This window comes from Streptomyces sp. NPDC018833 (assembly GCF_044390825.1).
Taxonomy (GTDB): Bacteria; Actinomycetota; Actinomycetes; order Streptomycetales; family Streptomycetaceae; genus Streptomyces.
The window spans coordinates 1-56,878 of the sequence record NZ_JBIRZM010000011.1 but is presented as its reverse complement, the minus strand read 5'-3'; the positions used below and the strand labels follow the sequence as shown (position 1 = coordinate 56,878).

Annotated in this window: 53 protein-coding genes and 3 pseudogenes (1 of these 56 cut by a window edge); 23 read left to right on the top strand and 33 right to left on the bottom strand. The window is 69.8% G+C overall.

Features of this window, described 5'->3' with window-relative positions; all coding sequences use genetic code 11:
• Positions 1–321, bottom strand: partial view of a WhiB family transcriptional regulator gene (locus tag ACH5AF_RS21945; RefSeq protein WP_177150775.1) — the 5' portion only. 33 nt of this gene lie to the left of the window's left edge; 321 of the gene's 354 nt are visible here — the first part of the coding sequence; the start codon lies at positions 319–321; its stop codon lies off the left edge, out of view.
• 152 nt (positions 322–473) lie between these two features.
• Complete coding sequence (locus ACH5AF_RS21940; RefSeq protein WP_398903380.1) at positions 474–1,142, bottom strand: DUF1707 domain-containing protein; 669 nt, start codon at positions 1,140–1,142, stop codon at positions 474–476.
• Positions 1,143–1,527: 385 nt separating this feature from the next.
• On the opposite strand from ACH5AF_RS21940, the gene ACH5AF_RS21935 reads away from it, so the two are divergent.
• From ACH5AF_RS21935 to ACH5AF_RS21910, 6 genes and pseudogenes are all read left to right on the top strand, one after another.
• Positions 1,528–3,198, top strand: coding sequence for a fumarate hydratase (locus tag ACH5AF_RS21935; protein ID WP_398903378.1), 1,671 nt, complete (start codon positions 1,528–1,530; stop codon positions 3,196–3,198).
• Positions 3,199–3,368: 170 nt separating this feature from the next.
• Positions 3,369–3,566: a hypothetical protein gene (locus tag ACH5AF_RS21930; RefSeq protein WP_398903376.1), complete on the top strand. Its 198-nt coding sequence runs from the start codon at positions 3,369–3,371 to the stop codon at positions 3,564–3,566.
• A complete protein-coding gene (locus ACH5AF_RS21925) occupies positions 3,532–4,074 on the top strand; it encodes a DUF6879 family protein (RefSeq protein ID WP_398903375.1) in 543 nt (180 codons plus the stop codon). Before ACH5AF_RS21930 ends, ACH5AF_RS21925 begins: the two co-directional genes overlap by 35 nt.
• A pseudogene (locus tag ACH5AF_RS21920) lies at positions 4,071–4,900 on the top strand (helix-turn-helix domain-containing protein). Before ACH5AF_RS21925 ends, ACH5AF_RS21920 begins: the two are co-directional and overlap by 4 nt.
• A 712-nt stretch (positions 4,901–5,612) precedes the next feature.
• Positions 5,613–6,125 (top strand): hypothetical protein, encoded by a 513-nt coding sequence (locus tag ACH5AF_RS21915; RefSeq protein WP_398903373.1) that lies wholly within the window; start codon positions 5,613–5,615, stop codon positions 6,123–6,125.
• A 75-nt stretch (positions 6,126–6,200) separates the two neighbouring features.
• Entirely contained in the window at positions 6,201–6,863 is a 663-nt protein-coding gene (locus tag ACH5AF_RS21910; protein WP_398903371.1) for a class I SAM-dependent methyltransferase, read from the top strand.
• 273 nt (positions 6,864–7,136) lie between these two features.
• Here ACH5AF_RS21910 and ACH5AF_RS21905 read toward each other — a convergent pair whose 3' ends face one another.
• Positions 7,137–8,672, bottom strand: a complete 1,536-nt coding sequence (locus ACH5AF_RS21905; protein ID WP_398903369.1) for a ricin-type beta-trefoil lectin domain protein — start codon at positions 8,670–8,672, stop codon at positions 7,137–7,139.
• Between the two features lie 116 nt (positions 8,673–8,788).
• Between ACH5AF_RS21905 and ACH5AF_RS21900 the strand changes: the two genes are divergently transcribed.
• The 5 genes and pseudogenes from ACH5AF_RS21900 (at position 8,789) to ACH5AF_RS21880 (ending at position 13,727) form a co-directional block, all read left to right on the top strand.
• The gene (locus ACH5AF_RS21900; protein ID WP_398903368.1) at positions 8,789–10,189 is read left to right on the top strand and encodes a class II fumarate hydratase; all 1,401 of its coding nucleotides are present in this window, start codon (positions 8,789–8,791) and stop codon (positions 10,187–10,189) included.
• Positions 10,190–10,233: 44 nt separating this feature from the next.
• Positions 10,234–10,914 carry a DUF402 domain-containing protein gene (locus ACH5AF_RS21895; protein WP_398903366.1) on the top strand — a complete coding sequence of 227 codons (681 nt, stop codon included), beginning with the start codon at positions 10,234–10,236 and terminating at the stop codon, positions 10,912–10,914.
• 419 nt (positions 10,915–11,333) lie between these two features.
• Positions 11,334–13,226 (top strand): SpoIIE family protein phosphatase, encoded by a 1,893-nt coding sequence (locus tag ACH5AF_RS21890; protein ID WP_398903363.1) that lies wholly within the window; start codon positions 11,334–11,336, stop codon positions 13,224–13,226.
• A 43-nt stretch (positions 13,227–13,269) separates the two neighbouring features.
• A pseudogene (locus tag ACH5AF_RS21885) lies at positions 13,270–13,401 on the top strand (catalase); the annotation flags it as partial.
• 146 nt (positions 13,402–13,547) lie between these two features.
• Positions 13,548–13,727 carry a hypothetical protein gene (locus ACH5AF_RS21880; RefSeq protein WP_398903361.1) on the top strand — a complete coding sequence of 60 codons (180 nt, stop codon included), beginning with the start codon at positions 13,548–13,550 and terminating at the stop codon, positions 13,725–13,727.
• Positions 13,728–13,803: 76 nt separating this feature from the next.
• Here the strand turns inward: ACH5AF_RS21880 and ACH5AF_RS21875 are convergent, their stop codons facing one another.
• Complete coding sequence (locus ACH5AF_RS21875) at positions 13,804–16,026, bottom strand: transglycosylase domain-containing protein (protein ID WP_398903359.1); 2,223 nt, start codon at positions 16,024–16,026, stop codon at positions 13,804–13,806.
• 313 nt (positions 16,027–16,339) lie between these two features.
• Here ACH5AF_RS21875 and ACH5AF_RS21870 point away from each other — a divergent pair, with 313 nt between their 5' ends.
• Positions 16,340–16,864 (top strand): PadR family transcriptional regulator, encoded by a 525-nt coding sequence (locus ACH5AF_RS21870; RefSeq protein WP_398903357.1) that lies wholly within the window; start codon positions 16,340–16,342, stop codon positions 16,862–16,864.
• Between the two features lie 184 nt (positions 16,865–17,048).
• On the opposite strand, the gene ACH5AF_RS21865 is transcribed toward ACH5AF_RS21870, so the two are convergent.
• Positions 17,049–18,029, bottom strand: coding sequence for a hydrogen peroxide-inducible genes activator (locus ACH5AF_RS21865; RefSeq protein WP_398903670.1), 981 nt, complete (start codon positions 18,027–18,029; stop codon positions 17,049–17,051).
• 138 nt (positions 18,030–18,167) lie between these two features.
• Here ACH5AF_RS21865 and ACH5AF_RS21860 point away from each other — a divergent pair, with 138 nt between their 5' ends.
• Positions 18,168–18,722 carry a peroxiredoxin gene (locus tag ACH5AF_RS21860; protein ID WP_398903355.1) on the top strand — a complete coding sequence of 185 codons (555 nt, stop codon included), beginning with the start codon at positions 18,168–18,170 and terminating at the stop codon, positions 18,720–18,722.
• A gap of 6 nt (positions 18,723–18,728) precedes the next feature.
• Positions 18,729–19,262 (top strand): alkyl hydroperoxide reductase, encoded by a 534-nt coding sequence (locus ACH5AF_RS21855; protein WP_398903353.1) that lies wholly within the window; start codon positions 18,729–18,731, stop codon positions 19,260–19,262.
• Between the two features lie 87 nt (positions 19,263–19,349).
• Here ACH5AF_RS21855 and ACH5AF_RS21850 read toward each other — a convergent pair whose 3' ends face one another.
• From ACH5AF_RS21850 to ACH5AF_RS21830, 5 genes are all read right to left on the bottom strand, one after another.
• Positions 19,350–20,120 (bottom strand): hypothetical protein, encoded by a 771-nt coding sequence (locus ACH5AF_RS21850; RefSeq protein ID WP_398903352.1) that lies wholly within the window; start codon positions 20,118–20,120, stop codon positions 19,350–19,352.
• A complete protein-coding gene (locus ACH5AF_RS21845) occupies positions 20,117–21,499 on the bottom strand; it encodes an AI-2E family transporter (RefSeq protein WP_398903350.1) in 1,383 nt (460 codons plus the stop codon). The genes ACH5AF_RS21850 and ACH5AF_RS21845 overlap by 4 nt, the downstream gene beginning before the upstream one ends.
• 152 nt (positions 21,500–21,651) lie before the next feature.
• Positions 21,652–22,344 (bottom strand): transglycosylase SLT domain-containing protein, encoded by a 693-nt coding sequence (locus ACH5AF_RS21840; protein ID WP_398903348.1) that lies wholly within the window; start codon positions 22,342–22,344, stop codon positions 21,652–21,654.
• A 420-nt stretch (positions 22,345–22,764) separates the two neighbouring features.
• Positions 22,765–24,087, bottom strand: a complete 1,323-nt coding sequence (locus ACH5AF_RS21835; RefSeq protein ID WP_398903346.1) for a PhoH family protein — start codon at positions 24,085–24,087, stop codon at positions 22,765–22,767.
• A 331-nt stretch (positions 24,088–24,418) separates the two neighbouring features.
• Positions 24,419–25,180, bottom strand: coding sequence for an isoprenyl transferase (locus ACH5AF_RS21830; RefSeq protein ID WP_398903668.1), 762 nt, complete (start codon positions 25,178–25,180; stop codon positions 24,419–24,421).
• A gap of 106 nt (positions 25,181–25,286) precedes the next feature.
• On the opposite strand from ACH5AF_RS21830, the gene mgrA reads away from it, so the two are divergent.
• The gene (gene mgrA / locus ACH5AF_RS21825; RefSeq protein WP_398903344.1) at positions 25,287–26,324 is read left to right on the top strand and encodes an L-glyceraldehyde 3-phosphate reductase; all 1,038 of its coding nucleotides are present in this window, start codon (positions 25,287–25,289) and stop codon (positions 26,322–26,324) included.
• Between the two features lie 511 nt (positions 26,325–26,835).
• Here mgrA and ACH5AF_RS21820 read toward each other — a convergent pair.
• Positions 26,836–27,633 carry a prepilin peptidase gene (locus tag ACH5AF_RS21820; RefSeq protein WP_398903342.1) on the bottom strand — a complete coding sequence of 266 codons (798 nt, stop codon included), beginning with the start codon at positions 27,631–27,633 and terminating at the stop codon, positions 26,836–26,838.
• 119 nt (positions 27,634–27,752) lie between these two features.
• Here ACH5AF_RS21820 and ACH5AF_RS21815 point away from each other — a divergent pair, with 119 nt between their 5' ends.
• Positions 27,753–28,118, top strand: a complete 366-nt coding sequence (locus ACH5AF_RS21815) for a DUF192 domain-containing protein (RefSeq protein ID WP_398903340.1) — start codon at positions 27,753–27,755, stop codon at positions 28,116–28,118.
• Between the two features lie 17 nt (positions 28,119–28,135).
• Here ACH5AF_RS21815 and ACH5AF_RS21810 read toward each other — a convergent pair whose 3' ends face one another.
• The 17 genes from ACH5AF_RS21810 to ACH5AF_RS21730 form a co-directional block, all read right to left on the bottom strand.
• Positions 28,136–28,927, bottom strand: coding sequence for a hypothetical protein (locus ACH5AF_RS21810; RefSeq protein ID WP_398903337.1), 792 nt, complete (start codon positions 28,925–28,927; stop codon positions 28,136–28,138).
• A gap of 164 nt (positions 28,928–29,091) precedes the next feature.
• Positions 29,092–29,661 carry a hypothetical protein gene (locus ACH5AF_RS21805; RefSeq protein WP_398903335.1) on the bottom strand — a complete coding sequence of 190 codons (570 nt, stop codon included), beginning with the start codon at positions 29,659–29,661 and terminating at the stop codon, positions 29,092–29,094.
• Positions 29,662–29,665: 4 nt separating this feature from the next.
• Positions 29,666–31,288: a Hint domain-containing protein gene (locus ACH5AF_RS21800; RefSeq protein ID WP_398903333.1), complete on the bottom strand. Its 1,623-nt coding sequence runs from the start codon at positions 31,286–31,288 to the stop codon at positions 29,666–29,668.
• Positions 31,289–31,478: 190 nt separating this feature from the next.
• Positions 31,479–32,132, bottom strand: a complete 654-nt coding sequence (locus tag ACH5AF_RS21795) for an OmpA family protein (protein ID WP_398903331.1) — start codon at positions 32,130–32,132, stop codon at positions 31,479–31,481.
• Between the two features lie 8 nt (positions 32,133–32,140).
• The gene (locus tag ACH5AF_RS21790; protein ID WP_398903329.1) at positions 32,141–32,725 is read right to left on the bottom strand and encodes a hypothetical protein; all 585 of its coding nucleotides are present in this window, start codon (positions 32,723–32,725) and stop codon (positions 32,141–32,143) included.
• 30 nt (positions 32,726–32,755) lie between these two features.
• Complete coding sequence (locus ACH5AF_RS21785; protein ID WP_398903328.1) at positions 32,756–33,343, bottom strand: pilus assembly protein TadG-related protein; 588 nt, start codon at positions 33,341–33,343, stop codon at positions 32,756–32,758.
• Positions 33,344–33,348: 5 nt separating this feature from the next.
• The gene (locus tag ACH5AF_RS21780; RefSeq protein WP_215178435.1) at positions 33,349–33,588 is read right to left on the bottom strand and encodes a hypothetical protein; all 240 of its coding nucleotides are present in this window, start codon (positions 33,586–33,588) and stop codon (positions 33,349–33,351) included.
• A 209-nt stretch (positions 33,589–33,797) separates the two neighbouring features.
• Positions 33,798–34,841, bottom strand: coding sequence for a response regulator (locus ACH5AF_RS21775; RefSeq protein WP_398903327.1), 1,044 nt, complete (start codon positions 34,839–34,841; stop codon positions 33,798–33,800).
• 53 nt (positions 34,842–34,894) lie between these two features.
• On the bottom strand, positions 34,895–36,235 hold the full coding sequence (locus tag ACH5AF_RS21770) for a sensor histidine kinase (RefSeq protein ID WP_398903326.1): 1,341 nt from the start codon (positions 36,233–36,235) through the stop codon (positions 34,895–34,897).
• A 27-nt stretch (positions 36,236–36,262) separates the two neighbouring features.
• Complete coding sequence (locus ACH5AF_RS21765; RefSeq protein WP_398903324.1) at positions 36,263–37,150, bottom strand: DUF5936 domain-containing protein; 888 nt, start codon at positions 37,148–37,150, stop codon at positions 36,263–36,265.
• A gap of 16 nt (positions 37,151–37,166) precedes the next feature.
• Positions 37,167–38,108, bottom strand: coding sequence for a type II secretion system F family protein (locus ACH5AF_RS21760; protein ID WP_398903322.1), 942 nt, complete (start codon positions 38,106–38,108; stop codon positions 37,167–37,169).
• 9 nt (positions 38,109–38,117) lie between these two features.
• Positions 38,118–39,455, bottom strand: coding sequence for a CpaF family protein (locus tag ACH5AF_RS21755; RefSeq protein ID WP_398903320.1), 1,338 nt, complete (start codon positions 39,453–39,455; stop codon positions 38,118–38,120).
• 162 nt (positions 39,456–39,617) lie between these two features.
• A complete protein-coding gene (locus ACH5AF_RS21750) occupies positions 39,618–39,989 on the bottom strand; it encodes a TadE/TadG family type IV pilus assembly protein (protein ID WP_398903318.1) in 372 nt (123 codons plus the stop codon).
• 5 nt (positions 39,990–39,994) lie between these two features.
• Positions 39,995–40,333: a TadE family protein gene (locus ACH5AF_RS21745; protein WP_398903316.1), complete on the bottom strand. Its 339-nt coding sequence runs from the start codon at positions 40,331–40,333 to the stop codon at positions 39,995–39,997.
• Positions 40,334–40,513: 180 nt separating this feature from the next.
• Positions 40,514–41,779 carry a CpaE family protein gene (locus ACH5AF_RS21740; RefSeq protein WP_398903314.1) on the bottom strand — a complete coding sequence of 422 codons (1,266 nt, stop codon included), beginning with the start codon at positions 41,777–41,779 and terminating at the stop codon, positions 40,514–40,516.
• Positions 41,780–41,786: 7 nt separating this feature from the next.
• Positions 41,787–42,506, bottom strand: a complete 720-nt coding sequence (gene cpaB / locus ACH5AF_RS21735; RefSeq protein ID WP_398903313.1) for a Flp pilus assembly protein CpaB — start codon at positions 42,504–42,506, stop codon at positions 41,787–41,789.
• 111 nt (positions 42,507–42,617) lie between these two features.
• Positions 42,618–43,496: a hypothetical protein gene (locus ACH5AF_RS21730; RefSeq protein ID WP_398903311.1), complete on the bottom strand. Its 879-nt coding sequence runs from the start codon at positions 43,494–43,496 to the stop codon at positions 42,618–42,620.
• 787 nt (positions 43,497–44,283) lie between these two features.
• On the opposite strand from ACH5AF_RS21730, the gene ACH5AF_RS21725 reads away from it, so the two are divergent.
• Positions 44,284–44,730 (top strand): hypothetical protein, encoded by a 447-nt coding sequence (locus tag ACH5AF_RS21725; protein WP_398903309.1) that lies wholly within the window; start codon positions 44,284–44,286, stop codon positions 44,728–44,730.
• A gap of 146 nt (positions 44,731–44,876) precedes the next feature.
• Positions 44,877–46,577, top strand: coding sequence for a chitinase (locus ACH5AF_RS21720; protein WP_398903307.1), 1,701 nt, complete (start codon positions 44,877–44,879; stop codon positions 46,575–46,577).
• Between the two features lie 124 nt (positions 46,578–46,701).
• Here the strand turns inward: ACH5AF_RS21720 and ACH5AF_RS21715 are convergent, their stop codons facing one another.
• Complete coding sequence (locus ACH5AF_RS21715) at positions 46,702–47,994, bottom strand: Nramp family divalent metal transporter (protein WP_398903305.1); 1,293 nt, start codon at positions 47,992–47,994, stop codon at positions 46,702–46,704.
• Positions 47,995–48,284: 290 nt separating this feature from the next.
• Between ACH5AF_RS21715 and ACH5AF_RS21710 the strand changes: the two genes are divergently transcribed.
• From ACH5AF_RS21710 to ACH5AF_RS21700, 3 genes and pseudogenes are all read left to right on the top strand, one after another.
• Complete coding sequence (locus ACH5AF_RS21710; protein WP_398903303.1) at positions 48,285–49,625, top strand: M14 family metallopeptidase; 1,341 nt, start codon at positions 48,285–48,287, stop codon at positions 49,623–49,625.
• An 89-nt stretch (positions 49,626–49,714) separates the two neighbouring features.
• Positions 49,715–49,807, top strand: a pseudogene (locus tag ACH5AF_RS21705) (helix-turn-helix domain-containing protein); the annotation flags it as partial.
• A gap of 108 nt (positions 49,808–49,915) precedes the next feature.
• Positions 49,916–50,176 (top strand): hypothetical protein, encoded by a 261-nt coding sequence (locus ACH5AF_RS21700; RefSeq protein WP_398903696.1) that lies wholly within the window; start codon positions 49,916–49,918, stop codon positions 50,174–50,176.
• A 10-nt stretch (positions 50,177–50,186) separates the two neighbouring features.
• On the opposite strand, the gene ACH5AF_RS21695 is transcribed toward ACH5AF_RS21700, so the two are convergent.
• The 3 genes from ACH5AF_RS21695 to ACH5AF_RS21685 are packed head-to-tail and all read right to left on the bottom strand — an operon-like array spanning position 50,187 to position 52,401.
• On the bottom strand, positions 50,187–50,591 hold the full coding sequence (locus tag ACH5AF_RS21695) for a RidA family protein (protein ID WP_398903301.1): 405 nt from the start codon (positions 50,589–50,591) through the stop codon (positions 50,187–50,189).
• Positions 50,588–51,352: an IclR family transcriptional regulator gene (locus ACH5AF_RS21690; RefSeq protein ID WP_398903299.1), complete on the bottom strand. Its 765-nt coding sequence runs from the start codon at positions 51,350–51,352 to the stop codon at positions 50,588–50,590. Before ACH5AF_RS21690 ends, ACH5AF_RS21695 begins: the two co-directional genes overlap by 4 nt.
• Positions 51,349–52,401: a sugar kinase gene (locus ACH5AF_RS21685; RefSeq protein ID WP_398903298.1), complete on the bottom strand. Its 1,053-nt coding sequence runs from the start codon at positions 52,399–52,401 to the stop codon at positions 51,349–51,351. The genes ACH5AF_RS21690 and ACH5AF_RS21685 overlap by 4 nt, the downstream gene beginning before the upstream one ends.
• Before the next feature lie 129 nt (positions 52,402–52,530).
• Between ACH5AF_RS21685 and ACH5AF_RS21680 the strand changes: the two genes are divergently transcribed.
• Both ACH5AF_RS21680 and ACH5AF_RS21675 read left to right on the top strand, forming a co-directional pair.
• Positions 52,531–53,829, top strand: coding sequence for an amino acid deaminase (locus ACH5AF_RS21680; RefSeq protein ID WP_398903296.1), 1,299 nt, complete (start codon positions 52,531–52,533; stop codon positions 53,827–53,829).
• Positions 53,830–53,861: 32 nt separating this feature from the next.
• Entirely contained in the window at positions 53,862–55,469 is a 1,608-nt protein-coding gene (locus ACH5AF_RS21675) for an amidohydrolase family protein (RefSeq protein WP_398903294.1), read from the top strand.
• A gap of 114 nt (positions 55,470–55,583) precedes the next feature.
• Here ACH5AF_RS21675 and ACH5AF_RS21670 read toward each other — a convergent pair.
• Positions 55,584–56,878: transposase (locus ACH5AF_RS21670; protein WP_398903292.1), on the bottom strand; the 1,295-nt coding region annotated here is incomplete at its 5' end.

The following is a 56,878-nucleotide window of genomic DNA, read 5'->3' as shown; positions in this document are numbered from 1 at the left end:
CTCGCGCCGGCGGCGCCGGGCCAGGACCACACGGCGCTCGGCCGCCGTGAGGCCGCCCCACACGCCGTACGGCTCCGGCTGGAGCAGGGCGTGCTCCCGGCACTCGACCATCACGGGACAGCGGGCGCAGACCCGCTTGGCCGCCTCCTCGCGCGACAGACGGGCGGCCGTCGGCTCCTTGGAGGGGGCGAAGAAGAGTCCGGCCTCGTCGCGGCGGCACACCGCCTCCGCGTGCCAGGGACCGGCCTGATCCTCCCGAGCAGGGATGCGCTGAGGCGGAACGGCGGCTACCTGCAAGGACTGATGCGGCAGTTGCAGCACGGTCTACTCCTGACGACGGATTCGCGAGCGAGAGACGATGCAGCAGTCCCTACCCGCTGTGCGCACTCCTATGCACTGAGTGGCACTGAGTTCCGACGCACGGAATTGCGTATCGGCACGCGCGGCGCAAAATGCTCCGGTCCGCGCGGCCGTCAGCCGAGGTGTTTGCGCAGGCGGTCGTGGAGATCGGAGATGCGGCGGCCCCGCTTGGGCTTGGCCTCGACATTGCCGAAAACGGAGTAGCCGTTGACGACGACCACGGGCGCCTCGGGGTCGGCGGCCTCCAGGGTGAGGACCTCGAAGTTCCCGAAGAATCCCGTGCCGCTGCCGCGCAGCGTGATGTTCTCAGGGACGCGGACCTCGACGCTGCCGAAAATGGACGTCGCGTTGATCACGGTGAGGCGCTGGCCGAACAGGGCCTCGGTGAGGTCGATCTCGACGCTGCCGAAGAGGGAGAACGCGTTCGTCCTGCGGCCGACGCGCCAGCGGCCCTTGCGGGTGGAGCTGGAGAAGACGGCGACGAGGTTCTCGGCGGGGCCGGTGGGCTCGTCGGCCTCCTGGGCGTACGGGGCGCCGCCGGTGCGCCGGCCGGCCGCGGGCAAGTCCCTGACGATCGGCTCCAGTTCGCCGAGGGTCTTGGCACGGTAGACGGCGTCGATGCGCTCGGAGTGCTCCTCGGCGTCCAGCCGGCCCTCGGCGAGGGCGTCCCTGAGGATGTCCGCGATCCGGTCGCGGTCGGCGTCCGAGGCCCGGATGGCATGCTCGGCGCGGCCGGTCTCCACGGGCACGGCCGGCTTCTGGGGCTGCTTCTCGAGGTCCACGGAAGCAGCCTAGCGAAACGCGATAGATCGCGACCAGGGGCGGCGGGGGCGGAACCCGCCGCAATCGGCCGAATTCCCACGGACGGCGGCCTTTTTGCCTATTCACCCGGGCGCGCCCGCCGCCGACGCCCGACCCGGCCCGCCGCCGACGCCCGACCCGGCCCGCCGCCACGTCCTCGCCCACACCCGACACCCGCATCACGACGGCGCCCCAGGAAGCCCGCGCCCGGGAAGCCCGCCCTCAGGGCGGCCACGCCCGCCCCCACCACGACCGCACCCGGGAAGTGAGCCTTACCTCACAGGATCGGGGCCGCGGGGGCGCTCTACGCTGGAGGGCGCTGCCAATGGAGGCCAGCCGCTGTCTGCGAAGTGAGGAATGGGCGAAATGCCGGAGTTCGCGTATACGGATCTGCTCCCCCTGGGAGAGGACACCACCCCGTACCGGCTGGTGACCGCCGAAGGTGTCTCCACCTTCGAGGCCGACGGGCGCACTTTCCTCAAGGTCGAGCCCGATGCCCTGCGCACGCTCGCCGCCGAGGCCATTCACGACATCCAGCACTATCTGCGTCCGGCCCACCTGGCGCAGCTGCGGCGGATCATCGACGACCCGGAGGCGTCGTCCAACGACAAGTTCGTCGCGCTCGACCTGCTGAAGAACGCCAACATCGCCGCCGCCGGCGTGCTCCCCATGTGCCAGGACACCGGCACGGCGATCGTCATGGGCAAGCGCGGACAGAACGTGCTGACCGAGGGCGGCGACGAGGAAGCCCTCTCGCGCGGCATCTACGACGCGTACACCAAGCTCAACCTGCGCTACTCGCAGATGGCTCCGCTCAGCATGTGGGAGGAGAAGAACACCGGCTCCAACCTGCCCGCGCAGATCGAGCTGTACGCGACCGACGGCGGCGCGTACAAGTTCCTCTTCATGGCCAAGGGCGGCGGCAGCGCCAACAAGTCCTTCCTCTACCAGGAGACGAAGGCCGTGCTCAACGAGGCGAGCATGATGAAGTTCCTGGAGGAGAAGATCCGCTCGCTCGGCACGGCCGCCTGCCCGCCGTACCACCTGGCGATCGTCGTCGGCGGCACCAGCGCGGAGTTCGCGCTGAAGACCGCCAAGTACGCCTCCGCGCACTACCTGGACGAGCTGCCGTCGGAGGGTTCGGAGCTCGGGCACGGCTTCCGTGACGAGGAGCTGGAGAAGAAGGTCTTCGAGCTCACGCAGAAGATCGGCATCGGCGCGCAGTTCGGCGGCAAGTACTTCTGCCACGACGTACGCGTGGTGCGTCTGCCGCGGCACGGTGCCTCGCTGCCCGTCGCGATCGCCGTCTCCTGCTCGGCCGACCGCCAGGCCGTCGCGAAGATCACCGCCGAGGGCGTCTTCCTGGAGCAGCTGGAGACCGACCCGGCGCGCTTCCTGCCGGACACGACGGAGGAGCACCTCGCCGAAGAGGGCGACGTCGTGCGGATCGACCTCAACCGTCCGATGGACGAGATGCTGGCCGAGCTGACGAAGTACCCGGTCAAGACGCGCCTGTCGCTGACCGGTCCGCTGGTCGTCGCCCGTGACATCGCGCACGCGAAGATCAAGGAGCGGCTCGACGCGGGTGAGGAGATGCCGCAGTACCTGAAGGACCACCCGGTGTACTACGCCGGTCCGGCCAAGACTCCCGAGGGCTACGCCTCCGGCTCCTTCGGCCCGACGACGGCAGGCCGGATGGACTCCTACGTGGAGCAGTTCCAGGCGGCCGGCGGCTCCAAGATCATGCTGGCCAAGGGGAACAGGTCCCAGCAGGTCACCGACGCGTGCGGCACGCACGGCGGCTTCTACCTCGGCTCGATCGGCGGCCCGGCCGCGCGCCTCGCGCAGGACTGCATCAAGAAGGTCGAGGTCGTCGAGTACGAGGAGCTCGGCATGGAAGCGGTGTGGAAGATCGAGGTGGAGGACTTCCCGGCGTTCATCGTGGTCGACGACAAGGGCAACGACTTCTTCAGCCCGCAGGAACTCTCTCAGCCGACCTTCACCAGCATCCCGGTGCGTGGCCCCGGCCTGGCGTAGCCCGGCCCTATGCGCCCCCGCTGGCCTGTGCTGGCGGGGGCGTTGTGCTGCCGCGCCTCGGGCGCTGCCGCCCGGTTTCCTGTTCTGGAAACTCGAACCCCTTGCGTCTCTGGTCAGTTGCTCGCGAGCATCGAGCAGGACACGACGGAGCAGGCCAGGGAGGGAACCCCGTGAAGGTCACGAAGCTTGTGAGTTCCTGCGACATCAAGGATTGCCCCACGATCTATGCCACCGACAGGGGCACCCTGCTGGTGCAGGGGGAGACCCCCACGGACCATGGGCTTGAGATTCCCGCACACGAAACCGTGGTAGAGATCCCGGAACAACTGGTGCTTGACCTCATCCGGAAGGGTCTTCGTGGGGCCTAAGACTCTCGGGGAACTGTTCGACACCTTCGAGCAAGAGGCATTCCGGCTAGAGACGCTGGATGACTACAGCAAGTCGGGAAACGTGGACGTCTACCGGGCGTTCCTCGCCGGGGAGCCTCAACCGGCCGACTACAACGAAGCCTGGGTGTCGGAACTCCGTTCTCATACAAGCAAGGGCAGGCGCGTCTATCGCGTTCACACTCTCTCTCGGCCCCTCACTCCGTATCTGCGATTCGAACTCGGTTGGGGCTACCAGAGGAACGCGACGGGAGGTGAAGAGTTCTTCATCCTCGACATCACAGAGAAGGCGAACCCCCTCCAAGGGGCTCCGGATTTCTGGCTATTCGATAACATCGCACCGGCGGTCATGAACTACGCGGAAGATGGTTCTTTCCTCGGGACAGACGTGCTCCCCGATGAGCGGGCAGGCGAGTTCCGCACCTACAGGGATACGGCCTTGGCCCACGCCGTACCGTTCCCCGAATGGTGGGCGAAGTACAGGGAGTGAACAGAGCACAGCTAGGGGCCGCACTGCGGGCGCTTCGGCAGGCATCCGGGAAGGAAGCTAAAGCCGTCGCCCGCAGTGCTGTCATGTCTGCAAGCAAGCTGAGCAAGATTGAAACGGCCAAGGTCGCTCCGTCCGTCGTAGACGTTGAGCGCATTCTTACAGCCATCGGTGTTTCGGATGAGGTCAAGGCAGAATATCTAGAGGCTGTCAGAGCAGCAGCGACAGAGGCCACAGCTTGGCGTCTTGTCCGACGTATGGGGGTGCATAAGGCGCAGCAGCAGACGAGAGCTCTAGAGGCTCAAATGACGTTGCTGCGGCTCTTCCAGCCAGCTTTGGTCCCTGGCCTTCTACAGACTCCCGAATACATCCGAGCGATTCTCTCTCGGCATGACCTCGGCGAGGACGTGCTTACCCGGACGATCAGTGCCCGGATAGAACGGCAACAGGCCCTGTACGACTCGGCCAAGGAACTCCACTTCATCATTACTGAGCCCGTACTGCGGTGGCGTATCATGTCAGCCGCCAGGTGGCGGAACAGATAGACAGGCTCGTCTCTATTTCTCGGCTGCCCAACATAGACATTCGCATCGTTCCCCTGTCGGAGCGACAGCAGGACGTAGCCAATCACGCCTTCGTCATCCGGGATGACAGGACAGTCACCGTCGAGACCGTTCACGCAGAGGTCGTCGTAACCGATCCCAGAGACGTTGCGCTGTATGTGCACAAGTTCGAAGGGTTCGCCTCCACGGCGCTATCCGGAGATGCCATGCGCGCCATGCTCGAAGGCATCCGAGATGACTTCTTGCGCGAACAGGAAACCGGCTAGGCGGAGTCCGCTCGTCACGGAATGATTGCTTGCCGCGGTAGTGAATCAACCGGGAGGCAGTCAGCCATGAGCGACACAAAGACGACGAGCGCACCGCCAATTCGCATGTCGCTCCCTCCTGACGCTCCGAAACCGGCCAACGGGTGTGGTGTGTGTGCCGCATTGGCGAGACAGCGGGAAGCGGCGCGTCAGAACGGCAGCGGGATCACGGTTCAGAACTGCACGGACGAGTTGCGGAATCATCCGCACCGCAGGGCGACTGACCGGAAAAGCGTATGACCGCCACCAAGGCCCCCCGTCAGCGAGCCGACAAGCCTATTCGGCTTGGGCACCCTGCAAAGGCTGTAGACCCGCAGCAGGGAGCGCCTCGAACCTATTGCGGTCTCTGCGCAGGATGGCGTGGCATTTGGTGCCCCGTGTGCTGCGGCTTCGGGGGGTGCCGTACCTGCCGCTGCACGTACAAGGTGCCGTGCCCCGCGTGCTCCGGCGGGAGGTTGAAGCCCATCCGATGGTGAAACGGTTCCTACTTCTCTTACGGAGCTACGGCTGGATCAGCTTCGTGATCACGGTCTTCGTGCTTTGCGCGTGGATCATCACTGCCGCTTCCAGTGGAAACCTATGAGCCCCCGCCCCGACAGCCCCGTGAACCCTGGACAGGTCGAGCCTGTCGGGGCGGGTTTCACCCCCATCTCAAGAAAGGGGCACAACCAGTATGACCGTCATGCTCGAAGCCCCGAGCGGCACGACATACCGCGACCCTCGGGCGCTGCTGAACGCGGTACGTCCGTACGTCAAGGAGTGCACCTACAACGTCTTCGAGAGCCCCGGTTCCGAGGGTGATCTGTGGACCCGCGAGATCGCGCTTCTCAAGCGGGACAACTCGCTCATGCTCGACGACACGGCGGAACGCATCCTCGGCAACGCGGTGGCCTACCTGATCACGGCCATGGAGCGGCCGGAACTTCACCTCGGCGTCGGTAGGACGGTAGACATCGGGGTCCATCAGGTCATCCTCGACACTCCCGTGTACTTCGCCTTCTGCGAGTTGTACAACGGCGGCAGGTACAAGCACCACGCGCCCCTCATCGAGCGACGCCGGGACGGTCTCGTTCTCCGCACTGCGGACGTGATCCGCGAGCAGGGGTTCAACCCGGACGAAGAGCTGTGGTCCAAGGACGGGTCCGACTGCTCACCGTGCGACAACAAGGTTCCCGACAGCCACTGACCAACCCATGAGTTGCCCCGCCCTGCTCCCCCGAGGGGCGGGTCAACCGCCCGTTCAACTCCCCGAAGGAAACCATTGGCCGCTCAGCACAACTTCGCCCACGAACGCGAACTCTGGAACACATTCGCCGTGTCGACCAAGAAGGACGTCATCGAGTCTGAACCGGTGTTCAGGTGGACGCAGTACGCCGACCACGGCCCCGGCCCCGAAGTGCTGGGACAGCCTGACAGCGTGCTGGAGATCGGTTGCGGCACGGGACGCGCGCTTGCGTTCCTCGCGCAGCAGGGCATCAAGGCGCGCGGGGTCGACATGTCCCCGGTCATGGTGGCCCAGACCTCGGCACGGTGGGGGCCGCTTGGCGTCGACTTCGTGTGCGCCGAAGTGCTGGACTTTCTGCGCGAGGACACGCAGACCTATGACGCCGTCTACTCCGTGTTCGGCGCAGCCTGGTTCAGCGACCCGGCGCGGCTCTTCCCTCTGGTTCGTGCCCGGCTGAACCCTGGGGGCGTATTCGCATTCTCCCAACCGCCGGCGATCCCCGGATCGTACGGCCCTCAAGGCATGTACAAGGGCGGTTTCGCGGGTAAGGCTCTGTTCAGCTACCGATACAGCTACACGCCCCGGAAGTGGAGGAACCTTCTCCATGGGGCGAGCTTCGCGGAAGCTGAGGCACAGGTTCTCGACGCACCAATGCCCGACCACATCGGCACGCTGCTAGTGCGAGCTGTCGCCCCCTGATCCTGGCCGCTCTGCCCCGCGCCATGCCCGCGCTGCGAGTGCTGTCGGGATCACCGGGCTGACCCCTTAGGCCATATTGTCGGCCCGTCCGTCTGCCGTGGCCCCGTGGCAGATGGGCGGGCAGCGCGCTTCACAGCGGCGCACACAGACGACGGAGCCCCGGCCCCTCGAATTCGACGAGCGCGAGGGTTCGGGACGCGGCAGAGCCGGAGTCCGCTCAGCCGGACACGGCAGAGCCGGAGTCGCCCGCAGGGCGGCTCCGGCCGCCGTGATCTATGCGAAGCGCTGCTCCGCCGAGCCGTCGCACGGCGCCAGGCGCGCGCCGTCGCCGGGCCGGCCCAGCGTCACGCACAACGACTGCGCCGCCGCCGGGCGGAGCGTGGCGCCTGAGCGGACGAACTGCTGGTTCGTGCCACCGTGGCAGTCCCACACGATCAGTTCCTCACCCGCCCGGTACGTACCTTCCGGGACGTCCGTGCACCGGTCCTGGGTGAGTTCCGAGTGCAGGGAACGGCGCGCCGGGTCGTACCACCAGCCCTGGTTGCGGCCCGCGTGGCAGTCCCAGGCCACCAGGGGCGTGCCGTTGCGCGTCTCGGCGCCCTTGACGTCCAGGCACGGCCCCGACGCGGCCTTCAGCGGGCCGTAGGCGTCGTCCCACGCCAGCGGGGACAGCACCGGCCTGCCCGTCGACGCGACGTCCGCGCAGCTCGCCTCCCGCGCGGTCGATGCGTACAGCTGCGTCAGGCACGACGCGAAGGCCGCGTGGCCGCCTCGGTTCGGGTGGAAGGACTGGCGGACCGAATTGGCGTCCGGCGGGAAGGGGTTGGTGAGGTCGACGTACAGCCCGCGCGCCCAGGTCTGCTCGTAGCAGACCTCGTGGCCGTGGAAGAGGCGGGAGTTGTCGAGGTACACGGCGCCCGTGCTGCGCGCGGCCTGGCGCATGCCGCGTTCGAAGGCGGGGACGGCGGTGTTGCGGCCCCACACCGTGTCGGAGTCGTAGCCCATGCCGCCGCAGGCGAGCTTGCCGGGGAACTTCGGGTTGTCGCGGAAGTCCGGGCCGATCGGGCTCGGGTAGCCCATCACGACGAGCTTGTAGTCACCGTCGGCGTAGCCGGCGTCCCGCATGACGGTGCGCAGGTCGCGCACGGTCTGTTCGACCTTGGGGACGAGGGCGTCGACGCGGGCCCGCCAGCCGGGCGCGTACTTCGGCTCGCAGGGGCCCTGGAGGAGCAGGTAGCGCGTGACGCAGTCGGTCATCACGGGGCCGAACTGGAGGTCGTCGTTGGCGCCGGCGACCAGCAGCACCATTTTGATGCGGGTGTTGCGGGCCTTGACGGCGAGGTTGTCGCTCTGGACGAGTTCGTCGGCGTACTGCTTGTGGCCGCCGATGCGGATGTTGCCGGTGTACGCGCCGGAGCAGGAGACGTTGTACGTGACGTCCGCGGCGATGCCCGTGCGGTGGATCGCGGCGTCGGGCGAGCGGTGGCACCAGTTGTCGGGGCCGTTCGTGCCGGGCTCGTAGGTGCCGACGCCCTCGCCGGAGATCTCGCTGTCTCCCAGCGAGATCAGGCCGGTCCTGCGCTGTGCGAGCGGGCGTTCCTCCGGGCTGCCGTAGAGTGCGGTCGCCTCGGCGGCGCGGACGGCTTCGAGTTCGGGCGGCAGCGGCACCACCGCGGGCGACGAGGACACAGCCGGGGTGCCGGCCGCGGCGGGGTCGGTGAGCGTCGTCCCGCCCAGGACGGTGGCGAGTACAGCGGCGGCGGCCACGGTACGACTCAGTGTGCGAAGTCTTGGGCCTGTTCCCTTCATTGTGCCTCCCCGAGTTGTGGTTACTCCGGGTATTTACTGGCGGGTAGCGCAGTTGGGAATAGACGGAACAAGACAACTGCTCAACTTTTCCAGAGGTTTCGGGAGGAAGGACAGCGATGAGCGACGCCGACGCGGACGGGTTCCGGATCGAGCACGACTCCATGGGAGAGGTGCGGGTGCCCGCGCACGCCAAGTGGCGGGCGCAGACTCAGCGGGCCGTGGAGAACTTCCCCGTGTCCGGTCAGCGCCTGGAGCGCGCGCACATCGAGGCCCTGGCCCGTATCAAGGCGGCCGCGGCCCGGGTAAACGCCCAACTGGGCGTCCTGGACGCCGACATCGCGCAGGCGGTCGCCGACGCGGCGGCGGAGGTCGCCGACGGCCGGTGGGACGATCACTTCCCGGTCGACGTCTTCCAGACCGGCTCCGGCACGTCGTCCAACATGAACGCCAACGAGGTCATCGCGACGCTCGCCACCGAGCGGCTGGGCCGCGACGTGCACCCCAACGACCATGTGAACGCCTCGCAGTCGTCCAACGACGTCTTCCCCTCCTCCATCCACATCGCGGCGACCGCGGCCGTCACGGGTGACCTGATCCCGGCGCTGGAGTACCTGGCAGGCTCCCTGGAGCGCAAGGCGACGGAGTTCGCGGCGGTCGTGAAGTCCGGCCGTACGCATCTGATGGACGCGACGCCGGTGACACTCGGCCAGGAGTTCGGCGGCTACGCGGCCCAGGTCAGGTACGGTGTCGAGCGCCTGAAGGCGTCGTTGCCGCGGCTCGCCGAACTGCCCCTGGGCGGCACCGCCGTGGGGACCGGGATCAACACCCCGCCCGGCTTCTCGGCCGCGGTCATCGCCGAGGTCGCGCGCACGACCGGCCTGCCGCTGACGGAGGCGCGCGACCACTTCGAGGCGCAGGGTGCGCGCGACGGCCTGGTGGAGACGTCCGGCCAGCTCCGTACGATCGCCGTCGGCCTGACCAAGATCTCCAACGACCTCCGCTGGATGGCGTCCGGACCGCGTACGGGGCTCGCCGAGATCACCCTGCCCGACCTCCAGCCCGGCTCCTCGATCATGCCGGGCAAGGTCAACCCCGTGGTCCCGGAGGCCGTTTTGATGGTGGCGGCCCAGGTGACCGGCAACGACGCCACGGTCGCGGCCGCGGGCGCGGCCGGGAACTTCGAGCTCAATGTGATGCTGCCGGTGATGGCCAAGAACCTGCTGGAGTCGGTGCGGCTGCTGGCGTCCGCCTCCCGGCTGCTCGCCGACCGTACGGTCGACGGCATCACGGCGAACGTCGAGCGGGCACGCGAGTACGCCGAGTCCTCCCCCTCCGTCGTCACCCCGCTCAACAAGTACATCGGCTACGAGGAGGCCGCGAAGGTCGCCAAGAAGTCACTCGCCGAACGCAAGACGATCCGTGAGGTCGTGCTGGAGTCCGGCTATGTGGAGCGTGGGGCCCTGACCGTCGAGCAGTTGGACGAGGCGCTGGACGTGTTGCGTATGACGCACCCGTGACCCGGTTCGCAGCGAGGCGGGCGCCTTCCTCCTAAGATCTGCCCATGACAGGCACGGAACGCATCGCACGCTGGAGGCCGGGGGACCAGATCCTCTGGCGCTATCGCGGCCATGCCCCGGATCTGGACGGCTGCAGCGTGCACATCTGCCGGCCGGTGACGGTCGTCCAGGACACCGCGGACATGCTCGCGGTCTGGATGGCGCCGGGGACGGAGTGCGTGAAACCGGTCCTGGTGGACGGTACCCCCGTCCACCGGGAGCCGCTCGCCACCCGCTACACGGCCCCGCGCACGCTGACCCGGGACCGCTGGTTCGGCTCGGGTGTCCTCAAGCTCGCCCGCCCCGGGGACCCGTGGTCGGTCTGGCTGTTCTGGGAGACGGGCTGGCGGTTCAAGAGCTGGTACGTCAATCTCGAGGAGCCACGGACCCGTTGGGCGGGCGGGGTCGACTCGGAGGACCACTTTCTCGACATCTCGGTGTATCCGGACCGCAGTTGGCTGTGGCGGGACGAGGACGAGTTCGCCGAGGCGCAGCGCGTCGGCCTGATGGACGCCGAGAAGGCGGCGCGGGTACGGGCGGCGGGGCGGGCGGCCGTTGCGTCGATCCGGGCCTGGGAGACGCCGTTCTCGGCCGGCTGGGAGCACTGGCGGCCCGACCCGTCCTGGCCGGTCCCGAAGTTGCCCGCCGACTGGGCCCGCGCCCCGTCCGCCCGCCTGGCATCGTGACGGGCACAGGGGGTGGGGTGGAGAAGGGTCGATGTGGCGTGAAGCCGGCCGAAACCTTGCGCTTCACCGACCGCTCCGCCCGAACTCTGCGCCCTTGGGACACCGCGGGTTCGGTTCGGTTGTCCGATTCCGGTCAGCGATCGGGCTCCGGCGTATACGACCTCGTGAGACTCTTGATGCGCCCCCTGGGTGCAAACGTAGGATCGTCGTCCGCGAGGCTGCACCGTACGAGGGAGAGCTGAGCGCAGACCGAGGACCGCACGTCGTCAGCACGAGTCACCACGAGTCAGTACGAGTCATACAGGGGGTTGAGCTGTGCCGGATGCCCGCCACCCTGTCGACGCCGCCTCCAGAGCGGGTATACCGCCTCACAAGGCGTTCGCACCGCACAACCGGCCCGGACGGACGGAATCCCACGCGTGACGGAGCATCCCACCTCCCACGAAGGCAGGCAGCCCCTGGTTGCCCGGTCGCAGGAACGCACCCGGCCGCGGGCGGAGGCGGCCGGGCCGGCAGCCGTGCCTTCCGGACCGCCGCCGAAGCCGCAGCCCCAGACACAGACCCACTCCGTACAGGCCCAGGCGCAGGACATCGCCGGGACGGCGCGCCGGGAGGGCGACCGGCTGCGCTTCGTGGGGGCCGCGACGCGGCGGATCGCACGCGGCATCGACCTGGACGAGATCGTGCTCGGGCTGTGCCGGGCGACCGTGCCGACGTTCTCCGACGCGATCCTCGTCTATCTGCGCGACCCGCTGCCCGTGGGCGACGAGCGCCCGGTGTCCCCGTTCGTGCTCCGGCTGCGCCGCAGCGACCGGCTGCGTTTAAACACCGATGACGCCGAGCAGGGCCGGGTCGCCGCCATGCCCCTGCTGGACCCGGGGACCGACCTCGCGCCCGCCTCCGAGCTGTGCGAGGTGCGCTCCGGCGGTGCCCTGTCCGAGGTGCTGCGCGGAGTGCGGCCGGTCTTCGGCGACTCCGCGGCCGCCCGCGCCGCGCTGCCCGAGCTGCTCGGCGCCGGACGCAGTGTGCCAGGCGGCCATCGCGCGATACTCGCCCCGCTCCGCGGCAGGCGCCGCGTGATCGGTGCCGCGGTCTTCCTGCGCCGCCCGGACCGTCCGGCCTTCGAGCCCAACGATCTGCTCGTCGCGGCGCAGCTCGCCACGCACACCGCGCTCGGCATCGACAAGGCCGTGCTCTACGGCCGCGAGGCCTACATCGCCGACGAGCTCCAGCGCACGATGCTGCCCGACTCGCTGCCCCAGCCGACCGGCGTCAAGCTCGCCTCGCGCTACCTGCCGGCCGCCGAGACCGCCCGGGTCGGCGGCGACTGGTACGACGCGATCCCGCTGCCCGGCAGCCGGGTCGCGCTGGTCGTGGGCGATGTGATGGGCCACTCCATGAAGTCCGCGGCGATCATGGGCCAGCTGCGCACCACCGCGCAGACCCTCGCCGGTCTGGACCTGCCGCCGCAGGAGGTCCTGCACCATCTCGACGAGCAGGCACAGCGGCTCGGCGCCGACCGGATGGCGACGTGCCTGTACGCGGTGTACGACCCGGTCTCGCACCGCATCACCATCGCCAACGCCGGACACCCGCCGCCCATCCTGCTGCATCTGGGCGGGCGGGCCGAGGTGCTGCGCGTGCCGCCCGGCGCGCCCATCGGCGTCGGCGGTGTGGACTTCGAGGCGGTGGAGCTGGACGCCCCCGCCGGGGCGACGCTGCTGCTGTACACGGACGGTCTCGTCGAGTCGCGGCTGCGGGACGTGTGGACGGGCATCGAGCAGCTGCGGGAGCGGCTTGCCGACACCGCCCAGCTGACCGGCCCCGACCACTCGCCCCCGCTGGAGGCGCTGTGCGACGACGTGCTCGACATGCTGGGGCCCGGGGACCGCGACGACGACATCGCGCTGCTCGCCGCCCGCTTCGACGGGATCGCGCCCAGTGATGTCGCGTACTGGTTCCTGGAGCCGGAGGACGCGGCGCCGAGCCGGGCCCGCCGCCTGGCGCGGCGCGCGCTCGCCCGCTGGGATCTGGAGGAGCTGTCCGACTCGGTGGAGTTGCTGGTCAGTGAGGTCGTGACCAACGCGGTGCGGTACGCGGAGCGGCCCGTGACGCTGCGGCTGCTGCGCACGGACGTGCTGCGCTGCGAGGTCGGCGACGACTCCCCGCAGCTGCCGAGGCAGCGCCGCGCCCGGGACACCGACGAGGGCGGCCGCGGCCTGTTCCTGGTGAACCGGCTGGCCAGGCGGTGGGGGGCGACGCGGCTGTCGACGGGCAAGGTCGTCTGGTTCGAGCTGCCCACCCGGCCGTAGCGGACCGACCGTTCACGAGAGCCCCCCGGTCCGCCCCGTCACACGTGCCCGGCATCCCGGAGCGGTGGTGCACGCCAAGGGTTCGGGCGCGTACGGTTTCCTCGAAGTCACCAACGATGTCAGCCAGTTCACCAAGGCGGACCTCTTCCGGCCGGGCAAGGGGAGATCATGCCGTTCGCGGACGCGGCCGACCACCGCTTCAACCCGTTCCCTTCAGCGGCCCGGCCGGGCGGCACGCCGCGGGCGAGACGGTGCTGGAGGCGTAGCGAGCCGCACCGCTGAGGACGACGGCTTCGGGCAGCGGGCACGAGGGTCCGCCAGGTGCTGGACGACGCTGCCCGTGAGCGGCCGGCGTCCAACACGTCCAACGTCAGCGGGCATCTGCTCCGGGGCGTCACCAAGCCGGTGCCGGAACGGGCGTTGCAGGACCGGAGGTTCGTCGACGAGCCGTTCGGCGGCACGATCGCGGAGGTCAACGGCGGCCGGTACGTCCGCCGATAGGGCGGCGGCCCGTGATCCGGCCGGATCACGGGGCGCCGCCCTATGTGCACGGCCCGGTGGTAGGGGCGCGGGCCGACTAGTCGTTGGGCCTCAGCTGATCGTCGCGTTCGTCGTCCGCGCTGGGCTCGACCGGTGGGGAGATCGTCGGGGCGTCCGTCACCGTCTCGGTCTCCGTCGGCGTCGGGTCGCCCGTCGGCGTCGGGTCCTTGGTCTCGGTCTCGGTCGGCGTCGGGTCCGGGTCCTCGGTCTCGGTCCGCGTGGGTGTCGGATCCGGGTCCTCGGTCTCGGTCTCGGTCGGCGTCGGGTCCGGGTCGGGGACCGCGATCTCGGCCACGTCGAGGTCGAACCGCGCGTCCGACCCGCCGTTCAGCGCGCCCAGCGTGTAGTCGGCCCAGATCCTGGCCGGGAAGCCGCCGCCGCTGGCGCGGCCCGAGTTCGCCGTGCCGGTCAGCGACACCTGGCCGCCGCCGTCCTTCGGGGACTCGCCGAAAAGGGCCACCACGGTGACCAGTTCGGGCGTGTAGCCCGCGAACCACGCCGAGCGGTTGTTCTCCGACGTACCCGTCTTGCCGGCGGCCTCGTAGGCGCTGCCGGCGGCCGCCTGGCCGGAGCCGTTCTTCACCACACCGGTCAGGCCGGCGGTCACGGTGTCGGCCGTCTCCCGGCTGATCACCCGGTCGCCGATCGGGTCCGGCAGGTCGACCTGGCGGTCCTTGTGCTCGGCCTCGGCGACGATCGTGGGCGTGACCTTCTTGCCGTGGTTGTCGAGGGTGGCGTACACCCCGGCCATGTCCCACGTGGAGGCGCCCATGGTGCCGAGCGAGATCGCCGGCCGCAGCGGGAAGTTCTTGTCCGGCACGCCCAGGGCGAGCGCCGTCTCCTTCACCTTGTCGAGGCCGACGTCGACCGCCATCTGTGCGAAGGCGGAGTTGATCGACTTGTTCAGGGAGGTCTGGACGGTGACCTGGCCGTGGCTGCGGCCGAGGTCGTTCTGCGGGGCGAACGGGGTGTCGCTGCCGACGACCGGGCGCTTGCTGGTGCCGTCATAGACGGTGTTGAGGCCGATCGGGACGCCGTCCTGGGTCTCGGAGCCGTTCTCCAGGGCGGAGGCGAAGACGACCGGCTTGAAGGTGGAGGCGGGCTGGTAGTCGTCCCGGGTCGCGTTGTTCCAATAGTGCTGCACGTAGTCCACACCGCCGTAGAGCGCCAGGACCTTGCCCGTCTTCGGGTCGACGGAGGTCGCGCCGGCCTGCACGGTCGCGTCGACCTTGTTGCCCTTGCGGTCCAGCTCGTCCTCGAGCTGCTCCTTGACCGCCTTCTCCAGCGTCTTCTGCTTCTTGGAGTCGATGTTGAGCGTGATGGTCCAGCCGCCCGCCGTCAGGTCCTCCTCGCTGAGCCCCTGGCGGGCCAGCTCCTTCTTGGCGGCGTCGACGATGTAACCGGCCTGGCCGCTCATGCCGGGCGCGGCCTTCGGGGCCTTGGGCACGGGGAACTTCAGGCCCGCGCGCTCGCCCGCGTCCAGCCAGCCCTCCTCGACCATGTTGTCGAGGACGTAGTTCCAGCGCTCGGTCACCAGCTTCTTGCCGGTGTCGGAGGCGATCGCCCAGTCGTACTGGTTGGGCGCTTGGAGCAGCGCGGCGAGGTACGCGCCCTGGGCGACGTTCAGCTTCTCCGCGTCGACGCCGTAGTACGCCTGCGCGGCGGCCTGGATGCCGTAGGCGCCGCGGCCGTAGAAGCTGGTGTTGATGTAGCCGGCGAGGATCTCCGGCTTGCCCTTCTTCTGGTCGACCTTCAGCGAGATCACCAGCTCCTTGAGCTTGCGGGTGACCGTCTGGTCCTGGTCCAGGTAGTAGTTCTTGACGTACTGCTGGGTGATGGTCGAACCACCCTGCTTGCCCTTTCCGGTGAGGGTGTTCTTCACACCGCGCAGGGTGCCCTTGAGGTCGACGCCGGAGTCCTCGAAGAAGGTCTTGTTCTCGGCCGCGACGAAGGTGTACTGGACGTCCCGGGGTATTTCGTCCAGGGCGACGATCTCGCGGTTGATCTCGCCGGTACGGGCGAGGATCTTGCCGTCGCTGTACTTGTAGACGTTGCTCTGCATCTTGGCCTGCGCGTTGGCCTCGGGCACCGGGACCATCAGGTAGATCACGAAGAACGCGCCCATGGCGAGCAGACACAGGCCGAAGAAGGTGCCCAGCAGCTTCCGCCAGGTGAAGAAGCGGCGTATGCCCGTGGGCCGCGTTTTCCTCGCCCGGCGCGCACCGCGCTGCCGAGCCTGTCGCTCTTCCGCTCGGCCCATCGCTTCGTCGCTCCGCTCGTCGGTCGTCGGTCCCGGCCCTTGGCCCGCGGCGCGTGCCCGGCCGGAATCAGCTCAGAAAAGTAACACCGGGCGGACAGACAAAGAGGAAATGATCCGCCTTTTCCGGACGTGAGAATCAGCACCCCCGTCCGAAGGAACGACTCATCAGGGGGCCGGAAGGTTGCCTCTGTCCGTACGTGATCGCCTCGTCGAACTCCGGCACCACCCCCGGAAACCGGACCCGGCGAGACGGGGCCGCTTCCAGGGCGGCAGCTATGCACGCTATGTATACACCACATGTACAGTGACGGGCATGTCCATCGGTCACACCCTCCTCGCCCTCCTCGAATCCGGCCCCCGCCACGGCTACGACCTCAAGCGCGCCTTCGACGAGCGCTTCGGGCAGGACCGTCCTCTGCACTACGGGCAGGTGTACTCCACCATGTCCCGGCTCCTGAAGAACGGGCTCGTCGAGGTCGATGCGATCGAGGCGGGCGGCGGGCCGGAGCGCAAGCGGTACGCGATCACCGACGCGGGGGTAACGGATGTCTCCCAGTGGCTCACCCGGCCCGAGAAGCCCGAGCCCTATCTGCAGTCGGCCCTCTACACGAAGGTGGTCCTCGCGCTCCTCACCGGCCGCGACGCCGCCGACCTGCTCGTCACCCAGCGTGCCGAGCACCTGCGGCTGATGCGCACCCTCACCGAGCGCAAGCGGCACGGCGACCTCGCCGACCAACTGATCTGCGACCACGCGCTGTTCCACCTGGAGGCCGACCTGCGCTGGCTGGAACTGACCACCAAGCGCCTCGACCAGCTCGCCGCGGCGGTCACGGCATGACCGTCGTCCCCGGCCCGCCGGCTCCGTCTCCCACCGCTACCGGGCGCCGCTGACAGTCGACGCCGGACTCCCCCGACAGCTCCGGCGGCTACAGGAGTCCGTCAGCTGCCCGAGTCCCGCTGTTGTGCACGGCGGCGCTCGGGCACGTCCAGCGCATCCCCTCGGCCGCCGGCCGGACCCGGCGTCACGTCACCACCCGCACCGGCAGTCCCGCGACCGCCCCCCTCAATGCCCCGGCCAGCTCCTCGAACTCATCACTCCGCGCCGCTCCCGACCGCATCGCCAGGGCGATCCGGCGCGACGGGGCCGGGGAGGAGAACCGTCCCGTGCGGAGACGGTGACCGCGGGACGTCTCGACCTCCACCGCCGTCCGCGGGAGCAGCGTCACCCCCAGGCCGCCCGCCACGAGCTGGACCAGCGTGGACAGGCCCGCCGCCGTGGTCGTCACGGCGGCGCCCTCCGAGCGGCCCGCCTCGCGGCAGACGTCGAGCGCCTGGTCGCGCAGGCAGTGGCCCTCGTCCAGCAGCAGCAGACGCAGATCCCGCAGCGCCTCCCGGGGGATGTCCGTCCGGTCGGCCAGCTCATGGTCCTCGGGCGCGACCAGCACGAAGTCCTCGTCGAACAGCGGGAGTTCGCTGACGCCGGGCACACCCAGGGGCACCGCGAGCAGCAGCAGGTCGAGGCGGCCGGCGGCCAGACCCTCCAGCAGGGAGGACGTCTGCTCCTCGTGGACCTGGAGATCCAGCTCCGGATAGCGCTCATGGACCAGCCGCAGCACCGTCGGCAGCAGATACGGTGCCACTGTCGGAATCACGCCGAGCCGGAGCACCCCGGTGAACGGGGCCCGTACCGCCTCCGCCTCCTCCATCAGCTCGCCGACCGCGTCGAGGACGGCCTTGGCCCGTACCGCGAGCCGCTCCCCGGCCGGGGAGAGCAGCACCTTGCGCGTCGTACGCTCCAGGAGCTGGACACCCAGTGCCTCCTCCAGCGCGGAGACGGCCCCGGACAGCGCCGGCTGACTCATCCCGATTGCGGCTGCCGCGTCCCGGAAGTGCAGGTGTTCCGCCACCGCCGCGAAGGCGCGCAGCTGGGCCAGGCTGGGCTGCTTGGACCGCCCGCCGGCGGACTTGGCACCCGTATTGCCGGGCTGGACGGTATGGGGCATCGACACTGATAGGTACCTCCGATCAGGATGACCAAGTCTAGCTATTTCCGCGATCAATGCACCCTGTGCCACTATCAAGATCCGTCCAACCCCCATGGAAGACCCCAAAAGGGACCTTCCTGTACGCAAGGAGAGCGCGTGCTCACTGTCGGTGACCAGTTCCCCACGTTCGAGCTGACTGCCTGCGTCTCGCTGGAGAGTGGCAAGGAGTTCGAGCAGATCAACCACAAGTCCTACGAGGGCAAGTGGAAGGTCGTTTTCGCGTGGCCCAAGGACTTCACCTTCGTCTGCCCGACCGAGATCGCCGCGTTCGGCAAGCTGAACGACGAGTTCGCCGACCGTGACGCCCAGATCCTCGGCTTCTCCGGTGACTCCGAGTTCGTCCACCACGCCTGGCGCAAGGACCACGCCGACCTGCGTGACCTGCCCTTCCCGATGATGGCCGACTCCAAGCACGAGCTGATGCGCGACCTCGGCATCGAGGGCGAGGACGGCTTCGCGCAGCGCGCCGTCTTCATCGTCGACCCGAACAATGAGATCCAGTTCACCATGGTGACCGCCGGCTCCGTCGGGCGTAACCCCAAGGAGGTCCTGCGGGTGCTCGACGCCCTGCAGACCGACGAGCTGTGCCCATGCAACTGGACCAAGGGCGAGAACACCCTCGACGCCGTCGCGCTGCTGTCGGGCGAGTGATCTGACATGGCTCTCGACGAACTCAAGGCCGCCGTACCGGACTACGCCAAGGACCTGAAGCTGAACCTCGGCTCGGTCATCGGCAACAGCGAGCTTCCGCGGCAGCAGCTCTGGGGCACCGTGCTGGCCTGCGCGATCGCCTCGCGTTCGCCCAAGGTGCTGCGCGAGCTGGAGCCGGAGGCCAAGGCGAACCTGAAGCCCGAGGCGTACACGGCCGCCAAGTCCGCCGCCGCTGTCATGGCGATGAACAACGTCTTCTACCGGACCCGGCACCTGCTGTCGGACCCCGAATACGGGACGCTGCGCGCCGGTCTGCGGATGAACGTCATCGGCAACCCGGGCGTGGAGAAGGTCGACTTCGAGCTGTGGTCGCTCGCCGTCTCCGCCATCAACGGCTGCGGTCAGTGCCTGGACTCCCACGAGCAGGTGCTGCGCAAGGCCGGTGTGGACCGCGAGACGATCCAGGAGGCCGTCAAGATCGCCGCAGTGATCCAGGCCGTGGGGACGACGCTGGACGCGGAAGCCGTCCTCGCCGAGTAGTCCTCGCACGCATGACCACGAAGGGCCCCGCCGACTCCGGACTCCGGTCGGCGGGGCCCCTCGCCACTTCCTCTCGGCGGGCCCTTCTCAGTTCGTCTCGGGGGCCGTTCGCAGCGCGGCCAGGAGCGCCGTGACGTCCTCCACGAGCAGCGGTTCGAGTTCCTTCAGGTCCGTCGCCGGCCCGTCGCCGTCCTCGTCCCACTCGACGGACGCGGTGATGCCGACCACCGCCTGGCCGTCCAGCGCCTCCACCGTGATGCGGCTCAGGTCCTCCTCCACGATGACGAACGCCTGCTCCCCGACGCCCTCGATGCTCGTGATCACCACCTCGGGGGCGAACATCTCGGTCGGCCGTGCCCTCACCATTCCCTCGAACTCGGGTCCCGGGTCGGTCTTCTTGTGCAGCGTGTAGGTGATCTCGGCACCGGGAAGGGACCACACCTCGTTCCCCTCCTCGTCCGTCTCGGGCTCGTAGTCGACCGGCTTCAGCGACACGTAACAGGTGGCGCGGTGCACGGATCCGTGGTCGCGGCGCCATGCGTCGCCGGACCCTTCCGGCTTGCCGAACCCCTTCGCGAGGCCCTTCAACTCCGCGTCGTCGCACAGATCCTCGCTCGCCCGGTAGCCGCCGAGGTCGACTTCCTGCTGCGCGTACGCGTAGAGCCCGCCCGCCCAGAGCGCGGACGCGACCAGGGCGCCGCCGATCGCCCATGGCCATGCGCGATGCCGCCGCTTCGGCGAGGCCGGATCCCCGGCACCCGCGTCCGAGGGGACCTCTGCGCGCATGGTCCCCCGGCCCGCCGTCTCGGGAGCGCCGAAAGGCGGCTCCTCCCCCACCAGCTCCGGCTCGGAGATCACTCCTGCTCCTCGGTGTCGGAAGGCTGCTCCGAGCGCTGCTCGGACTTCGGCGCGGATCCGGGCTCCGCGGGCGGGTACTCGGGCGCCGGCCCGGCCGAGGGGGCTGCGCCCAGGGCCGTGGAGCCGTGCGGCGGCGGGGCCGTGCGCAGGGTCTGCTCCTTGCCGTACGCCCGCAGATAGCCGACGACCGTGTTGGTGACCGCCACCAGGGGCACGGCGACGACCGCGCCGCCGATGCCGGCGGTCATGCCGCCGGCGGCGACGGACAGGACGACCGCGAGCGGGTGGACGCGCACCGCGCGGCCGAGGATGAAGGGCTGTAGCACATGCCCCTCGATCTGCTGTACGGCGAGGACCACGATCAGCACGATCAGCGCCGTGAACACGCCCTGGGTCACGAGCCCGACGACGACCGCGAGGGCGCCCGAGACGACCGCGCCGACGAGCGGGATGAAGGCGAAGAGGAAGATGAACACGGCGAGCGGCACGGCCAAGGGGACTTCGAGGAACCAGAGGCCGAGGCCGATGAAGATGGCGTCGATCAGGGCCACCACGACGGTGCCGCGCACATAGGCGGTGAGCGTGCGCCACGCGCGGGGCCCGGCGCCGGCGACACCCGCGCGTGCCTCGGACGGCACGAGTTTGAGCGTCCACTCCCAGATGCGCTTCCCGTCGTAGAGCAGGAAGAGCGTGGAGAACATCGCGAGCAGTATCCCGGTCAGCACCTCCACCATCACGGTCACACCCTGCAGACCGGCGGAGGTGATCTCCTCGGTGTTGGTGCTGATGGTGTCGCTGAGGTTCTGCGCGATGTCGTTGATCTGGGACTCGGTGACATGGAAGGGGCTGTCCAGCAGCCAGCGCTTGAGCTCCTCGATGCCGTCCCTGACGCGGTCCGACAGATTGTCGAGGTTGTCCATGACCTGCCAGACCACGAACCAGCCGACAAGGCCCATGACGACGAAGCCGAGGATCGCCGTGCCGGCGGTGGCGAGACCGCGCGGCAGACCCAGCTTCCGCAGCCGTGCGACGGTGGGCTGGAGCATGGCGGTGACGAGCAGCGCGGCGGCGAAGGCGAGCACCACGAGCTGTACGGCGCTGATGACGCGCATCAGCACCCACAGCGTGCCCGCGAGGACGAGCAACCGCCAGCCGGCTTCGGCCGCGACACGGATGCCCCACGGGATCGCGGCGACCGGGTCGCGGCGGGCCGCGACGGCGGGCGCGTAGGCGGGCGGTGGAGGGACACTGCCGGGCGGCGGCACGACGGCGGGCGGCTCGTCCTCCGCCGCGGCCTCCTTGCGCCGCTCTTCCAGGCGCTCTCCTATCCGGGTCAGCTCGGCCCCCACACGGCCGAACCACCCTGGCACTTTCGACATGATGCTCCCTTTTGTCCCCACCATTCTCCCCTGCGCCCCAAGGGCGCGGGCGGTGCCCTCACCCGGGAGTAATGGGACCCCGACCGTACACGCACGGAGCCCCCCACCGTAGGACGGTGAGGGGCTCCGGAAAGGTTGAGCGCCGGGCGACTCTAGTACCAGTGGTTCGCCTGCCAGAAGGACCATGCGCCACAAGGGCTGCCGTAGCGGCTGTCCATGTAGTTCAGGCCCCACTTTATCTGGGTGGCCGGGTTCGTCTGCCAGTCGTCGCCTGCCGAGGCCATCTTGGAGCCCGGCAGCGCCTGGACGAGGCCGTACGCGCCCGAAGACGGGTTGGTGGCCCGGTAGTTCCAGGTCGACTCGTGGTCCACGATGTTGCTGAAGCACTGGAACTGGTCAGCGGGGACCATCTGGCGTGCCATCGCCTGGACCTCGGCGACCGTGTAGGAGGCCTTGGCGGAGAAGCTGGAAGCCGAGCGGACCGCGTCACGGTTGGCACGTGCCTCCGCCTCCTCACGCTCGCGCTCCGCCTGCTCGTCCGCAGCGGCCTTCTTCGCCTCGGCGGTCTTGGCGGCCTGGATGCGTGCCGATTCCTCGGCGGACTTCTTCGCGGCCGCGTCCGCGGCAGCGGCCTGAGCTTCGGCCTGCTGCGCGAGGGACGAGACCTGCACCTGGGCCTGCTCGCCCATGGGAATGTCCGCGAGAAGCGTCGTGTCGGCCGCCGTCGCCTCGAGAGTGTCCCCCGAAGGCTGGGTGTTGCCCGACGCGACGCCGACGACGGCGCCGACGGTGGTGACCGCAGTTGCCGAGGCGACTGCGAATCCCCGGACCGAGATCCGGCTCACACGGTTTCCTTCCAGCATCGCCCGCATAGGTGACCTCGCGAGCGCAATCGTGCCCCTGGCGCTGGCCTCCGCACTGATTGGGTCACGGGAGGCGCGGGCCCGGCGGGCAACTGCCTGAGAGCGGCTGCCACGTGGAACTCGCGGGCGGCATGCGGCGGCAGGTCTTGAGTTGTGTGTTGCTGTGCACCACTGACGGTGCGGGTGTGCCGCATGCGGGGCCTGACGGAAGCAAGACTCTGCCGGAAGCCGACACCGCAAGGCAATTCTTCGTTGCGTGTGAAAGCTCACACCCCGTTTACACCAGGGGCTTTGAAGGAATCGCGGACAGCGCGACGCCGCCCGGCTAAGCTTCTGCGCTTCACCGGGCGGCGTCAACTGACTTTTCCCTTTTGCCGGACAAGCCCCTTGAGGCGGATCCGGTTAAATGTGCCCGTCCTCCAGCATTTCGGTCACGAGCGCCGCGATCTGTGAACGCTCGGAGCGGTTGAGGGTGACATGCGCGAAGAGCGGATGGCCCTTCAGTTTCTCGACGACGGCGACGACTCCGTCGTACCGGCCGACGCGAAGATTGTCCCGCTGTGCCACGTCATGAGTGAGGACGACCCGGGAATTCGCCCCGACACGGGACAGAACAGTCAGCAGGACGTTCCGCTCCAGCGACTGGGCCTCGTCGACGATGACGAACGCGTCGTGCAGGGAGCGCCCCCGGATGTGGGTGAGCGGCAGCACCTCCAGCATGCCGCGGCCGAGCACCTCCTCGATCACCTCGCGTCCCGCCACCGCGGAGAGGGTGTCGAACACCGCCTGCGCCCAGGGGCTCATCTTCTCCGCCTCGGTGCCCGGCAGATAGCCGAGCTCCTGGCCGCCCACCGCGTACAGCGGCCGGAAGACCATCACCTTCTGGTGCTGCCTGCGCTCCAGCACGGCCTCCAGGCCGGCACACAGCGCGAGCGCCGATTTGCCGGTGCCCGCACGCCCGCCCAGAGAGACGATGCCGACCTCTTGGTCGAGCAGGAGATCGAGCGCGATGCGCTGCTCGGCGCTGCGGCCGTGGATGCCGAACGCCTCCCGGTCCCCGCGCACCAGCCGCACGCTGCCCTCGGCGGTGATGCGACCGAGGGCCTTGCCGCGCTCGGACTGCAGCACGAGGCCGGTGTGCACGGGCAGCTCGGCCGCTTCGGGGACGTACAGCGTCTCCTGCCCGTACAGCAGGTCCACCTGATCGGCGGACAGGGACAGTTCGGTCATACCGGTCCAGCCGGTGTCGGTGATGGCCAGCTCCGCGCGGTACTCCTCGGCGAGCAGACCGACGGAGGACGCCTTGATGCGCAGCGGCAGGTCCTTGGAGACGACCGTGACGTCGTATCCCTCGGCCTGGAGATTGCGCGCCACCGCGAGGATGCGGGAGTCGTTGTCCCCCAGCCGGAAGCCGGCCGGAAGCACGCCGGGATCCTGGTGGTTGAGCTCCACCCGCAGCGAACCGCCCAGATCGCCGATCGGCAGGGGTGCGTCGAGACGGCCGAACCGGATGCGGAAGTCGTCCAGGAGACGCAGGGCCTGCCGGGCGAAGTAACCGAGCTCCGGATGGTGCCTCTTGGCCTCCAGTTCCGTGATCACCACGATCGGCAGCACGACCTCGTGCTCGTCGAAGCGGCTCATGGCATGCGGGTCGGCCAGCAGGACGCTGGTGTCGAGAACGTAGGTGCGCCGGTCGGGCATGCGGCGCTTTGTGCTGTTCACCACGGAAGGACGTACCCCCTCGGACGAGGTCGGGGTGCGACGGCGTCGCGGACCATTGCGTCATCCGCCGAAGCGGACGACGGGCCGGGCCGGCCTGCTGCACGGGCCGAGCGCCGGCCCTCCGCGTGGTCCGCACCAGAGGTGCAGTCCTTCGTGTGCAAAGGGCCTCCCGGGTGAGCGGTGTCGGCCGCTCACTGAGATACGACGTTCGTGGATCGGACGTCGACCTGAAAGGGGTATTCCCTCGTACACGTGCGGCCATGCGTTGGCATATGACGTCGCACCGGTGAACAGGGGGTGACGGGAGGCCAGAGGGGCCCTGGGCCCCGGGGGTTCAGGTGCCGTAACGGCGGTGACGCGCGGCGTAGTCCCGCAGCGCCCGCAGGAAGTCCACCTTGCGGAACGCCGGCCAGAAGACCTCGCAGAAGTAGTACTCCGAGTGTGCGCTCTGCCAGAGCATGAAGCCGGAGAGCCGCTGCTCCCCACTCGTACGGATCACCAGGTCCGGGTCCGGCTGCCCGCGCGTGTACAGGTGCTCCGAGATGTGCTCGACGTCCACGATCTCGGCGAGCTCCTCGAAGCTCGTCCCCTTCTCCGCGTGCTCCAGCAGCAGCGAACGGACCGCGTCGGCGATCTCCTGTCGGCCGCCGTAGCCGACCGCGACGTTCACCAGTATTCCGACGTTGCCGAGCGTCGCCTGCTCGGCCTCCTTCAGTACGGACTGCGTATGGGCCGGCAGCAGGTCGAGCGTGCCGACGTGGTGCACGCGCCAGCGGCCGTCGGCGGCCAGGTTGCGCACGGTGTTCTCGATGATGCGCAGGAGCGGGGTGAGCTCCGCCTCGGGACGGTCGAAGTTGTCCGTCGACAGCAGCCAGAGGGTGACGACCTCGACGTCGGTCTCGGCGCACCAGCCGAGAAGTTCGGAGATCTTGTCGGCTCCCGCCTGGTGTCCCTGGGCGGCTGTGCCGCCGGACGCCTTCGCCCAGCGGCGGTTGCCGTCGAGGATCACGCCGATGTGCTTGGGCACCTGGGCATGGTCGAGGCGGCCTTCCACCCGGCGTGCGTAGAGCCCGTACACCAGGTCGCGCAGGTTCACTGTTCTTACACCCTCCATGCGGCAGTCCCCGAAGGCGCCACACTACTGCGGACGGCCCACAGTGACCCAACCCGGTCTGTCACAAGTACGTGATAAGGAGGGAGACGTGACTGATTCAATTTTCTACCGTGCCGCCCACGACCGTTATGCATCCATGGAATACCGGCGCAGCGGCCGTTCGGGGCTCAAGCTGCCCGCGATCTCGCTCGGGCTGTGGCACAACTTCGGCGACGACCGCTCGCTCGGCACGCAGCGGGCGATCCTGCGCCGTGCCTTCGACCTGGGCGTGACGCACTTCGACCTGGCGAACAACTACGGTCCGCCGCCCGGTTCCGCGGAACTGAACTTCGGCAAGATCTTCGCCCAGGACTTCGCCCCCTATCGGGACGAATTGGTCATTTCAACCAAGGCGGGGTATCTGATGCACCCCGGGCCGTACGGAGAGTGGGGCTCCCGCAAGTACCTGCTGTCCTCGCTGGACGCGTCCCTGAAGCGGATGGGCCTCGACCACGTCGACATCTTCTACTCGCACCGCTTCGACAAGGACACCCCTCTCGAGGAGACGATGGGTGCGCTGGCCTCGGCGGTGCAGCAGGGCAAGGCCCTGTACGTGGGCGTGTCCTCCTACACCGCCGAGCAGACCGCGGAGGCGGCCCAGCTGCTCAGCGAGATGGGCGTCCCGGCCCTCATCCACCAGCCGTCGTACTCGATGATCAACCGCTGGATCGAGGACGACGACCTGCTCGACACGCTGGAGACCGCCGGCATGGGCTGCATCTCCTTCGCGCCGCTGGCGCAGGGACTGCTCACCGGCAAGTACCTGAAGGGCATCCCGGCGGGCTCGCGCGCCTCGCAGGGCAAGTCGCTCGACCCAGGCCTGCTGTCGGGCGAGGTGCCGCGCCGGCTGAACGGTCTGAACGACATCGCGTCCCGGCGCGGCCAGTCGCTCGCCCAGCTGGCGCTCACCTGGGTGCTGCGCGATCCCCGGATGACGTCGGCACTGATCGGCGCGTCCAGCGTGCCGCAGCTGGAGGAGAACGTGGCGGCGCTGGCGGGGCCGCCACTGACCGACGCGGAGCTGGAGGACATCAACACTTTCGCCGTGGACACGGCGGGGACGAACATCTGGGCGGCACGGAGCTAGGGCGGTGACCGGCGCGATCCCCGCGACGCAGCCGGTGCCGTGAGCCACCGGGTGCCGGGCGGTGGCCCGGCGCCGGGGCATGAAAAACGGGCCGGTCCGTGGGGGGGGGATACGGACCGGCCCGAGGGGGGGTTTCCACCATAACCCTTTGTAAGTGGTGCTGAGTGCCACGCCATGCCGCAGCCGCGCGCCGGATCCGCCGTACGGCGCGGCGCCGAACGCGCGGAAGGCCGAACCCCGGGGTCAGCGGCCCGGCCTGGGCCCGGTCCGCTACTCCGACGGGTGACCCGGGAGTGCGGGCGCTGCATTGACGAACACATGACGCAGCGTCAAGCGATCCGGCGTTACCCCGTCGGCCTGTGAGCGACGTGACATGGCAGCAGGCGATCGGCCGGCGCCTGGCCCCGCAGGGTCTCGGAGCGGGTTCGCCTTCCCCGTCCGGGACGGGGTCGGCCAAGGATGTGCCCCGTGGTGCTGTCGATGTGGCGACAGACTGGCGGCCGACGGGAGCTCACGACGCGCCCAGCGCCCCCAGCAGCACCCCGAGGAGTGCGCCGCCGATCATGAACGGGCCGAAGGGGATCGCCGTTTTGCGGCCCGCGCGGCGCAGGAGCATCAGGGTCAGGCCGTACAGCGAGCCGAGCAGGAATCCGGCGAAGGCTCCCATGAAGAGCACCACCCAGCCGTACCAGCCGAGCACCACCCCCAACGCGAGCGCGAGTTTCACGTCGCCGAAGCCCATGCCGTCGGGGTTGATCAGGAACAGCAGGAAGTAGACCGCGCCGAGCGCGAGTCCGCCGAGCAGGGCGGTCGGCCAGGAGCCCGCTTCTCGCGGCAGCGGTTCGGCCAGGCCGAGCAGGGCGGCGGATGCCGCCGCGAGGGGCAGGGTGAGCTGGTCGGGAAGCCGGTGGACGTTGCGGTCCACGAGCGCGAGCAGGACCGCGGCCGGGGTGAACAGCAGCCAGACCGCCAGTTCGGGCCGCGGTCCCGTCGAGGCCGCGAGTGCCAGGCAGACCAGGGCCGTGACCACGGGCACGAGGACGGACGGGCGGTACGGGACCGGCGGACGGCCCCCGGTGTCCGGCGCGGCCGCCGGCGCGCCCACCACCGCCGGGACCCCGGCGGCGCAGCTCGCGCAGCGGGCCGCCCCCACCCAGCCGCGCAGTGGGCCGCCGATCGGATGCCCGGCCGGGCAGTCGGTGCGCCAGTGGTCCTCCGGCTCGACGGAAAGCCGGTACGCAGCCCGTGGCACCAGCACTCCGGCTACGGCCCCCCACACGGTGGCTACGGCGATCAGCGTCACGTCCACGTGCCGACCTTAGGCCCGACCCGACCTGTGGTCATGGGCCCAGGGGCCCACCGTCGTCGGGCCGGGGCCCATTGGCGCGCGGATCCCGCCGGGCGGCGCGCGGCGCTACGGTCGGGGCCATGGGCAGATGGCAGGACGGTACAGCCGAGTTGGCGGTCCCCGGGCGGGACGCCCCGGTGCCTGTGGAGATCGCCGCCTCGTACCGGGCGCGTACCCGGGGCCTGCTCGGCCGGGACGGCATCGACGGCGCGATCATGCTCACCCCGGGCAGCAGCGTGCACACCTTCCGGATGCGTTTCGCCATCGATGTGGCGTACCTGGACAGGGAGTTGAGGGTGCTGGACGTGGTCACGATGAGGCCCGGGCGGCTGGGGACGATCCGTTTCCGTTCCCGGCACGTACTGGAGGCGGAGGCGGGGGCGATGGCCCGGTGGGGGCTGCGGCCGGGCGTACGGCTGGGGATCGCGCCGCGCGCGGTGCTGTAGGTCCGGCCTGTCCGGTGTCAGGGCAGCTTCGCCGTCTGCTCGCGGATCAGCTCGGCCGGCACGTCGGGGCTCTTCGCGTCGACGAAGTTGGCCGTGTAGAAGGTGACGACGCTCGCAGCCCGGCGTACGACGTGGAACACGAGCGGCACCTTGGCGCCCGCCACCGCACCCGTCACCCGGTAGGCGACGGACTCGTCCCCGGCCTGCGGTGCGGGCAGCGTGTGAACGTCGGAGTAGGTGGAGACCGAGTCCGCGCTGTGGGTGGTGAAGCCCCCGGCACAGGCGTCCACCGCGGTGCGCAGCGAGGTGAGGAGCTGCTGAGCGCCGCCGTCGCTGTGCGAGGTGAGGATCAGGGTGACCACGGTCTGCGTCTCCTCGCCCTCCTCCGTGGAGTCGACCGCCGTGCGGTACACGGTGGCGGCGGCAGCGGGTTCGGGTGCGCCGTTGATCACGGCGGCCAGTGGGGCGCACGCCGGCTTGTCGGCCTTCTCCGTGCCGGGCTCGTCGCCGCCTTGCAGGGGCGTGACCTCGTACCCCGGCACATCGCCGGTCACCAGCGCGGCCCTGGTCAGCTCGGCCTCGGTGAGGGCCCGGCCGCTGCTCGGCCTTTCGGCCGGTCCCGGTTCGGCGGATGCCGTGGGCGCGTCCATGGTGGGGGCGTCGGCCGGGGTCGCGGACGTGGCGGCACGCTTGTCGTCCGGCGTGCGCTTGTCGTCGTCCTCGCAGGCGGTGGCGCCTGTGAGAGTGAGCGCGACGGCAGCCGCGGCGGTCGCGATGCGCCGTGCTGTCCTGCGGGTCCCCGTGTTCATCCCGTTCCGAACCCCCTCGCCGATGTGCGTCGCACGCTAACAACGCCGGTCCTCACGGCGCATGGGCCCGGGGGCCCAATCCGGCCACGGGGAACCCGGCCCTCTCCCCCAGCCGGCGACCCCGGCCTGCGACCACGGTTGGTGGACGGTGAGGCAGGCGAACCTCACGGGTGAGGCGTCTGCTGGTGCACCTGCGCCGCCGGGCGCAGCGCCTCCAGGACGGTGGCATTGCCGTGCTTGGCCACCCAGTCGGCCTCGTCCGCCTTGTTGCCCAGGCGGATCCCGAAGGTCCACGCCGGGTCGAGGAACAGGCTGTGGCCGCCGGTGAAGTCCAGCGCGAGGCTCCTCATCACCGGAGCCGGAGCCCCGGCCGACGTGGCGGTGCCGGCTCTGACACCCGACACATACGCACGCACCGCCGTGCAGCTCCACTCGTCGCGCCCGTCGCCGAACAGCTGCTCGCCGCAGGAGGCCAGCACGACCTCGTCCTCCGCCTCGGCCAGCAGCTCGACGTCGGCCCAGTCGGCGGCCGTGACCTGCCGGGCGGTCAGGTGGTCGTACTGGCCCTCCGACGCGAACCGCACCAGGCCTTCGTCGAGCCGCAGCCAGACCACCAGCGGCTGCGGCCGGAACTCGGGCACGTCGTCGTCCCGGTCGATCCACCCCGGGACGAGAACGTCGCGCAGACGGCGTCCGGCGACCATCCCGGCGACCTCGCGCGCCCTGGTGCTCATGAGGTCAGCCCTTCTTCTTCGGCACCTTCTTGGTGATCTCGATACTGGTGTCCAGACCCTCGCCCGACGTGAGGGCGGTCCAGAAGTCACCGTTCTCCCTCAGGACGATCGTCACGCCCTTGCCACGATAGATCAGCCCCTCCGGCTCGCCCTTCTTCAACGTGCCCTTGCCGACGAGTTCGAACGTGCCATCCTTGATCGCGTTCGCGATGTCCTCCCGGAAGCGCGGGCCGTCCTCCTTGAGCTTCTTGTACTTGGTGCCCAGGGCGTCCTCGACGAGCTTCTTGTGGCGCAGGAAGTGGTCCTTGAACTTCTTCGGGTCCCCCTCGCCGACGTCCGGCTTCCTGGCAGCCTCGATCTCATCGGCCGACATGTCGCAGTCGTTGTTGTGCACCAGGGCGTTCGCGGAGCCGACACCGACGAAGTAGGTGTGCACGCCGGCCACCGCGAGGTCGTACGTCGTCCGCCGCTGCACATAATGCCGGGCCGCGACCACGGTGAGGCCGCCGCCGGCCTCCGTACGGAGCCGGGCGCCGGGCCGGATGTCACCGGCCTCCTCCCAGCGGCGCTCCCCGGTGAGCCAGAACGGGTGCGTGTCGGTGGCCGTCACCACGGCCGTACCGGACGCCGTCCGCACGGTCAGGCGGGTGAACTCCTTGTCGTCGTACGTCGTGAACGTCCGGGTGACCGGCCGCCCACCGCTCTCCCCCGAACCGGGATCGGCAGCCGCCACGCGCATCCCGACCCGCACGGTCTCGATCGGCACCCGCCGTCCGTCGGCGAGCAGTACGGGCGTGCCGGGCAGGAAGCTGTGCCGGACGGGGCAGGTGGTCGGTTTGTCGTCGGGCTTGTCCTTGTCGGGTTTCTTCTGGTTCGGGTCGTACTTCTTCCTGGCGTCGTCGAGTGCCTTCTCGGCGTCCCTGACGCGCTTGCGGTTCTTGATGAGACCGGTCAGGCCGTCATAGAGGTCGCCGCCGTGTTTCTTGAGCTTCTGGACGAGTTCGTACGCCTTCTTCCACTTCCACGGCGCTCCGTACTTGGCGGCGAGTTTGCCGACCGCGCCGCCGACGAGGCTCAGCAGGACATTGACGAGGGTCTCGGTGCAGGCCCCCATGTCACCCTTGGTGACGCAGTCGAGGGCATCGGTGATCCCGAGCTCCTCGGCGAGGATCTTCGCCAGCTCCTTGGCGGCCTGGATCGCCTTGTCCTGGTCGGCCTTCTCGGCGGCCTGGGCGTCCTGGAGGTCCTTCAGGGCCTTCTCGTAGGCGATCTGCTCCGGGGACTTGGGCGTACCGGGGTCACCGGCCGGCCGGTCGGCCGGGCCGTCGTCCGCGGGCTTGCCGTCCCGGGCCTCGTTCTGCCGCCCCCCGTCGCCGCAGTCACCGCCGCCCGAGATCCGGCAGACCTGCGCACTGATCTTCTGCGTCAGCTCCGCACCGATCCCGGTGGCCACCAGCGAGCCGATGATCGCCACGACGACCAGGCCCAGACCGACGTACTCCAGCGGCGTCTGGCCACGATCATGCCGACGGCGCCTGCGCAGGCCGAGCAGCCTCGCATCGGTACGCGGAGTGATTCCCCGCACCCACCGGCGACCGTGTCGGCGCACATCCCCCAGTACAGACATGTCGGTCAAGCTACGGACGGCGGGAGCGCCCGTCATGGGCCCACGGGCCCATCGCAGGGCTCAACGAGCGTGTGCGGCAGGGCTGATGGGCCGGCGCGTTTCGCTGACACCTCTGCGCACGGCACACGAAGGCCGGGCCGCGTCCAGCCACGCGGCCCGGCCACCGGTACGACGATCCCGCGCCTCAGCCCTACGAGCCGCCGCTGCGCGGGTAGGAGACCTCCACCCGCCGGTTCTTCTTCCGGCCCTCTTCGTTCGAGTTGTCGGCGATCGGGAACTGCTCGCCGTAGCCCCGGACTTCGTACGTGATCCCCGCGTCGCTGAGCGCCTTGGCCAGGACCGAGTGCACGGCGTCCGCGCGCTGCTTCGACAGGACGTCCCCGTGGGCGGAGGAGCCGAGATTGTCGGTGAACCCGAAGATGCGGACCTGCTTCGCGTTCTCCTTCTTGATCTCGTCGGCGATGGCCTGGATGCGGCCGTTCGCCGCGGGGCTGAGCTTGGCGCTGTCCTTGCCGAAGAGGACTTCGGCCTGGAGGGCGTACTTCACGTCGGAGTTGGTGTCCTCCCGGCGTTCCTCACCGCCCTCGGACTCGACGACGGACTTGATGTCCAGCACCTTGGCGGGGGCGAGGGTGGCGCCGTCGACCATCTTGAGACCGGGGTCGTCGGCGTCGACCTCGACGGGGGGCGAGGCGGACGCCTCCGTGCCGGGCGGCACGCTCGGCTTGTCCTCGGCCCGCGCCTCGACCGCGGACAGGAAGTGGGAGCCGACCAGGACGGCAGCGGCGGTGAAGGCCGTGACCGCGAACCGGGCGGAGGGCAGATGCATGCGGCTTCGGGACATGGCGTCACTCACCCGGAGATCTCGACCGAGACGGTCGGGAACGTCGGCAGCTGGAAATCGATCTCGGTGGTCGACTCCGGAGGTGCCGGGAACTGGAAGAACACTGGAATCGACTTCCCCGGATCGATCTTGTCGAGTCCCGAGGTGCAAAGGCAGCGGCCGTCGGTGTCGCGGAGAATGTAGTAGCGCTTCTTGCCCGCCTTGTCGACGAGGGTCGCACCGGCCACCGAGATGCCTCCGGCGAGAACTTCCTGCTCCGTGCCGCGCCACGGCGACATGTCGTAGAAGGCCTCGGCCCCGTTGTTCTTCATCTGGGCGTTGACCGTGACGAAGCCGCCTGATTCACGCTTGACGGAGTTGATGACGAGATCGATGTCCTTGGGGCCCTTCACGGTGGCAAGCGTCGTACCGGTTTCCGGGACGACCTTTCCGGAGTCTTTGTTCTCCGAGCCGGGCTTCGCCGACGCGGTCTTCTCCTTCTCCGGCTTCTTGTCCGAATCCCCGCCGCAGCCGGCCATTGTGAGGGCCAGGGTGGCGGTGATCACCACCGCTGCCGCCCCCCTGCGGGCCTTCAGGATGCGCCGAATGCTCATGAGTGGAGTTCCTTTTCTCGTCGTTCGCTGTCAATCGACCAAATGGACGTCGAAGAGGTCCTTCGCTTCAGGCAGGTCCGTCGGGTCGTCCTCAAGGTCCCAGCTCTTGGTCTTGCAGGTGAGCCTGGGGAGGATCTCGGCGTCGTCGGGAGGCTCGCAGAGGGGCTTGACCGCCGCCTTGGCGTCGGCTGTGCCGAACTTGCCCTCCGTGCCCGGGATGACCGAGTCACCGACGGGCTTCTGCGTCCTGACGCTTGCGGTGAACGTCGGCCACGGCTCGAACGTCCGGTAGCACCGCTCCCCGTCAAGCACGGCGCCGTTCCTCTCGGCGAACTGAGCGGCAGCCCCGCACGACGGAGTGATCTCCACCTTGCCGTCGAAGATGTCCTGCCACTTGGTCGGGTCCTTGAGGGAGTCGAGCCAGGCGTCTGTGAGCTTGGCGCGGGCGTCCTGCGCGGCGGCGAGCGCCGCGGCGTCCGCCGCGCCCTGTGCGCTGTTCCGGGTGGCCGACGCCTGACCCACGGCAAAGAAGGCGAACGCGAGGAAGAGCAGGCTCCCCACCATCACCACAAAGATGGGGAATGCCTGCCCTTGGTCCTTCGTACTGCGATGCAGCAAGCGGCTCAGCCGGCCTTGATCTTGTCGATCTGCTCGTTGATCTTGGTGGTGATCTTGCCACCGATGCCCGTACCCACGATCGCGCCGATGATCACGACGACCACCATGATGATGCCCAGGTACTCCAGCGCGGTCTGGCCCTTGGAGCGCTCGCGGTCGGTCATCCGGCTGATGACGGTGTTCTTCCAGCCGTTGACGCGAACCTGCGTGTCGACCGCGGCCTTCAGCAGAGTGTCGTTCGACATGTCGTCCCCCTTCGGGTTCGGCCGACCGATGGCCGGCCGACTCGTAAGTCTCCAGGCTGTCTTCGGCGTTACCGGCTTCGTACTCGCCGGTCCCGCTGTCGACGCCGGAAACGTACGGCGGACGTACGGTCCCCGCAGAGGGTCCCAGGGCCCAATCCGGGGCCCAATTCCCTTGGTGGGCCCTGCGGCCCAGGCGTGCGTTCCCCCGATCAGCCACGACCCGTCGTCCCCCTCCCGGAACCGCGGTCGGTGCGTGCCGTGCCGATCCACACGGCGATGGCCTCGCTCCTGCTGACACTGTGAAGCTTCGCGAAGATGCGATTGATGTGGTTCTTGACCGTCTTCTCGCTGATGAAGCAGGTGGCGGCGATCTGCTGATTGCTCATGCCCGACGCGATCAGGTCCATCACCTCCACCTCCCTCGCACTCAGGCCGAACGCGTCCTTGTCACGGGCAGGTTGGGGCGCACCGGCAGGAAGGCCCGCGTCACCCCCGTGCCGCACGGACGACTGTCCCACATTCGATTGCAGATGCGAAGCATCTTCGCCCGGATTCCATGAAGTCGAGACAATCGGAGCGGGCGTCTGCGGCCCGGCGGCCGGATGGCCCCCGGTGGGCGGGAGCGTCTGGTACGCCGCGCCGAGGCCGTCCGGAAGCGGTCGGCCGGCGTTCGTCGTATGACCGCCCCGGAACTCCGCCAGGAGCGCGTTCGCCGCTGTCGCCGTGAAGTGTGCGCGGCCCTCCTTCACGTCCCGTACGGCGGCGACCAGCTGGTCCGCCGTGAACTCTCCGTGCACCAGGTAACCGCCCGCGCCCAGCCGCAGGGACTCCTGCACGATCTCGTTCTCACGGCTGTACGTCAGCATCATCACCGGCGCGGCCCGCACCAGATACGGCAGGGCCGAGATGCCGTCGACGCCCGGCATGCGGACGTCCAGCAGGATCACGTCCGGCCGGTGCGCATGGGCCGCTTCCATCGCCTGGCGGCCGTCGGCGGCCTCGGCGACGACGAGGATGTCGTCGCGTCCGCCGAGCAGGACCGTCAGTCCGGCTCTGACGACCGGGTTGTCGTCGGCGACGACCACCCGCAGGGGTGAGGCGGACGGTGGGGGGAAGGGCGGGGCCGACTGGGGGACAGGACCGTGCGCGGCAGGTGGGTCCGAGTGGAGCGGAGTGGCGTGGGACGACGTGTGCTGTGAGGCGTGGGGGGCGATGAACTGCTGACCCGACGTGCGTGAGCTCTCGTCCGGCATCGTGCGGCCTCCTCTCAGGAGTTGGTGCGTCGTGGGGACAGATGCGTGGGATGTCAGGGGGCGGCCCGGTCCGTGGCGGGCTGCCGGCCCGGGTCGTCGGGCAGGATCGCGGCCAGCGGCAGGTCGAGGCGGACCTCGGTCCCCGCGGCCGTCCTGCCGCGTCCGATGCGGATGCGGGCGCCGATGCCCGCGGCACGCTCGACCATGCCGACCAGGCCGAAGTGGCCTGTCTTGCGCAGTGACTGGAGGGTGGTGCCGGGCGGCAGTCCGCTGCCGTTGTCGAGGACGCTGACGCGCAGCATGCCGTCGACGATCCCCGTCTCCGTCCTCACCTGGGTGGCACGGGCGTGGCGGCCGCTGTTCTCCAGCGCCTCGGTGGCGATGGTGAGCATCTGGCGGGCGACGGCGCGGGGCACGGGCGGTACGGGCGGGCCGCCGAGCCTGCGGAACTGAGCGGCGATGCCGGTGCGCCGGGCGAAGTCGTCGACCCTGGCGTGCAGCTCTTCGGTGACGTCGACCCCGTCCGAGCTGAGGTCGTCGCTGCGACGCAGGTCACTGAGCAGTTCACGGGATTCGGCGGCCGCGCGGCGGGCGGAGCGTGCGACCAGTTCGGCCTGGTGCTTGACGATGAGGGGGTCCATGCGGTCGGCCGTCGCGGCGAGGCCGTCGGCGGCGAGGGCCAAGCCGTGCAGGGTCTTGGCGACGGAGTCGTGCATCTCGCGGGCCAGTCGGGCACGTTCGCCGCCGACGGCCTCGTTGACGGCGAGCCGTGCGCGGGCCTCGGTGAGTGCCTGGCTGGCGGTGCCGAAGCGCAGCAACAGGTTCCGCAGCGTGACGCCTACGGCACCGGCGATGACGCAGAAGCCGGGCAGCAGCAGCGAATTGCTCGCGGTGGCGACGGCGTCGGAGTCGGCGCCGTACACGGCGAAAAGGATCAGGGCCTGGAGGCAGGCGAAGAAGGCCGCCCCGCGCCACCCGTAGGCGAGGCCGGCGAGCAGCGGCGTGCAGATCGTGACGTAGCCGAGAGTGCTGTCGGGTCCGGCGGTGATGAGCAGGAGGGCGCCGAAGAGCGCGTCCACAGCGAGCAGCGCCGGGTGCTTGAGCAGTAGCGGGCCCCAGCGCTCCCAGTCGCGGAAGAGTCCGTACGAGAACATGAAGGTGACCAGCACGCCGGATGCGACGAGGTAGGTGGGCAGGCCGGCGTTGGCCGCGCCGAGCGCGAGCGGTGCGGAGAGGCCGATCATCGCCAGCCGGAAGCCGAAGACCTGGCGGCACAGCGCCTGGAGGGCGTTGACCTGGATGGCCAGGGTGGGCATCTGGTCCGGGTCGGCCGCGGCGCGGGCCAGGGAGATCGGTCCCAGGCCGCCCGTTATCCTCCCGATGTGCAGGGCCACTGCGCTCCCCCCTCCGCCGGCATGGTGTCAGCCTCCGACCGAGCTGAAGTCGGCGTCGGCGCCGAAGACGAAGGCCGCGACGAGGAGGATCATGGTCGCCGGGACCATGATCGACGTGATGGTCAGGGTGGCCTTCGGAACCGCCTTGGACGCCCGGCGGCGGGCGTTCTGGGCGTCGGTGCGGCGCATGTCGTTGGCGATCTGGATGAGCGTCTCGGTGATCGGCGCACCCAGTTCCTCGCCCTGCTGGAGGGCGGTGACGAACTGGGCGACCTGTTCGGACTCGTTGCGCCGGCGGAGCTCCTCGAAGGCCTTGCGGCGGCCGACGCCCATGTCCATCTGGCGCAGGGTGATGCGCAGTTCGTCGGCCCAGGGGCCCTCGTACTTGTCGGCGACCCGTTCCAGGGCCTCGCGGAAGCCGAGGCCGGCGCTGACGACGACGGCGAGGACGTCGAGGAAGTCGGGCAGGGTGCGTTCGATCTGCTCCTTGCGCTGCCGGACGGCGGCGAAGATGCCGACCTCCACCCAGAACAGCCCGAAGGCGACCATGAGCAGGGCGAGGAAGGGCTGGCCACGCAGGATCATGGCGAAGGCCCCGAAGAAGCCGAGGAATCCGTAGACGGCGCGGCGTGCCGCGTACCGGTCGATGGTGAGACCGCCGGGGTTTCCGGCGAGGTCGATCCTGCGGCGGACCTTGTTGACCCGCGCGGGCCCCATCATCCGCAGCACCGCGGGGGCGTAGCGCATGCCGAGGCGGTCGACGGCGGAGCCGACCGCGGTGGTGCGGGTGGCGCCGACCTCCAGGGCGACGGCGAGGTCGCCGGGGAGCTTGGCGTCGGCGCGGTACATGCGGATGCCGTGGAAGGCTCCGGCGACACAGAGGGCTACGGCGAGGGCGAGGCCGAGTCCGGTCATGGCGGTGCGCTCCTCCTCAGACGTCGATCTTGGACAGGCGGCGGATGACGAACACGCCGAGCCCGTAGAGCACGAGGGCGACGACGACGGCGGCCTGGCCGATGAACGAGTTGGTCATGCGGTCGATGGCGCCCGGCATCACGCGGTCCAGCAGCAGCAGCGCGCCCAGGCCCATGGCGGGGACGGCGTAGGCGGTCATGTTCACCTGCGAGAGCTGGGTGCGGACCTCGCGCCGGGTCTCCTTGCGCTCCTCCAGCGTCTCGGTGAGGTTGCGCAGGGAGCCGACCACGGTACCGCCGGCCCGGTTCGAGAGGACCAGGGTGGTGACGAGGACGACCAGCTCGCGGGAGGGCAGGCGGTCGGCGAGCTCGCCGAGGGCGTCGTCGATGGAGTGGCCGACGGCCAGCTTGTCGGCGACCCGGCCGAGCTCCTCGCCGGCCGGCGCCTCCAGTTCCTCCGCGGCCATGGACAGGGCGGTGCGCAGGGCGAGGCCGGCCTGGGTGGCGTTGGCGAGGATGCGGGAGAGCTCGGGCAGCTGGTTGATGAACTTCTCGATGCGCTTGTTGCGCTGCCAGTTGAGGAAGGCGAACGCGCCCCAGATGCCGAGCAGTCCCGCGATGGGCCCGAAGAAGGAGGCGAAGAGCGTCTGCGCGACGATCCAGAGTCCGGCGACGCACACCACCATGGAGACGAAGAACTCGCCGGGCGTGAGGTCGAGGCCGGTCGCGGCGAGACGCAGCTCGATCTTCTTGCCGAGCCCGGTCCCCCGCAGCCTGCGGTCGACGGCGCGAAAGCGCCGGCGGCGGCCCGCGAGCTCCTCCACAGGGCCGGTGTGGGCGAGCCGGTCGAGCAGCGCCTGGTGCTGCGAGCGGCCCGAGGACCACGCGTGGACGCCCATCACCCCGAGCACGCCGAACAGCAGCGTGCCGCCGATCGTCAGCATTGCGGTATTCGTCATGCGGGCTACCTACTTGGCCTCTCGGACGGCGAGCTGGTCCTCGTGCGCGGCGACGCCGAAGGCCTGCGGAACTGGCTGACCGGCCATGAAGAGCCGGTCGGCGAGACGCCGCGGGAGCGGGAAGTGTTCGTACTCTCCGTGGACGCGTCCGTCCGCACCCATCGGCCGGGCGTCGAAACGGGCCACGGAGGCGAGCCGGTACGGCTCCTGGCCCCGGGAGTCGAGGACGGCGATCTCACGGATCTTCCGCGCGCCGTCGGCGTGCCGGGTGAGCTGGACGACGCAGTCGACGGCGCTGTTGATCTGGTCGCGCAGCGCCTCGAAGGGGATCTTCACCTCGGACATGGAGGCCAGGGTCTGCAGGCGCATCAGCGCGTCCTCGGCGCTGTTTGCGTGGACGGTGGCGAGCGACCCGTCGTGGCCCGTCGACATCGCCTGGAGCATGTCGAGGGTCTCGCCGCCGCGGACCTCGCCGACGACGATGCGGTCGGGGCGCATGCGCAGCGAGTTGCGCACCAGGTCGCGAATGGTGATCCGGCCCTTCCCCTCGACGTTCGCGGGACGGGACTCCAGGCGGATCACGTGCTGCTGCTGGAGCTGGAGCTCCGCGGAGTCCTCGATGGTGATGACGCGCTCGCCCTCCGGGATGAGCCCGGACAGCGCGTTGAGCAGGGTCGTCTTCCCGGTGCCCGTCGCGCCGGAGACGATGATGTTCAGCCTGGCCTGGACGAGGGCGGAGAGCAGATACAGCATGTGCTCGTCGAGCGAGCCGAAGCCGATCATCTCCGAGAGCGTGAAGGCGCGGGGGAAGCGCCGGATGGTGAGCGTGGCGCCGGACAGGGCCAGCGGCGGGATGATGACGTTGACACGCTCGCCGGAGGGCAGCCGGGCGTCCACCATCGGGTTGGACTCGTCGACCCTGCGGTTGACCGTGGACACGATGCGCTCGATGGTCTGCATCAGCTGTTCGTTGGAGGCGAAGCGCAGCGGCAGCAGTTCGACGCGGCCACCGCGCTCGACGAAGATCTGGTCCGGCCCGTTCACCATGATCTCGGTGATGGACGCGTCCTCCAGCAGCGGTTCCAGTACGCCGAGGCCGAGCGCCTCGTCCACGACCCGGCGGATCAGCTGCGAACGCTCCGACGCCGACAGGACCGGTCCCTCGCGGCTGATGATGTGCCCGAGCACACGCTCCAGCCGCGCCCGGCGGTCGGCCGCGGCGAGCGCCGACATCTCCGCGAGGTCGATCTCCTCGAGCAGCTTGGTCCGGTACGTGGCCACCAGATGGCCGTCGTCCCGTCCTCCCCCTCGGTCCTCGGGGGCGGTGATGCGTGCCCGCAGGCTCATGTGCGACTCCTTGGCGTACCGCGGCGGTGGGCTCAGCCCTCGGGCGGGTGTGCTCAGCCCTCGGGCGGGTGTGCTCAGCCCTCGGGCGTCGTGGGTTCAGTCCTTGGGCGTCGTGGGTTCAGTCCTTGGGCGTCGTGGGTTCAGTCCTTGGGCGTCGTGGGTTCAGTCCTTGGGCATGGTGGAGCTGCGCTCGGCGTGTCCCCAGTCGCCGATGCCGGGAACGACGGAGGGAATCAGGATCCTCACGGTCACGGTCACCTCGCCTCCTCCCGGTCGTGCGCTGTAGTGGAAGTCCCCTGGACCGTCGCTGAGCCAGTCGCTGACGGCGCTGCGGCCCGCGTGGCCGCCGTTCGTCTGCCAGTTGTCGTCGCTCTCCGCGCGGGCCGCGGCCCGCGCGGCGGTGCCCGCCTGCGCCGTGGCGTAGGCGGCGACGCCGAGCTGTACGGCGGCGAGGGCAAGGATCAGCATCAGGGGCAGGAACCCGGCGAACTCCAGGGCGACCTGCCCCCGGTCGCGCCTGTTGTCGGTGGTCACGGCGCTCACCCCTCCGCCACCGCACTGGCATGGCCCTCGACGTCGAAGGGGAAGTCGATGAAGCCGGGGAACAGGACGGGCACCTTGAGCGTCACATCCGCCTCGTACATTCCGCCGGAGGCCGGGCCGCAGTCGACCCGCGCAGGCCGCCATGCGCCGAGGTCGTCCTCGGCCGCGGCCCGGCACCGCCCACCCGGATCGGCGGCGTCGGCCGCCCCCTGCCGGGCGCCCTCGTCCGCCGCATTGCCCGCGCGAATGTAGGTGTAGCCGAGGAGGGCGGACTGCCACAGCAGGACGCAGACGACCGCGATGAGCGGCAGCATGCCGAGGAACTCGACGGCCACCTGCCCCCGGTCCCGGCCAGCATCCCGGTCCCCGCCCGCATCCCGGTCCCGGCCGACAACCCGGTCCCGGCCGACATCGCGGGCCCCGCCGGAAGCCCGGCCCCGTAACCGGTGCGGGTCACGGCCCGGCGCGGTACCGGCCCGTCCCGTGATCGGTGGTGCGCTCAGCACGCGCATCGCTCAACTCTCCCCCTTGAGAGCGCCGCCTCGCCGGCGGCGCACGCCGATGGAGCCCCGGTCGCCCCGGAACCTACCGGCCTTGTCATTCCCTTCGGGCGCTTTCACGATTCCCAGTTCGCCCGCGAAGCCCCACAGGGCCTGTTTCACCGTCGACTTGGCCTCCAGGTCCTGCATCCGGCCCGCGTCGACGGCGGACTGCAGCTCCTTGAAGTTCGCGGGGACGAGGGAACGCGCGACACGGGTCCCGGTGATCCGCTCGATCAGCGCGGGCTGGATCTCGGTGTTGCGGTTGAAGCGGTTGACCAGCATCACCGTCTCCTCCGCCTTGCGGATCTGCAGCCGGTCCCAGAGCCGGACCATGCGCTTGGCCGCCCGTACCGCCACCACGTCCGGGGTCGTCACCAGCACGGTCGTGTCGCCCATCTCGACGGCGGCCGCGTTGGCGCTGTTCATCTGGGTCCCGCAGTCGATGACGACGACCTCGTAGCGGTTGCGCAGTGCGCTGACGATCTGGCGCACCGCCCTGTCGTTGACCTCTTCGCCGCGTTCTCCGTCACCGGGTGCGAGCAACAGGCCGATCCCGGTGTCGTGGCTGAAGACGGCGTCCTGGAGCACGCGCGGCGATATGTCCTGGATGCCGGCGAGATCGACGATCGAGCGCCGGAACTGCACATCCAGGTAAGAGGCCACGTCGCCGGCCTGGAGGTCCATGTCCGCCAGCGCGGTGGTCATCCCGGACGCGCGAGCGGCGAGCGCGAGCTGGACCGCGGTGAGGGTGGTGCCGACGCCACCTTTGGCCCCGGACACGGTCAGCACGATGCCGCCCGGCCCGGTGAACACGTCACCGCTGTGACCGAGATGGCGGCGCACACCCAGCGACCAGGAGGCCGCGGCCTGCACGCGCTGGGTCAACTCCTCGTACGACAGCGGCAGCGCGACGAGCCCGCGCGCGCCGGAGTCCATGGCTGCCGAGTACAGGCCGGGACTCGCGTCGGCGCTGACCAGGACGACTCCGACCGCGGGAAAGCGCAGGGCCACCTCCCGGATCAGTTCGAGCGCCGGCACCGGGCCGATCCGTTCGTGCACCAGCACGACCTCGGGCAGCTCCTCCAGGGACTCGCCGGCCAGGCGCGCGAGTGTGTCGAGCAGGGAGGTCGAGTCGGCCACCGGCGCGGCCGGCTCCGCCTCGGGCAGCTGGCTGAGCAGGGTGGTGATGGATCGGGCGGCATCGGCGTCACCGACGGCCGGGAGGATGCGTGTCGTCATCCGGCCCTCACTTATTCCTGTCCTCGTCGAGGGTGTACTTGCCTTCACCCGGGCGAAGCGTGGTCGGACTGCCCTTGGCGATCAGGGCGAGGCGTACATGGACGGCGAACGACTCGGCGAACGCCACACGCTGGGCGTCCTGGGTGTCGAGGGCGAACGTGATGGGCACGGCCTGGGTCGCGGCGGCGTTGCGGTCGTCGCCCTTGGACTCCAGGGCGGTGAGCTTGCCGACGTCGATGACCTTGGCGTTGGGGACGATGATCCGGGACTCGGCGACCTGGCCCCTGTCCTCCCCCTCGTCGTCGAAGGTGGCGAAGATGTTCACCAGGTCGCCGGGGGTGATCTTGCCCGCAACGCCGGTGGCGGCGTCGATCATGATGGCGATCTCCTGCTCGCCGTTCTCCAGTGCGGGACGCTTGACGATCATGTCGTCCTGGAGGAGTGACCCCCTGCGCAGCTGGGTGACGGCGATCTTTCCCTGCACCACGGATATGTCGGTGACCGCGCTGGAGGAGAGCCAGCGCTTGGGCACCGTGATTTTTTCGAACTGGCTCGGCTGAAGTTCCGTATAGGGAGCGATGTCCGACGAGAGCCGGTAGGCCGTCACCTCGGGCCCCACCTTCGAATTCACGTCGCTGATGACCGAAAGCACGCCGACGAACGCGCCGAAGGCGCACAGGACGGACAGGAGCAGAAGAATGACACCGCGGCGCTGGCGTGAATTCATGAGCGCGACAACCTCGTGGGGAGACGGGCAGGGACGGAGCGGACGGTGCGGGGGCGATCGGGGCCGTGCGCGGGCGTCCCCGTCGCCGGACCGAGCGGCCGCCCTCGGCGGCTACGGCTCTTGACGCATAGGTGTTCCGTGCTTCAGGACACCGCTGCCGGAGGTTTGGTTCTCCGCCGACGCGAGCGGCGCCGAACAGAATCCACAGCGGTCGCCGATGATTTCAAGGCCGCACCACGAGCACTTCTCCCGTTTGACGGACGAGACCAGCTGGTAGATGAGGGCGATGTCGGGGAGATGGGCCGCGAATTCGATCATTTTCGAGGTGCCCCACCACTTCGGCGAATCAGCCGGCAGAGCGGTTTCCTGTATCGCCCGGCAGCGCCAGGCGGGAGCGAGCGCCGCACTCACCCAGTCGCTCTGCAACTGTCCCTTCGCGACGATCAGCTGGTTGCCGAACTCGGGCCCGGAGAGTTCACCGCCGCCGAGCTTGACCACTTGCGGGTCCGGGTTGGCCAGCACGGCGAACTGCGAGCCCGGCAGCCAGGACTTGGCGTGGGACGTGAGGCCGACCGGCACCCGGTCGAGCCTGGCGACGGAGTTCAGCAGGGCCCCGGCGTAGACGTAGTGGGCCAGGAGCCGGGCCGCGGAGGCGACGATGCCCGCGCCGAAGTCGCAGATGGACAACTGGCGCAACTGGCGTACGAGGACGGCGACACCGAGCGGCGGCAGCGCCAGCTTCATCAGGGCGATGCGGTCGCTCTCCAGGACGGAGCGGACGGTGTGCAGTCTGCGTTCGTGCGCAACAGGGATCGAAGCGGGGTACAGCGCCACCACATAGCCATGCTGATCCAGCAGCAGCTGCATGTCGGCGAGCGCGGCGTCCAGCGGCTGCGCACCGGGCGCCGGCAGCAGCGCTGCCGTGGGTGTGTGTGGGTCGGTGGGCGGTAACACCAGATCAGCACTGGTGACAGCGATCGCGGTCTGCACGCTCAATTCCCCGTTCGAATCCGGCCACCGGCGATACGGCGACGGCTTCTTCACTGCTCGTGCTGCTGCATCAGCACTCTAACCACGTCCTTCGAGGCAGAGAACACCTTTCAGGTCGCCCGCAGGCAACCGGCACGACTCGCGCACCGCCAAACACGGATGAAGTCGTCAATCCCCAACTCCCGTCACAACACTCTGAATTGTTCTGGCCAGAGCTCCCTTTGGGTCCCTCATTAGGTCCGCAGGCCCACGCCAGGCAGACGTCGCCATGCGTACGCTCCGATTCCGATTCCGCGTGCGAATGGTGTGCGTGAGCTGGGAGGGGGACGACGGATGAAACGTGACCGGGGGCGACCGCGGCCGAGTATCTCGGCGTGGTCGTGGTCGTCGCCACCGTCATCGGGGCGGTGGCCGGCTCAGGCACGGGAGCGGCGATCACACAGAAGATCATTTTAGGCGCGGGACGCGAAGCGGATCGACTTCGAGTTCACCTCGACCGGCGAACGGGGCACACCCGCCAAGGGCACCCGGGTCGCGGACGTGATCGTCGCGGGCCTCGACGCCGACGAGTCGACGTACGCCGTACGGATCGACGCGGCGAAGGGCCACCTGTCCGACGACGACCTGAAGAAGATCATCGACAGCATCACCGTCCGGTAGGGCCGGCGACCGGCGGCCCTACCAGTCGGCGACCGGCGGCCGTACCGGACGGCGGCCCTACCGGACGCGGCCGGCGGCCCGCAGCCGCCCGGAACCGTCCGCCCCCCACGCCCCAGGAGGCTCACTCATGACCAGGTACGGCTACCCGGGGGCCCCCGCCCGGCGGGACGACGGGCCGAGGGCGGGGATCTGGTCACTGATGAAGTGCTGGGCGGCGGGCATCGTGGTGCTGCTGTTCACCGAGTATCTCCAGATCACCGTGGTCTACGACTACATCGACTCCCCCGGCAGTCTGGGCTCGTTCAGCGGGCGGCTGCTGCTGATCCACCTGCCCAACGCCCTGTGCGTGGCGCTGTCCGTCTGGGCCGCCGCCCGGCTGCACCGGCCGCCCTTCCGGCACGGCACCACGCAGCACCTGGCCGCCGCCGTCGCCGTGCCCGTCGCGGCCCAGCTGCTGAACATGGCCGTGCAGCGGCAGGAGCCGACCGCCGAGGGGCTGCTGATGTCCAACGCCGTCCTGGCGGTCGGATGCGTGGCCGGGTGGGCGGCCGACCGGCTCCAGGAAGGGGACTGAGGGGGCGTGCGAGGGCCCCGCCTTCCGGCAGAACCCTTGACAACCACATTGGTCTGGACCAGCTTGTACCTCCACGGTGGCCACCGTTCCGGGACTCGGCTCCGGATGAATCCCCACACCCCCAACTCCCCCACCGGAGGCTGCAAGTGGATCGCACCACACGCGCACGCAGATGGCTCGGCGCCGGCCTGGCGCTGGCCGTCGGCACCGGACTCGGCCTCATCGGCACGACGGACACCGCACACGCGGCCGACGTCAACGTCGCCAAGAACGCCGGCTTCGAGTCCGGCCTCGCCAACTGGACCTGCTCCGCGGGCAGCGGGGCCACGGTGTCCTCCCCGGTACACGGGGGCGCCTCGGCCCTCAAGGCCACCCCGGCCGGCCAGGACAACGCCAAGTGCACCCAGACCGTGAGCGTGCAGCCCAACTCCACGTACACGCTGAGCGCTTGGGTGCAGGGCGGCTACGCCTACCTCGGCGCGAGCGGCACGGGCACCAACGACGTGTCCACCTGGACGCCCGGCACAGGTAGCTGGACCAGGCTGTCGACCTCCTTCACCACCGGGGCGAGCACCACCTCGGTGACCGTCTACACCCACGGCTGGTACGGCCAGGCCGCCTACTACGCCGACGACGTAGACGTCTTCGGCCCGGACGGAGGCGGCGGCTCCGACCCCGACCCGGTCGTCCCCGCGGCCCCGGGCGCCCCGGCGGTCGGCGCCGTGACCTCCTCCTCCGTGGCGCTGAGCTGGGGCGCGGTCTCCGGCGCGACCGGCTACAACGTCTACCGCGACGGTGCCAAGGTGCTGTCGGTGAGCGGCGGTTCCGCAACGGTGACGGGCCTGGCCGCGAACACCTCGTACCAGTTCCAGGTGACGGCGACGAACTCGGCCGGCGAGTCGGCCAAGTCGGCCGCGGTCACCGGCAAGACCAGCTCCACCGGCGGCAACCCCGGCAACCCGGCCGTACCGAAGCACGCCCTGACCGGCTACTGGCAGAACTTCGACAACGGCGCGACCGTGCAGAAACTGCGAGATGTGCAGGCACAGTACGACATCATCGCGGTGTCGTTCGCGGACTCGACCGCCACGCCCGGCCAGATCACCTTCACCCTGGATCCGGCGGTCGGCTACGCCTCGGTCGCCGACTTCAAGGCGGACATCACCGCCAAGAAGTCCGCCGGCAAGTCGGTGGTCATCTCGGTCGGCGGCGAGAAGGGCAACGTCACCATCAACAGTGACGCCTCCGCCACAGCCTTCGCGAACAGCGCCTACGCGCTGATGCAGGAGTACGGCTTCAGCGGTGTCGACATCGACCTGGAGCACGGCATCAATGCGACGTACCTGACGAAGGCGCTGCGCCAGCTGTCCCAGAAGGCGGGCTCCTCGCTGGTCCTGACGATGGCCCCGCAGACCATCGACATGCAGAACACCGGTACGGAGTACTTCAAGACCGCACTCGCCGTGAAGGACATCCTCACGGTGGTCAACATGCAGTACTACAACAGTGGTTCGATGCTCGGCTGCGACGGCAAGGTCTACTCGCAGGGCTCGGTGGACTTCCTCACCGCGCTCGCCTGCATCCAGCTGGAGGGCGGCCTCGACGCCTCCCAGGTCGGCCTCGGCGTCCCCGCCTCCACGCGCGGTGCGGGCAGCGGCTATGTCGACCCGTCCATCGTGAAGAACGCGCTGGACTGCCTGGCCCGCGGCACCAACTGCGGTTCCTTCAAGCCCGCCAGGACCTACCCGGCGCTGCGCGGCGCGATGACCTGGTCCACCAACTGGGACGCGACGGCCGGCAACGCCTGGTCGAATGCCGTCGGCCCGCACGTCCACAACCTGCCCTAGGAAGTCTCCGGCCCGGCCACCGGACGCCCGCACCGGGCCCGTACCGCTGCTCCCCCGGCGGTACGGGCCTGGTGGTTCGCTCCTCGGGGCGACCGTGGCCGGTCGCTCCTCACGCCGCCGGCGTTCACCAGGGCAGGTCGCGCACCTGCTGCACGCACAGCACCACGAACAGCAGTCCCGCGCCCGCCAGCATCACATTGCCGAGGGTGCCGTTGCGCCACTCGGCAGGCGTACGCGAGGAGTTGAGCAGCCAGACCAGGGTGAGCGCCAGGAACGGCATGAAGAACGCGCCGATCACGCCGTAGACGATCACCAGTCCGAACGGCTGGTCCAGGAAGAGCAGCGCGATCGGGGGGAACGTCAGCCACAGCAGGTACGCGCGGAACGGCAGCGACTTCTCGCGGCTGCCGGACGCCACCTCCGCGCCCGTACTCCCTTCGCCCTTCTTGCGGTAGTTGGTCACGAAGTCCGCGAACATCAGGCTCACGCCGTGCCAGACGCCGATGAGTGAGGTGAAGGACGTGGCGAAGAAGCCGATCAGGAACAGCTTGGCGGTGGCCGCGCCGTAGCGGTCCTGAAGGACCGTGGTCAGGTCGATCAGGCCCTTGTCGCCCTTGGCGATCGCGACTCCGGAGGAGTGCAGCAGCTCCGCGCCGACGAAGAGCATGGCGACGACGAAGATGCCGGTCGTGATGTAGGCGACCCGGTTGTCGAGCCGCATCACCTTCATCCAGCCGGTGTTCGTCCATCCCTTGGCGTTGACCCAGTACCCGTAGGCGGCCAGGGTGATGGTGCCGCCGACGCCGCCGATCAGGCCCAGGGTGTAGATCAGCGAGCCGTCCGGGAGGACCGGCGCGAGTCCCGCGAAGGCGTCGCCGAGGTTGGGCGTCACCCGGATCGCCAGATAGACGGTGACGACGAACATCACGCCGACCAGGACCGTCATGACCTTCTCGAAGACGGCGTAGTGGTTGAACCAGACGAACGCCAGCCCGACCAGACCGCACAGCACGGCCCACCACTTGAGGTCCATGACGTCCGGGAACAGGGCGTCGAGGGGCAGCGCGCTGGAGGACATGGCGGCCGCGCCGTAGACGAAGCCCCAGACGATGACATAGCCGACGAAGTAGATCGTCGTCCAGGAGCCGAGACTGCGCCAGCCGTCGAAGAGCGTCCTGCCGGTGGACAGATGCCAGCGGCCGGCAGCCTCCGCGAGGGCGATCTTCACGACGCACCCGATGATCGCGGCCCACAGGAGCGTGTAGCCGAACTTGCTTCCGGCGATGAGTGTCGCGACCAGGTCACCGGCTCCGACACCGGTTGCCGCGACGACGATGCCCGGTCCGATGTAGCGCCAGCTCGACTTGCGCGGCGCGGAGATGGCCTCGCCGGTGTTCTCCTCGGTGGTGCCTGTCATGCGCAGCCCGCCTTCCCACTCGTCCCACGATGTGACTGGGTTACCCACGTCGGACGCCGCTGATCCCACAAGGGGTCCGCCACACAGCAGGCGCGGGCGGATGGCCGGGAGTGCTATTGACCGGAGCATGCCAGAGTCGCACGATGAGGCGCGAGCCCACTCAGGCGTCCGCCGCTCCGCCGCGACGACCGCCGGACCCGCCATGACCCGTGCCGCACCCCGCACGCCCCGCACCCCGCACGCACCCCGCATACGCACGGAGCAACCCCCCACACCCCAGGAGCACTTGTATGCGAATACGCCGACTGGGAGGACGATCCGCCGCGCTGGCGGCCGTCGTCGCCCTCGCCGTGGCAGCGCCCCTCACCGCCAACGCTTCCTCGCCACCGGACCGGCCCGCGGTGTCGAACGCGGACGGGGACGAGCAGATCAGGCAGTACCGGATCCACGGCCCGGACAGCGCCGCCGACCGCACCGCCGTCGCCGCCACCGGTGTCTCCATCGACGAGGTCGACGACCACACGATCGTCGTCAGCGCCAACGCGGCCCAGGCGAAACGGCTGCGTGCCCTCGGGCACACCCTCGATGCGTTGCCCGCCCCGCCCGACCGGCGGACCACGGCCGACGTCGGGCCGTCCGACTTCCCCTCGGCCGACGCCAAGTACCACAACTACGCCGAGATGAACGCCGAGATCAACCAGCGCATCGCCCAGTACCCGAGCATCATGAGCAAGCGCGTCATCGGCAAGAGCTACCAAGGCCGGGACATCGTCGCCATCAAGATCAGCGACAACGTGGCGACGGACGAGAACGAGCCCGAGGTCCTCTTCACCCACCACCAGCACGCCCGCGAGCACCTCACTGTCGAGATGGCGCTCTACCTGCTGCGCGAGTTCGGAGAGGACTACGGCCGCGACTCCCGGATCACCAGCGCCGTCAACAGCCGGGAGATCTGGATCGTGCCCGACCTCAACCCGGACGGCGGCGAGTACGACATCGCGACCGGCTCCTACCGCAGCTGGCGCAAGAACCGGCAGCCCAACTCCGGCTCGTCGTCGATCGGTACGGACATGAACCGCAACTGGAACTTCAAGTGGGGCTGCTGCGGCGGCTCCTCCGGATCCCCGGGCTCGGACACCTACCGGGGCGTGTCCGCCGAGTCCGCTCCCGAGGTGAAGGTAGTCGCCGACTTCGTCCGCTCACGGGTCCTCGGCGGGAAGCAGCAGATCAGGGCGGCCATCGACTTCCACACCTACAGCGAGCTGGTGCTCTGGCCGTTCGGCTACACCTACGACGACACGGCGCCGGGCATGACGGCCGACGACCGCAACGCCTTCGCCGCGGTGGGCCGCAAGATGGCCGCGAGCAACGGCTACACGGCCGAGCAGTCGAGCGACCTGTACATCACGGACGGATCGATCGACGACTGGCTGTGGGGTGCGCAGAAGATCTTCGGGTACACCTTCGAGATGTATCCGAGCGGCTTCGGCGGCGGCGGCTTCTACCCGCCCGACGAGGTGATCGAGCGCGAGACCAGCCGCAACCGGGACGCGGTGCTCCAGCTGGTGGAGAACGCGGACTGCGTCTACCGCTCCATCGGCAAAGAGGCGCAGTACTGCTCCGGAAACTGAGAGCCACCGGCCCCCGTAACCCATGCGTTCCCCGGTCGTCAGTCCGACCTGGGAGCATCACAACCGGGGGAGTGCCGACGCGAGCGGACATGGGGCGGAAGTACCGCGCATGCCCCACACCAGAGCAGGACGAAGTCCTGACAAGGTGGGGACATCACACCAGGGCCCTGTGGAATCTGGCACTGGAACACCGCCTCATGGTCCGTCGCAAGCACGACGGCGTCTCGTGGGTCTGGTCGGCAGAACAGTGCCTCCTGCTTACGGAACTCCGCAATGATCCCGATGACTCGGTGAGTTGGATCAGGGACCTCCCCGCCACGGCCGGCCAGCAGGTCCTGCGCCGCCTCGACCAAGCATTCAAGAACTGGGCGAACTTGAACCACGGGAGCGGCATGCCGGTCTTCAAGCGCCGTGCCTCACCCATGAGCATTCCGTTCCCCGGCCAGAAGGTGCGGACAAGGAACCTCAACCGCCGCTGGGCCGAGGTGTGCATCCCCAAGCTCGGCTGGCACGGCGCTTCGGGGATGCGCGCCGTGCCGTACAGCCGGTGATTCAGGGGGATCAGTCCAGGACCGCCAGGGCGTCGATCTCGATGAGCAGGCCGGCGGGGAGGCCGACGTAGACCGTCGTACGGGCGGCGGGGGCCACCGTCAGGTCCTTGAAGTACTCGTTGTAGATCTCGTTCATCTCGGCGAAGTGGGCCGTGTCGGTGAGATAGACACGGATCATCATCACGTCGTCCCAGGACGCGCCGCCCTCTTCGAGGATCGCCTTGACGTTGGCCAGGGTCTGGAGCGTCTGCTCGCGCAGGGTGGGACCGGCGGGGGTGGGCGCCTCGCCCTCGACGGCCGGGAGGAAGCCGACCTGACCGGCGACCTGGAGGAGGTTGCCCTTCCGCACGCCGTGGGAGAACTTCGCGGGCGGCGCGGTGTGGGTGCTCGGGGTGATCGCGATCTTCTCGCTCATGCGCGTGTGTCCTTCTGCGGGGTATGTCCTGAGTACTCCCGCGTGATGGCGTCGGCGGTGCGCCGCACCAGCGGGAGAAGGGCGAGCAGCTCGTCGGCGGTGACGACGACGTTCGGCGCGGACACCGACATGGCGGCGACGGCCCGGCCGTCCGCACCGCGGATGGGGGCCGCGACGCAGTTGATGGACTCCTCGTGGCCGCCGAGGTCGGTGGCCCAGCCCTGTTCGCGTACGGTCGCCAGCTCCTTGAGGAAGGCACCGGCGTTCGGGATCGAACGGGACGTGTACATGGGGTAGTCGAGCTTCTCGGCGACGGCGCGCCGCTCGGGCTCGGGCAGGTCGGCGAGCAGCAGCTTGGCGACGGCCGCGACGGTGATGGCGACGGGCTTGCCGATGCGGGAGTACATCCGGACCGGATAGCGGCTCTCGACCTTGTCGATGTAGAGGACTTCGCTCTCCTCGTACACCGCGAGGTGGACGGTGTGCCCGATCCGCTCGTTGAGCGCGACCAGGTGGGGGTGGGCGATCTCGCGTACGTCGAGGTTCTCGACGGCCTCCTGCGCGAGGGCGATCAGTCGGGCGCCGAGGCGGTAACGCTGGTCCTGCTGGCGGTAGACGAGGCCGTGCTCGTGCAGCGTGCGCAGCAGGCGCAGCGCGGTGGACTTGTGGACGCCGAGCCGGTCGGCGACCTGTCCGAGGTCGGCGGGTCCCTGCGCCAGCAGCGGCAGGATGCTCAGCGCGCGGTCGACGGTCTGGCTCATGGTGTACGTACCTCCTGGTCTTCCCCCGTCCACCCGGGGCCGAGGTGCAGTCTCCCCCAGGCCTCGTCGTCCAGGGCGACGAGCCGGTCGGCGCGGTCGGCGGCCGGCGGCGCCGCGAGGTCGCCGCGAACGGTGAGGGCGGCTGCGGCCCACAGGTGCCCGTGCCGCAGCCGGTCCCTGGCGGGCCGTCCCCTCAGGGTGGCGGCCAGGAACCCGGCGGCGAAGGCGTCACCGGCCCCGACGGGGGCGGCGACGGTGACGCGGGGGGCGGGGGCGGTGGTGACGGTGTCGCTTGCGCTGCGCGGGGAGGGGGACAGCCCGTCGCGCGTGAACGACACCGCCCCCGCCGCCCCCCGCTTCACCACCACCGTCGACGGCTCCGGCAGCGCTTCCCGGATCGCGGAGGCACCCCGCAGCCCCCAGGCCTCCTCCGCCTCGTCCTCCCCGACGAACACCAGGTCCGCCCCGCGCGCCAGGTCCAGCAGGACCTCCGGGTCGGCGCCGGAACGCCACAGGCCGGGGCGGTGGTTCACGTCGAAGGAGACCAGCGGCCGGTCCTGCCGCCGGGCGGTGAGGTCGCGCATCAGGGCGAGGCAGTCGGGCGAGAGGGCCGCCGTGATGCCGGAGACGTGCAGGACGCGGGCGGACCGGACGGCGCCGGCCGGCACGGTGTGCGGCGACATGGCCGAGGCGGCGGACCCGGCGCGGTAGTAGAGGACCTCGTGCGCGTCGGTCGCCCGGTCGGTCGCCGTGCGGAAGTAGATGCCCGTCGGGCGTTCCGGATCGCGGACCACCGCGGAGGTGTCCACCCCGTACGCCGCGATCGTCTCCACGAGGTGGTCGCCGAAGCCGTCCGCGCCCACCCGCCCGACCCAGCGGGTCCGGTGGCCGGCCGCCGCCAGCGCGCACGCCACGTTGGACTCCGCGCCGCCGATGCCGCGGACGAACGACGGCACATCGGCGAGGCGGCCCTCGTGCGTGGGCAGGAACGTGACCATGGACTCGCCGAGGCAGACGACGTCCACGGGGGCGTGCACGCTCGCGGTCATGATCGCGGGGGCTCCTCGCTGGGCGGTCGCAGGGCACCATTGACCCCGCGTTGGCTCGGATGTTAGACAGCGCTAAGTGAAATACGCAATGGCCGTTGCATAATGCGCAACGGCACAGAGGAGGGCCCCATGGCTGCCGACAACGCCGTCGCACGACTCGCCGACGAACGGGCCGACCACCGCTTCAAGGCGCTCCCGCCCGACGCCGACGGCCGGACCATCGGCGAGCTGGCCGCCGCCCGGCTCAACCTCTTCACCGACGGCTTCACCACCCCCGTCCTCGCGCTCTCCGCCGAGTCCGTGGCGCACAACCTCTCGCTCCTTCAGGCATACGCCGAGCGCCACGGCCTCGCCTTCGCCCCGCACGGCAAGACCTCCATGGCGCCGCAGCTCTTCGCGCGCCAACTGGAGCACGGCGCCTGGGGCATCACCGCCGCCATGCCGCACCAGGTCCGTGTCTACCGCGCGTTCGGGTTCCAGCGGATCTTCCTGGCCAACGAGGTGGTCGACGCCGCCGCCCTGCGCTGGATCGGGCAGGAGCTCGACACCGACCCGGACTTCCGCCTGGTCTGCTACGTCGACTCGGTGCGCGGTGCCGAGCTGATGGACAAGGCGCTGCGCGGCACCTCACGCCCGCTGGACGTCGTCGTCGAGCTGGGCGCGGGCGAGGGCGCGCGCACGGGAGCCCGCACGGAGGCGGACTGCGCGGCGGTAGCGGACGCGGTGGCCGCCACCGGGACGCTGCGGCTGGTCGGCGTCGCCGGGTACGAGGGCGAGGTCCCGCAGGCCGACGGCGAGCGCAGCGAGGAGGAAGTCTGGGGGAGGGTGCACGCATGGCTGCGCAGGCTCGTGGCGCTGGCCGCGGAGTTCGACACGGCGGGCCGGTTCGAGGACGCCGGAGAGATCGTGATCAGCGCGGGCGGCAGCGCGTGGTTCGACGCGGTCGCCGATGTCTTCGCCGAGATCCCCGAGCTGTCCCTGCCGGTCCTCAAGCTGCTGCGCTCCGGCGCGTACGTCTCGCACGACGACGGTCACTACCGCGGGCTGACCCCCTTCAACCGGGTGCCCGACGAGGGCGCGCTCCAGCCGGCTTTCCGCCTGTGGGCCCAGGTCGTCTCGCGCCCCTCGCCCGAGCAGGCGTTCGTGAACGCGGGCAAGCGGGACGCGGCGTACGACCTCCACCTGCCGCAGGTGCAGGTCGTACGCGACGCCGGCACGGGCGAGATCCGCCCGGCCACCGGCGTCACCCTCACGGCCCTCTCCGACCAGCACGGCTGGCTGCGGACGGAGCCGGGGGCGCGGCTGGAGGTCGGGGACTGGGTGGGGCTGGGGCTGTCGCACCCGTGCACCAGCTTCGACAAGTGGCAGCTCATTCCGCTGGTGGAGGCGGACGGCACGGTCACGGACTACATCCGCACGTTCTTCTGACCCTGCCGGACATCGGCCCCGAGAGGACCCCCATGGAGCTGGTCATCCGCGATGCCCGCGTCATCGACGGCACCGGCGGCGCCTCCTACCGCGCCGACGTCGGCCTGACCGGCGGCCGTATCACCGCGATACGCCGGGAGGGCGCGCCCGCCCTGTCCGGCGTCCGCACGCTCGACGCGCACGGCCTCGCCCTGGCTCCCGGCTTCATCGACATGCACGCCCACAGCGATCTGGCCCTGCTGCGCGATCTGGACCACAGCGCCAAGGCGGCCCAGGGCGTCACCCTCGAAGTGCTGGGACAGGACGGGATGTCGTACGCGCCGGTCGACGACGCCACCCTCGCCGAGGTCCGCACGGCCATCACCGGCTGGAACGGCGGCGCACCCGGAGACACGACCGTCGACTTCGACTGGCGCACGGTCGGCGAGTACCTCGACCGGCTCGACCGCGGCATCGCCGTCAACGCCGCCTACCTCGTCCCGCAGGGCACGGTGCGGATGTACGCGGTGGGCTGGGAGGACCGCCCGGCCACCGACGCCGAGCTGACCCGGATGAAGCGCCTCGTCGCCGAGGGGCTGGAGCAGGGCGCGGTCGGCATGTCGTCGGGCCTGACGTACACCCCGGGCATGTACGCGAACGACTCCGAGCTCGCCGAGCTGTGCCGCGTCGTCGCGGCATACGACGGCTACTACTGTCCGCATCACCGTTCCTACGGCGCGGGCGCCCTGGCGGCGTACCAGGAGATGGTGGAGCTCACGCGCGAGGCGGGCTGCGCGCTCCATCTCGCGCACGCCACCATGAACTTCGGCGTGAACAAGGGCCGGGCCCCGGAGCTGCTGGCCCTCCTCGACGACGCGCTGGACGCGGGCGCCGACATCACGCTCGACACCTACCCCTACACCCCCGGCTGCACGACGCTCGTCGCCGTGCTCCCCAGCTGGGCGAGCGAGGGCGGTCCAGAGGCGGTGCTCGCCAGGCTCCGGGACGAGGAAACGGCGGAGCGTATCCGCCACCACCTGGAGGAGATCGGCTCGGACGGCTGCCACGGGGTGCCGGTCGAGTGGGACACGATCGAGATCTCCGGCGTCATCGACCCGGCCCTGACGGACCACGTCGGCCGGACGGTCCGGCAGTCCGCGGACGCGCGGGGCGAAGCACCCTGGGAGACCGCCCGGTGCCTGCTGATCGAGGACCGGCTGGGCTCGACGATCCTCCAGCACGTCGGCCACGAGGAGAACGTCCGCGCGATCATGCGCCACCGCGTCCACACCGGCGGCAGCGACGGCATCCTCCAGGGCCTCAAACCGCACCCCCGGGCGTACGGCACCTTCCCGCACTACCTCGGCCGGTACGCCCGCGACCTGGGCATCCTGTCCCTGGAGGAGACGGTGGCCCATCTGACCTCGCGCCCGGCGGCCCGGCTGCGCCTGCCCGACCGCGGCCTGGTGCGCGAGGGCTACCGCGGCGACCTCGTGCTCTTCGACCCGGGGACAGTGGCGGCGGGCTCGACGTTCGAGGAGCCGCGCACGCTTCCGGTCGGCATCCCGTACGTGCTGATCGACGGCCGGTTCGTCATCGAGGAGGGGGCCCGTACGGACGTGCTCGCGGGCCGGGCCGTACGGCGCACGGCGTCCGCATGACTCACGCTTTCCTGTCACAGAATGTGACAGACAGTCAGTGGAGGCGAGCGCCTAGAAGGCTGCTGAAGATCTTGTTGTGGGGCTGTCCGGCCGGAGGCCGGGCGGCCCTTTTCGCTATGCGGTGGCCGGGGTGAGGTGCCAGGTGGTGTTGGTGCGGGTGAGTCCGAGGTTGATCAGTCGGCGGAGGTTGAGGGCGGCGGCGCGGTGGTGGAGCCAGAGGTTGTTGGCGATGACGCCGCGGTAGGGCACCCGGCGGTTGCCCTTGGCGACGAGCCAGGCGATGGCGCGTTCGACGGGTGGCCGCCATCGGCGGTACTCGTCCTGCCAGCCGGCGTCGGTGGCGGCCTGGGCCCGGGCGGCGGCCAGCAGTTCGTACTGGGGGTGGACGTTGAGGGTGCGTCCGGTCTTGGAGGTGGTGCAGCGTTCCCGCAGCGGGCAGTCGGTGCAGACGCGCTTGAACTGGGCGGTGCGGGCGCCGTCTGCCTTGATCTGGCCGAGGTTGGCGGTGTGTCCGGCCGGGCAGGTGGCGGTGCCGGCGGCCTGGTCGATACGGAAGTCGTCGATGGTGAAGCCGCCGGGGACGGCCTGCCGCAGCGGCGGCGGCTTGATCACCAGGGTGTGGCCGTCGGCCTGCAGTTGTGCGCGCAGGTCGCCGGTGCCGTAGGCAGAATCGCCGAGCACGGTTAACTCAGTGCCCTCGTCCTCGTCGGCCAGCAGACCGGCGGCGACAGCAGCCTCGTGGTTGTCGGGGCCATAGCCGCCGGTCAGGGCGACTGCGGTGAACAGGCCGGTTTCCGGCTCGAAGGAGACGTGCCCTTTGAAGCCGTCCTGGTGGCGGGTGCGGTTCTTGTGGATGTGCCGTGCGTCGGGGTCGACGGTGGACACGGTCCGGTCCGCCACCGTGCGCTTGGCGATGCGCCAGCGTCCGTCGCGTCCGTCGGAGTCCTCGGCGGGCTCCACGTCCTGGCCTGCGACCAGGGCCAGCAGGCCGACCGCGTTCGCCGCCTTCTCGCCCAGGTTCTGCTCGGGCAGGTGCCCGAGCAGGTTGCAAGCGTCAGCAACCAGCGCGTCGACCAGCGTGGCGCGGGCGGCCTCGTCGTCCCAGGCGATCCTCGGCTTGCCCGGGTCGGTGTAGTCGTGCGCCCGGCAGTGCTCCGCGGCCACCTCTCCGGCGCCGGGGACCTCGCGGATCACCCGGCGGATCGCGGAGATGATCTGGGTGACGGTGTCCTGGGTGGCCACCGCGTCATCGAGCACGGTGGAGTCCAGCGCGCGCCGCTGCCTGCCCTTGAGTACGCCGGTCGCGGCCACGATCTCTTTGACCTTGGTGAAGATCCGCATCGGATCGGCCGAGTGACGCAGCCGACGCCTAAAGTACGTCAGCAGCGACGGATCGAACGCGGTGTCAT

What these genes read in the sequence shown, in the direction of transcription:
- ACH5AF_RS21810 (WP_398903337.1), bottom strand. Translation starts at nt 28,927, where the DNA reads ATGAACACGGGGACCCGCAGGACAGCACGGCGCATCGCGACCGCCGCG.
- ACH5AF_RS21815 (WP_398903340.1), top strand. Translation starts at nt 27,753, where the DNA reads ATGGGCAGATGGCAGGACGGTACAGCCGAGTTGGCGGTCCCCGGGCGG.
- ACH5AF_RS21690 (WP_398903299.1), bottom strand. Translation starts at nt 51,352, where the DNA reads ATGAGCCAGACCGTCGACCGCGCGCTGAGCATCCTGCCGCTGCTGGCG.
- ACH5AF_RS21685 (WP_398903298.1), bottom strand. Translation starts at nt 52,401, where the DNA reads ATGACCGCGAGCGTGCACGCCCCCGTGGACGTCGTCTGCCTCGGCGAG.
- ACH5AF_RS21865 (WP_398903670.1), bottom strand. Translation starts at nt 18,029, where the DNA reads ATGCCCCATACCGTCCAGCCCGGCAATACGGGTGCCAAGTCCGCCGGC.
- ACH5AF_RS21895 (WP_398903366.1), top strand. Translation starts at nt 10,234, where the DNA reads ATGACAGGCACGGAACGCATCGCACGCTGGAGGCCGGGGGACCAGATC.
- ACH5AF_RS21725 (WP_398903309.1), top strand. Translation starts at nt 44,284, where the DNA reads ATGACCAGGTACGGCTACCCGGGGGCCCCCGCCCGGCGGGACGACGGG.
- ACH5AF_RS21805 (WP_398903335.1), bottom strand. Translation starts at nt 29,661, where the DNA reads ATGAGCACCAGGGCGCGCGAGGTCGCCGGGATGGTCGCCGGACGCCGT.
- ACH5AF_RS21800 (WP_398903333.1), bottom strand. Translation starts at nt 31,288, where the DNA reads ATGTCTGTACTGGGGGATGTGCGCCGACACGGTCGCCGGTGGGTGCGG.
- ACH5AF_RS21680 (WP_398903296.1), top strand. Translation starts at nt 52,531, where the DNA reads ATGGCTGCCGACAACGCCGTCGCACGACTCGCCGACGAACGGGCCGAC.
- ACH5AF_RS21780 (WP_215178435.1), bottom strand. Translation starts at nt 33,588, where the DNA reads ATGTCGAACGACACTCTGCTGAAGGCCGCGGTCGACACGCAGGTTCGC.
- ACH5AF_RS21875 (WP_398903359.1), bottom strand. Translation starts at nt 16,026, where the DNA reads ATGGGCCGAGCGGAAGAGCGACAGGCTCGGCAGCGCGGTGCGCGCCGG.
- ACH5AF_RS21740 (WP_398903314.1), bottom strand. Translation starts at nt 41,779, where the DNA reads ATGACGACACGCATCCTCCCGGCCGTCGGTGACGCCGATGCCGCCCGA.
- ACH5AF_RS21905 (WP_398903369.1), bottom strand. Translation starts at nt 8,672, where the DNA reads ATGAAGGGAACAGGCCCAAGACTTCGCACACTGAGTCGTACCGTGGCC.
- ACH5AF_RS21915 (WP_398903373.1), top strand. Translation starts at nt 5,613, where the DNA reads ATGACCGTCATGCTCGAAGCCCCGAGCGGCACGACATACCGCGACCCT.
- ACH5AF_RS21790 (WP_398903329.1), bottom strand. Translation starts at nt 32,725, where the DNA reads ATGAGCATTCGGCGCATCCTGAAGGCCCGCAGGGGGGCGGCAGCGGTG.
- ACH5AF_RS21935 (WP_398903378.1), top strand. Translation starts at nt 1,528, where the DNA reads ATGCCGGAGTTCGCGTATACGGATCTGCTCCCCCTGGGAGAGGACACC.
- ACH5AF_RS21845 (WP_398903350.1), bottom strand. Translation starts at nt 21,499, where the DNA reads ATGTCGAAAGTGCCAGGGTGGTTCGGCCGTGTGGGGGCCGAGCTGACC.
- ACH5AF_RS21855 (WP_398903353.1), top strand. Translation starts at nt 18,729, where the DNA reads ATGGCTCTCGACGAACTCAAGGCCGCCGTACCGGACTACGCCAAGGAC.
- ACH5AF_RS21715 (WP_398903305.1), bottom strand. Translation starts at nt 47,994, where the DNA reads ATGACAGGCACCACCGAGGAGAACACCGGCGAGGCCATCTCCGCGCCG.
- ACH5AF_RS21710 (WP_398903303.1), top strand. Translation starts at nt 48,285, where the DNA reads ATGCGAATACGCCGACTGGGAGGACGATCCGCCGCGCTGGCGGCCGTC.
- cpaB (WP_398903313.1), bottom strand. Translation starts at nt 42,506, where the DNA reads ATGAATTCACGCCAGCGCCGCGGTGTCATTCTTCTGCTCCTGTCCGTC.
- ACH5AF_RS21900 (WP_398903368.1), top strand. Translation starts at nt 8,789, where the DNA reads ATGAGCGACGCCGACGCGGACGGGTTCCGGATCGAGCACGACTCCATG.
- ACH5AF_RS21755 (WP_398903320.1), bottom strand. Translation starts at nt 39,455, where the DNA reads ATGAGCCTGCGGGCACGCATCACCGCCCCCGAGGACCGAGGGGGAGGA.
- ACH5AF_RS21765 (WP_398903324.1), bottom strand. Translation starts at nt 37,150, where the DNA reads ATGACCGGACTCGGCCTCGCCCTCGCCGTAGCCCTCTGTGTCGCCGGA.
- ACH5AF_RS21675 (WP_398903294.1), top strand. Translation starts at nt 53,862, where the DNA reads ATGGAGCTGGTCATCCGCGATGCCCGCGTCATCGACGGCACCGGCGGC.
- ACH5AF_RS21775 (WP_398903327.1), bottom strand. Translation starts at nt 34,841, where the DNA reads ATGCCGGACGAGAGCTCACGCACGTCGGGTCAGCAGTTCATCGCCCCC.
- ACH5AF_RS21795 (WP_398903331.1), bottom strand. Translation starts at nt 32,132, where the DNA reads ATGTCCCGAAGCCGCATGCATCTGCCCTCCGCCCGGTTCGCGGTCACG.
- ACH5AF_RS21695 (WP_398903301.1), bottom strand. Translation starts at nt 50,591, where the DNA reads ATGAGCGAGAAGATCGCGATCACCCCGAGCACCCACACCGCGCCGCCC.
- ACH5AF_RS21760 (WP_398903322.1), bottom strand. Translation starts at nt 38,108, where the DNA reads ATGACGAATACCGCAATGCTGACGATCGGCGGCACGCTGCTGTTCGGC.
- ACH5AF_RS21870 (WP_398903357.1), top strand. Translation starts at nt 16,340, where the DNA reads ATGTCCATCGGTCACACCCTCCTCGCCCTCCTCGAATCCGGCCCCCGC.